General features: G+C 55.8%; 55 protein-coding genes and 3 pseudogenes (1 of these 58 cut by a window edge). 36 read left to right on the forward strand and 22 right to left on the reverse strand.

Translation table 11 applies throughout. The features are described 5' to 3' along the window. The 14 genes and pseudogenes from OHL20_RS23900 to OHL20_RS23965 form a co-directional block, all read left to right on the forward strand. A pseudogene (locus OHL20_RS23900) lies at positions 1–578 on the forward strand (VirB4 family type IV secretion system protein); the annotation flags it as partial. A gap of 65 nt (positions 579–643) precedes the next feature. Next, entirely contained in the window at positions 644–1480 is an 837-nt protein-coding gene (locus OHL20_RS23905; RefSeq protein ID WP_263385829.1) for a TrbG/VirB9 family P-type conjugative transfer protein, read from the forward strand. Beyond that, complete coding sequence (locus tag OHL20_RS23910; RefSeq protein WP_263385830.1) at positions 1480–2721, forward strand: TrbI/VirB10 family protein; 1242 nt, start codon at positions 1480–1482, stop codon at positions 2719–2721. The genes OHL20_RS23905 and OHL20_RS23910 overlap by 1 nt, the downstream gene beginning before the upstream one ends. Positions 2722–2729: 8 nt before the next feature. Beyond that, positions 2730–3632, forward strand: coding sequence for a hypothetical protein (locus OHL20_RS23915; protein ID WP_263385831.1), 903 nt, complete (start codon positions 2730–2732; stop codon positions 3630–3632). Positions 3633–3660: 28 nt separating this feature from the next. Further along, positions 3661–3828: a hypothetical protein gene (locus OHL20_RS23920; RefSeq protein ID WP_263385832.1), complete on the forward strand. Its 168-nt coding sequence runs from the start codon at positions 3661–3663 to the stop codon at positions 3826–3828. A gap of 45 nt (positions 3829–3873) precedes the next feature. Next, positions 3874–4743, forward strand: coding sequence for a hypothetical protein (locus OHL20_RS23925; RefSeq protein ID WP_128915588.1), 870 nt, complete (start codon positions 3874–3876; stop codon positions 4741–4743). A 165-nt stretch (positions 4744–4908) separates the two neighbouring features. Next, positions 4909–5685, forward strand: a complete 777-nt coding sequence (locus OHL20_RS23930) for a type IV secretion system protein (protein ID WP_263385833.1) — start codon at positions 4909–4911, stop codon at positions 5683–5685. Continuing rightward, positions 5682–6689 carry a CpaF family protein gene (locus OHL20_RS23935; protein ID WP_263385834.1) on the forward strand — a complete coding sequence of 336 codons (1008 nt, stop codon included), beginning with the start codon at positions 5682–5684 and terminating at the stop codon, positions 6687–6689. Before OHL20_RS23930 ends, OHL20_RS23935 begins: the two co-directional genes overlap by 4 nt. An 81-nt stretch (positions 6690–6770) precedes the next feature. Next, positions 6771–7067 (forward strand): hypothetical protein, encoded by a 297-nt coding sequence (locus OHL20_RS23940; protein ID WP_263385835.1) that lies wholly within the window; start codon positions 6771–6773, stop codon positions 7065–7067. Positions 7068–7364: 297 nt separating this feature from the next. Then, a complete protein-coding gene (locus tag OHL20_RS23945) occupies positions 7365–7760 on the forward strand; it encodes a plasmid mobilization protein (protein ID WP_263385836.1) in 396 nt (131 codons plus the stop codon). A 2-nt stretch (positions 7761–7762) separates the two neighbouring features. Then, positions 7763–9703 carry a type IV secretion system DNA-binding domain-containing protein gene (locus tag OHL20_RS23950; protein WP_263385837.1) on the forward strand — a complete coding sequence of 647 codons (1941 nt, stop codon included), beginning with the start codon at positions 7763–7765 and terminating at the stop codon, positions 9701–9703. After that, positions 9700–11217 (forward strand): hypothetical protein, encoded by a 1518-nt coding sequence (locus tag OHL20_RS23955; RefSeq protein ID WP_263385838.1) that lies wholly within the window; start codon positions 9700–9702, stop codon positions 11215–11217. The genes OHL20_RS23950 and OHL20_RS23955 overlap by 4 nt, the downstream gene beginning before the upstream one ends. A gap of 57 nt (positions 11218–11274) precedes the next feature. Continuing rightward, positions 11275–12003: a hypothetical protein gene (locus OHL20_RS23960; protein WP_263385839.1), complete on the forward strand. Its 729-nt coding sequence runs from the start codon at positions 11275–11277 to the stop codon at positions 12001–12003. 222 nt (positions 12004–12225) lie between these two features. Beyond that, the gene (locus tag OHL20_RS23965; protein ID WP_263385840.1) at positions 12226–12600 is read left to right on the forward strand and encodes a hypothetical protein; all 375 of its coding nucleotides are present in this window, start codon (positions 12226–12228) and stop codon (positions 12598–12600) included. A 75-nt stretch (positions 12601–12675) separates the two neighbouring features. On the opposite strand, the gene OHL20_RS23970 is transcribed toward OHL20_RS23965, so the two are convergent. Further along, positions 12676–13911, reverse strand: coding sequence for a DUF418 domain-containing protein (locus OHL20_RS23970; RefSeq protein ID WP_263385841.1), 1236 nt, complete (start codon positions 13909–13911; stop codon positions 12676–12678). A 236-nt stretch (positions 13912–14147) separates the two neighbouring features. Here OHL20_RS23970 and ligD point away from each other — a divergent pair, with 236 nt between their 5' ends. The 3 genes and pseudogenes from ligD to OHL20_RS23985 all read left to right on the forward strand — a co-directional run. Further along, complete coding sequence (gene ligD / locus OHL20_RS23975) at positions 14148–15149, forward strand: non-homologous end-joining DNA ligase (protein ID WP_263385842.1); 1002 nt, start codon at positions 14148–14150, stop codon at positions 15147–15149. 161 nt (positions 15150–15310) lie between these two features. Beyond that, a pseudogene (locus OHL20_RS23980) lies at positions 15311–16597 on the forward strand (ISNCY family transposase); the annotation flags it as partial. Positions 16598–16940: 343 nt separating this feature from the next. After that, a pseudogene (locus tag OHL20_RS23985) lies at positions 16941–18223 on the forward strand (ISNCY family transposase); the annotation flags it as partial. Positions 18224–18909: 686 nt separating this feature from the next. On the opposite strand, the gene OHL20_RS23990 reads toward OHL20_RS23985, so the two are convergent. The 3 genes from OHL20_RS23990 to OHL20_RS24000 all read right to left on the reverse strand — a co-directional run bounded on the left by OHL20_RS23990 (position 18910) and on the right by OHL20_RS24000 (position 24098). Further along, the gene (locus tag OHL20_RS23990; protein ID WP_263385843.1) at positions 18910–19884 is read right to left on the reverse strand and encodes an alcohol dehydrogenase catalytic domain-containing protein; all 975 of its coding nucleotides are present in this window, start codon (positions 19882–19884) and stop codon (positions 18910–18912) included. A 427-nt stretch (positions 19885–20311) separates the two neighbouring features. Beyond that, positions 20312–20905 (reverse strand): YkgB family protein, encoded by a 594-nt coding sequence (locus OHL20_RS23995; protein WP_263385844.1) that lies wholly within the window; start codon positions 20903–20905, stop codon positions 20312–20314. 202 nt (positions 20906–21107) lie between these two features. Beyond that, positions 21108–24098, reverse strand: a complete 2991-nt coding sequence (locus tag OHL20_RS24000; RefSeq protein ID WP_263385845.1) for a sensor histidine kinase — start codon at positions 24096–24098, stop codon at positions 21108–21110. A gap of 228 nt (positions 24099–24326) precedes the next feature. On the opposite strand from OHL20_RS24000, the gene OHL20_RS24005 reads away from it, so the two are divergent. From OHL20_RS24005 to OHL20_RS24025, 5 genes are all read left to right on the forward strand, one after another. Then, positions 24327–24770 carry a cupin domain-containing protein gene (locus tag OHL20_RS24005; RefSeq protein WP_184223076.1) on the forward strand — a complete coding sequence of 148 codons (444 nt, stop codon included), beginning with the start codon at positions 24327–24329 and terminating at the stop codon, positions 24768–24770. 414 nt (positions 24771–25184) lie between these two features. Further along, the gene (locus OHL20_RS24010; protein WP_263385846.1) at positions 25185–25817 is read left to right on the forward strand and encodes a response regulator; all 633 of its coding nucleotides are present in this window, start codon (positions 25185–25187) and stop codon (positions 25815–25817) included. 134 nt (positions 25818–25951) lie between these two features. Beyond that, positions 25952–27604, forward strand: coding sequence for a GMC family oxidoreductase (locus OHL20_RS24015; RefSeq protein WP_184223058.1), 1653 nt, complete (start codon positions 25952–25954; stop codon positions 27602–27604). Positions 27605–27667: 63 nt separating this feature from the next. Beyond that, positions 27668–28564, forward strand: coding sequence for an SDR family NAD(P)-dependent oxidoreductase (locus tag OHL20_RS24020; protein WP_184223056.1), 897 nt, complete (start codon positions 27668–27670; stop codon positions 28562–28564). Positions 28565–28607: 43 nt separating this feature from the next. After that, positions 28608–29384, forward strand: a complete 777-nt coding sequence (locus OHL20_RS24025; RefSeq protein ID WP_263385847.1) for an alpha/beta fold hydrolase — start codon at positions 28608–28610, stop codon at positions 29382–29384. On the opposite strand, the gene OHL20_RS24030 is transcribed toward OHL20_RS24025, so the two are convergent. The 9 genes from OHL20_RS24030 to OHL20_RS24070 all read right to left on the reverse strand — a co-directional run bounded on the left by OHL20_RS24030 (position 29374) and on the right by OHL20_RS24070 (position 35882). Further along, the gene (locus OHL20_RS24030) at positions 29374–29874 is read right to left on the reverse strand and encodes an alpha/beta fold hydrolase (RefSeq protein WP_263385848.1); all 501 of its coding nucleotides are present in this window, start codon (positions 29872–29874) and stop codon (positions 29374–29376) included. The genes OHL20_RS24025 and OHL20_RS24030 overlap by 11 nt on opposite strands. 109 nt (positions 29875–29983) lie before the next feature. After that, positions 29984–30688, reverse strand: coding sequence for an SOS response-associated peptidase (locus OHL20_RS24035; RefSeq protein WP_263385849.1), 705 nt, complete (start codon positions 30686–30688; stop codon positions 29984–29986). A 27-nt stretch (positions 30689–30715) separates the two neighbouring features. Continuing rightward, positions 30716–31189 (reverse strand): hypothetical protein, encoded by a 474-nt coding sequence (locus tag OHL20_RS24040; RefSeq protein WP_263385850.1) that lies wholly within the window; start codon positions 31187–31189, stop codon positions 30716–30718. Between the two features lie 12 nt (positions 31190–31201). Then, entirely contained in the window at positions 31202–31972 is a 771-nt protein-coding gene (locus tag OHL20_RS24045) for a hypothetical protein (RefSeq protein ID WP_263385851.1), read from the reverse strand. 158 nt (positions 31973–32130) lie between these two features. Beyond that, positions 32131–32697 (reverse strand): hypothetical protein, encoded by a 567-nt coding sequence (locus OHL20_RS24050; RefSeq protein ID WP_263385852.1) that lies wholly within the window; start codon positions 32695–32697, stop codon positions 32131–32133. Positions 32698–33076: 379 nt separating this feature from the next. Then, positions 33077–33655, reverse strand: coding sequence for a YsnF/AvaK domain-containing protein (locus OHL20_RS24055; protein WP_263385853.1), 579 nt, complete (start codon positions 33653–33655; stop codon positions 33077–33079). A 78-nt stretch (positions 33656–33733) separates the two neighbouring features. Further along, complete coding sequence (locus OHL20_RS24060; RefSeq protein WP_263385854.1) at positions 33734–34546, reverse strand: DUF2382 domain-containing protein; 813 nt, start codon at positions 34544–34546, stop codon at positions 33734–33736. Positions 34547–34592: 46 nt separating this feature from the next. Continuing rightward, complete coding sequence (locus tag OHL20_RS24065; RefSeq protein WP_263385855.1) at positions 34593–35096, reverse strand: OmpA family protein; 504 nt, start codon at positions 35094–35096, stop codon at positions 34593–34595. Between the two features lie 36 nt (positions 35097–35132). Further along, on the reverse strand, positions 35133–35882 hold the full coding sequence (locus OHL20_RS24070) for a YsnF/AvaK domain-containing protein (protein ID WP_263385856.1): 750 nt from the start codon (positions 35880–35882) through the stop codon (positions 35133–35135). Between the two features lie 343 nt (positions 35883–36225). Between OHL20_RS24070 and OHL20_RS24075 the strand changes: the two genes are divergently transcribed. The 3 genes from OHL20_RS24075 to OHL20_RS24085 all read left to right on the forward strand — a co-directional run bounded on the left by OHL20_RS24075 (position 36226) and on the right by OHL20_RS24085 (position 37619). Next, entirely contained in the window at positions 36226–36702 is a 477-nt protein-coding gene (locus OHL20_RS24075; protein WP_263385857.1) for a DUF3761 domain-containing protein, read from the forward strand. Between the two features lie 83 nt (positions 36703–36785). Beyond that, positions 36786–37199, forward strand: coding sequence for a YidB family protein (locus OHL20_RS24080; protein ID WP_263385858.1), 414 nt, complete (start codon positions 36786–36788; stop codon positions 37197–37199). 24 nt (positions 37200–37223) lie between these two features. Beyond that, entirely contained in the window at positions 37224–37619 is a 396-nt protein-coding gene (locus OHL20_RS24085) for a LysM peptidoglycan-binding domain-containing protein (protein ID WP_263385859.1), read from the forward strand. 362 nt (positions 37620–37981) lie between these two features. On the opposite strand, the gene OHL20_RS24090 is transcribed toward OHL20_RS24085, so the two are convergent. Next, the gene (locus OHL20_RS24090) at positions 37982–38425 is read right to left on the reverse strand and encodes an HNH endonuclease (protein WP_263385860.1); all 444 of its coding nucleotides are present in this window, start codon (positions 38423–38425) and stop codon (positions 37982–37984) included. After that, on the reverse strand, positions 38422–39102 hold the full coding sequence (locus OHL20_RS24095) for a recombinase family protein (protein ID WP_263385861.1): 681 nt from the start codon (positions 39100–39102) through the stop codon (positions 38422–38424). Before OHL20_RS24095 ends, OHL20_RS24090 begins: the two co-directional genes overlap by 4 nt. Before the next feature lie 236 nt (positions 39103–39338). On the opposite strand from OHL20_RS24095, the gene OHL20_RS24100 reads away from it, so the two are divergent. The 5 genes from OHL20_RS24100 (at position 39339) to OHL20_RS24120 (ending at position 44033) form a co-directional block, all read left to right on the forward strand. Then, entirely contained in the window at positions 39339–42368 is a 3030-nt protein-coding gene (locus OHL20_RS24100) for a P-loop NTPase (RefSeq protein ID WP_263385862.1), read from the forward strand. Between the two features lie 106 nt (positions 42369–42474). Continuing rightward, positions 42475–43002 (forward strand): hypothetical protein, encoded by a 528-nt coding sequence (locus OHL20_RS24105; RefSeq protein WP_263385863.1) that lies wholly within the window; start codon positions 42475–42477, stop codon positions 43000–43002. A 49-nt stretch (positions 43003–43051) separates the two neighbouring features. Continuing rightward, the gene (locus OHL20_RS24110) at positions 43052–43423 is read left to right on the forward strand and encodes a type II toxin-antitoxin system RelE/ParE family toxin (protein WP_263385864.1); all 372 of its coding nucleotides are present in this window, start codon (positions 43052–43054) and stop codon (positions 43421–43423) included. Continuing rightward, a complete protein-coding gene (locus OHL20_RS24115) occupies positions 43404–43739 on the forward strand; it encodes a helix-turn-helix domain-containing protein (RefSeq protein ID WP_263385865.1) in 336 nt (111 codons plus the stop codon). Before OHL20_RS24110 ends, OHL20_RS24115 begins: the two co-directional genes overlap by 20 nt. An 18-nt stretch (positions 43740–43757) precedes the next feature. Next, positions 43758–44033, forward strand: a complete 276-nt coding sequence (locus tag OHL20_RS24120; protein ID WP_263385866.1) for a hypothetical protein — start codon at positions 43758–43760, stop codon at positions 44031–44033. A 228-nt stretch (positions 44034–44261) separates the two neighbouring features. Here OHL20_RS24120 and OHL20_RS24125 read toward each other — a convergent pair whose 3' ends face one another. From OHL20_RS24125 to OHL20_RS24145, 5 genes are all read right to left on the reverse strand, one after another. Beyond that, positions 44262–44930: a hypothetical protein gene (locus tag OHL20_RS24125; protein ID WP_263385867.1), complete on the reverse strand. Its 669-nt coding sequence runs from the start codon at positions 44928–44930 to the stop codon at positions 44262–44264. Positions 44931–44943: 13 nt separating this feature from the next. Next, positions 44944–45144: a cold-shock protein gene (locus tag OHL20_RS24130; protein ID WP_128915500.1), complete on the reverse strand. Its 201-nt coding sequence runs from the start codon at positions 45142–45144 to the stop codon at positions 44944–44946. A gap of 219 nt (positions 45145–45363) precedes the next feature. After that, positions 45364–46386, reverse strand: coding sequence for a DUF4238 domain-containing protein (locus OHL20_RS24135; RefSeq protein ID WP_263385868.1), 1023 nt, complete (start codon positions 46384–46386; stop codon positions 45364–45366). Between the two features lie 157 nt (positions 46387–46543). Next, positions 46544–47818: a Y-family DNA polymerase gene (locus tag OHL20_RS24140; RefSeq protein ID WP_263385869.1), complete on the reverse strand. Its 1275-nt coding sequence runs from the start codon at positions 47816–47818 to the stop codon at positions 46544–46546. A 3-nt stretch (positions 47819–47821) separates the two neighbouring features. Continuing rightward, positions 47822–48247 (reverse strand): LexA family protein, encoded by a 426-nt coding sequence (locus OHL20_RS24145; RefSeq protein WP_263385870.1) that lies wholly within the window; start codon positions 48245–48247, stop codon positions 47822–47824. A 449-nt stretch (positions 48248–48696) separates the two neighbouring features. Here OHL20_RS24145 and OHL20_RS24150 point away from each other — a divergent pair, with 449 nt between their 5' ends. After that, positions 48697–49950 carry an IS110 family RNA-guided transposase gene (locus OHL20_RS24150; RefSeq protein ID WP_263385871.1) on the forward strand — a complete coding sequence of 418 codons (1254 nt, stop codon included), beginning with the start codon at positions 48697–48699 and terminating at the stop codon, positions 49948–49950. Positions 49951–50126: 176 nt separating this feature from the next. Here the strand turns inward: OHL20_RS24150 and OHL20_RS24155 are convergent, their stop codons facing one another. Next, a complete protein-coding gene (locus OHL20_RS24155; RefSeq protein ID WP_263385872.1) occupies positions 50127–52790 on the reverse strand; it encodes an ABC transporter permease in 2664 nt (887 codons plus the stop codon). After that, complete coding sequence (locus OHL20_RS24160; protein WP_263385873.1) at positions 52780–53130, reverse strand: PadR family transcriptional regulator; 351 nt, start codon at positions 53128–53130, stop codon at positions 52780–52782. The genes OHL20_RS24155 and OHL20_RS24160 overlap by 11 nt, the downstream gene beginning before the upstream one ends. A gap of 698 nt (positions 53131–53828) precedes the next feature. Here OHL20_RS24160 and OHL20_RS24165 point away from each other — a divergent pair. From OHL20_RS24165 to trfA, 5 genes are all read left to right on the forward strand, one after another. Continuing rightward, the gene (locus OHL20_RS24165) at positions 53829–54545 is read left to right on the forward strand and encodes a SprT-like domain-containing protein (protein WP_263385874.1); all 717 of its coding nucleotides are present in this window, start codon (positions 53829–53831) and stop codon (positions 54543–54545) included. 387 nt (positions 54546–54932) lie between these two features. Continuing rightward, positions 54933–55385 (forward strand): DUF6908 domain-containing protein, encoded by a 453-nt coding sequence (locus OHL20_RS24170; RefSeq protein WP_263385875.1) that lies wholly within the window; start codon positions 54933–54935, stop codon positions 55383–55385. 65 nt (positions 55386–55450) lie between these two features. Continuing rightward, a complete protein-coding gene (locus OHL20_RS24175; RefSeq protein WP_263385876.1) occupies positions 55451–56074 on the forward strand; it encodes a ParA family protein in 624 nt (207 codons plus the stop codon). Further along, positions 56061–56372: a hypothetical protein gene (locus tag OHL20_RS24180; protein WP_263385877.1), complete on the forward strand. Its 312-nt coding sequence runs from the start codon at positions 56061–56063 to the stop codon at positions 56370–56372. The genes OHL20_RS24175 and OHL20_RS24180 overlap by 14 nt, the downstream gene beginning before the upstream one ends. A gap of 347 nt (positions 56373–56719) precedes the next feature. Beyond that, positions 56720–56878, forward strand: partial view of a plasmid replication initiator TrfA gene (gene trfA, locus OHL20_RS24185; protein WP_263385878.1) — the start only. Its footprint extends 849 nt past the window's final position; the window shows 159 of its 1008 coding nt (coding positions 1–159); its start codon is at positions 56720–56722; its stop codon lies off the right edge, out of view.

Below are 56878 nucleotides of genomic sequence, written 5' to 3' on the forward strand. Positions count from 1 at the left end.
AGATCCAATGCTGGGATTTCGCTGGGGTCGCAAAGGACTATCCCGACCTGATTGAACCGCTCATGGTCTGGTTGCTGCGCCGGATCGACGACGTTTTGTATGACCCGAAGAATCTAGGTGTCCCTAAGCACGTTGTCATCGAAGAGATCTTCTCCAATCTCCAGAACAAAGAGCTGTTAGAAGGAGCGCTCGCCAGCATCAAGCAGGTTCGAAAGAACCTCGGCGGCGTCACCATGATCGCTCAGTCTGCCAACGATCTTGGAGTGAACGCGGACAGCATCGTCAACTCCTGCACGTCGTTTCTCTTGCTTCCCGATGCAACGTTCAACCGGGAGTTCTACGGCAAGCTCTTCAAGATGAATGAGCAGCAGCTCACCCTTTTCGAGGGCCTGCGCCAGCGCGAGGCCCTCTATATGCGGCGTGATGGCGTCACCAAAGTTGTCACGCTCAACCTCGATCCACGCAGCTATGCGATGTTCTCGACCAAACCAAAAGACAAGGCCCGGCGAGGAAGACTCATCGAGAAGTGGGGGTTACACGAGGGAATTACCCGCTTCGTTTCAGGCGAAGACGCATAGTGCGGTTCCGCGAAAGCGGACTGCTTAACGACGACAGCTTTCATTCATCCAGGGAGACCGACCTAATGAAAACACCACTCTTGATTGCCGCTAGTCTCACGCTTGCGGTCACCGCCCACGCTGCGCCACCAGCTACACCACAGCAGAAAGCCCCCCGCACGGTAGAAGTAAGCGCGACCGCCGCGCCCCCGGTCATCCGAACCAGCCTCAATGAATCAACGCTCCTGGAGCTACCCGCCGAAGAAAAGGTCGCAACGGTGTTCGGAGGAAACACGGACGATTGGATCTTCAACGCCGGGCACGTCGCCAGCCGTTTTATCAGCGTGAAACCAAAGGCCGCCGCCGCAAAGAGCACGACGAACGTCCACATCATCTCTGACCATGGGAACGACTACACCCTGGAGTTGCAAGAGGTCTCGGGCGACCCGAGCGCGAGCTTTGATTCCACAGTCTTTCTAGTCCCCGCAGACAAAGAGGCTCAGAAGAAGATGACCGAGGCCCCCGTCTTCGTTCCGGTCGCGGAGGTCAAGGAGAAGCAGGACCGCTTAGAGAAGGAACTTGCCGAGGCCCAAGCGAAGGCGAGTGCCGATCACAAGACGGCTCAGGACGCGCAGGAGAAGTATGCCAGCACGTATCCGAGCAATCTGCACTTTGACTATAGCTGGGACCAGTCGAAGGCCAAGGCGCTTGGTGTCCGGCAGATCTGGGACGACGGGAAATTCACCTACATCCAGGGCAAGTTCGAAGAGCCGCCCGTTGTCTACGAGCTGAAGGACAAAAAGGGCTCCATCATCAACTTCGACTTCGCTAACGGCCTGTATACGGTGCCGAAGCTCCTCCAAAACGGCTACGTCGCGATCGGCAAATCCAAGGTTGAGTTTCATCGCGAGGAGGCCAACTAATGGAGACCGTCCCCCAGCAGCCCATATCGAAAGCACCCATCTCTAAGACCTTGCCGATCGTGATTGCCCTCACGGGTGCCGTCCTTCTCATTGGTGTATCGACCGCCTACAACGCCATGAGTAGCGGCCACAAGAAGGAAGCCGCGAAGAGCACGCTTCAGACCAGGCCCGCCACAGCCGACCCGCAACAAGTCTCAGGGTTTGAGAAGCAACAGCAGATGATCGCAAAGAGCGATGCAGACCAGGCACAGCTCAAACAGGCTCTTGATGCTCTACAGGCTCAAGAGAGGGCAGTTCCTACCCCAGAGGCAGACTCAAGCGCCCCGATGACGCCAGCACAGAGCCGGGCCATCTACGGCAACAGTCCAAACGCCCCAAACCAGACATCCGGCCAGGCGGAGGCCAGGGCACAAGCCAAGCAGCAGGCCGCCGAGAGGGAAAAGCGCCGCGTCGACGCACTCAACAGCGACACCGTAGCCGTTGACTTCCAGACCCATGAGCAGAAACCAAGCGGAACCTCACCTACAGTCAGCGGGCCGACCGTAATCGCAACCCAGAATGTCACCGACGTAGCCGATGGCGAAGCCCCGGAGCCGAAGGCACCGGGAGCCAAAGGCAAAGACCCGATGGCTGCTTACGACTTCGACGAGTACGGCGGCAAGCTCTACCGCGTCTTCGAGGGAACAGTTCTTGAGGGCGTCGTCACCAACCACGCCGACGGCGGGATGGCGGGGCCGGTTCTCATCATGCTCACCACTGACTACTACTCGCATGACCATCAGCAGCTCTTGTTGCCCCAAGGCACCCGTCTGATCGGCCAGGTGCAGGCCGTCAGCAGCCAACAGCAGCATAAACTCGCGGTCGTCTTCCATCGTGCCGTATGCCCGGATGGATTCTCGATCGACATCGACAAATACGCAGGCCTTGACCAGATCGGCACCACGGGCCTCGCAACCAAGGTTGACCACGGCTATCTTCAAGCGTTTGCCGCAGCCGCCGCTATCGGGGGCCTGGGAGGACTCGCGCAGATCGGCAACACGGGCAGCGTTCTAACCCCAGATAGTCAAATCCGCAACGGCATCTCCTCGCAAACCAGCCAGGAGAGCGAACAGATCCTAAATCACTTCCTCAACCGGCTACCGATTATCACGCTTAAAGAGGGAACTCGTGCGCGTGTGTACATCGGCAAAGACATCCTCATCCCCTCCTACGCGGAGCATCGCGTCAACCCAACTCTCTAGGAGCACCCATGAAACGGCTCATCTACGGAAGATGGATCGCCATTGCAGCAGCGATGGGAGCCATGTCCCTTTCGGTCCCGGCACACGCTCAGTTTGGCGGTGTCGTCTTCGATCCAACTCAGTCAGCCCACGCGACACAGCAGATTTTCAACGAGGCGAAGGGGCTCAGCAACCAGGCAACGAGGATCGCGCAAGGGTCACAAACCAACCTAACGCTCGCTCAGCAGCTCACGCAGGACATACAGATGGCCGGGACTGCACTCAAGATTTACAACCAGTCCATCACGACCTACAACACCATTTTCAACAACCTGAAGTATTTCAACTCGAAGCAGATTTGGAGGACCGCAGAGAACACCCTCATGAACTCATCCGTGCAGAACACGTACGGCGAGACAAGCGGGTTGCAATCACAGCTGAACGGGCAATCCCAGAACGCAAGCACTGTATGGAAGATCATGAATCTAGCGATCTCCGGTACATCGTCGAGCTTCTGGGGGAACCAGATCGTAGGAGCCAGTGACCGTCTTTCGACGCTGGCGCACATTGAGGCGATGGATGCGGCATCGACGCAGTGTCTTGGAGCGGTGGGAGCCTACAACGCGGCCAGAACGAATGCCACGGCAGCGAATACGGCGCTCGACAACTCAATCTACGATACGTCCGTTCTCACCAATAGCGAGGTTGAGCAACTCAATCTCCTCACAATGTCCAACTCGCACCAGTTACAGGAGGCACAAGCACAAGGCCAGCTCCAGGCTTGCCTTGCAGCGCAGTCCGCCGTCGCCAACATGGACAAGCGGAACCAGGCCTCACAGACAATCAACGACGCCAACTTCCGCATCACTCAGCAGGCCAACAACCCGACGTATATCGGTGGTGGTTCGCAGACGTGGACAACCTACTACTGACCGGAGGAGACCAATGAGGCCGTTCAGCATGAAGCTCTTGTTTTTCCTTCTTGCGGCGCTGGCAGTTTCCAGCGCCGGATTTGTCCACCTTTCGATCAGCAGGGCGCACCAGGCGAAACAGTTGCGCGAACAAAAACAGATTCAGCAGGACGACGAAGACTACCGCAGACAGCTTGAAGCAATAAAGACGCACTAAGCCGAACGAACGGCGATTCCACATTAAGAAAAGTGAGCAACCCCAATGAACACCACACCCGGATTTGTAGATTGGCTGGGCCAGTTCTCCCAAAGCATCTCAGACCTTACTTTGCAGAACGGCGGGGCACTGTCCAACTTCGGGATGTTGCTGCTTACGTTCATCGCTACGATGATTCTCATTGGAATCGCGGTGCGGATGTCCCCGTGGTCTGCACATCTAGGGGGCCACGCGTCCGTCAGTCTGGATGAAGTGAAGGTGTTTCTCTTTCGCTTCCTCTTTTGCCTTGTGATCGAGCATTACTGGACGACTAATCTGCCAGGCGCGAGCTTCGGCTTCAACCGGATGTTCTCTTACATCGGAGCGCAGATCGCCCAGATTCTCGACCAAAATGCCCTCAACCAACTCAACGCCATCATCAACACGGCAGGGCACAATACCCCGGTTCCATCAATCACGTCCCCTGTCGAAGCGTTCGTCTACATGCTTGTCGAAGGTTTCCTGGGATTGGCGTCAGGCGTGCTCTTTTTGCTCAATTGCAGCGCCTTCATCTTCTACGCCGTCACCGCACTCTTTGGACCGCTAATTATCCCGCTCTACCTCACAGAAACCTTTCGCGGGAAGTTCCTGCACTTCGTAGAGGTCCTCGCGAGCTTTGCGATGATTCGTGCCGTCGCCGCCGCGTTCATCTACGTTTGGTCCCAATTCCTCATCAACTTCATCAACCAGACCTTTCAGGGGAACTACAGCATCGCCAATTGGATCGCTAACCTCATCCCGTTCCTAGCCATCTTTGTTGCGTTCATCTTGAATCTGGTACTCGTGCCCACCATCACGCAGACCATCTTCGGGGGCGGGGCGGGCGCAGCCGGAAAAGTGGCACAGCTCGCCGAATCCCTCGCAATTCTGAAGTAAGAACACTCGCAGGAGTCGTCATGATTGCTCTCTGGTACCTCTACAAGCGTCTTCCCCGTCCGTTCAAGATCCTCATGCTGATCTTCTTTGCCGGACTCGTTATCGAGAGCCTCGTGCACACAGGGGTACTCATTCACAACAACAACATGAATTCGAGGAGGCAAAATGTCCACACAAGCCCAACTAATTAGCTCGCTCACCCTTCGGCAGCACGTCGAGGCCGACCAGATCGCCAATCAGGTATATGCGGCCCACTACAGAGAGCGCAGCATCGCAAGGTTCGCGATCGGTACTCTTACGGCGCTTTCTCTTGCTCTCACTGCTGGCATCGTCTTGATTTCGAGCCGCCCCACCTTGAATCGCTATGTCCGAATCGATGACGCGGGCCGTGCCCAGGCAATCCAGTACAGCGATTTGAATTACAGTCCGCGCGAGGGGGAGATCAGAACGTACCTCACCGACTGGATCAATTACCGGCACACCCTCAATAGAGAGACCATCGCAAAGAAGTACCCGATGAACTACTACTTTCTCTCCGGCCCGCTTGCGTCGCAGCTCATCAACGACGACAACAACAACCACCTAACGACGCAGGTAATCGGCGGCCAGCTAGAGCCGAGTGAGGTGCAGGTCAATAACGTAACCATCACTTCGATGACGCAAGAGCGAATCTCAAACGCTGTTGTCTCGCGCGGAACGGCGCTCGTGACCTTCGACCGCATCTACTCCTCGCAACATTCGCAGCAGCCGCGTACAGAGCATTGGATCTCTTCGATCACCTATTACGTGAATCCGGCCCAGGTGAGCGACCACGCCAAGACCAATCCTCAGTACGAGACCATCAACCCGCTTGGCGTGACCATCACCGAGTTCCATGAAAACCGCGTCTCGGTCGATCAGACGCCGCAGGGCTCCACGTATCACCCCCAGGAGAAACCATGAGCGAGTCAAAGTCACCTGAGAGTGGATGGGAAAAGGTATTGCCGTTCTTCGAGGCAGAGATTCAGGCTCTCATTCTCGATCCGACCATAAGCGATTTGATGATCAACGGAACGACAGGAATCTATGCGGATCGTGGTGGAGTTATCGAGCATATCGAGCTGAAGAACGAATACAGCGTCGAGCGTCTGGAGGCGGCGATTCAGCGCGTTGCCCGGCTCATGGGTCAGGATCTCACGCAACAGAACCCGATCCTAAATACGCGTATGCCCGACGGGTCTCGTGTCGCCGTTGTTGGGGCTCCTTCTGCGATCGGCGGACCCACACTCACGATAAGGAAGTTCAACCGCTGGTACAGCACAGATGAGTTGATTTCGAGCGGGAGTATGCCATCAGACGTGCGCGATCGTGTCGTTAGCTTTCTGATGGATAAGAAGAATGGCATCATCGCGGGCGGAACCGGATCTGGGAAGACGACCTTGATGAAGGCCATCTTAGATCATGTTCCCGAGACTGACCGGTTGATCGTAATTGAGCAGGTTGCAGAGCTTCGAGTGCTTCAGCCAAATGCAGTGAGATGGGAGGCTGTCGACGCGATTCCGGGCCAGGCAGCAATTCCGCCGAGCGCACTTCTAGCAGCGGCACTCCGGCATAGACCGGACCGCATCATCTTCGGTGAGATTCGCGATGAGTGTGCCAATGATCTTCTCCAGGCAATGAATACGGGACACGGTGGCACCCTCACCACGTTGCACGCGAAATCAGCATGGGATGCACTCAGCAGACTATCGAATCTCGCACTCAGCGCACGCGCGAATATCAACCACGGGTTCATCCGTTCCGAAACGGCAGAGGCAATCGACTTCGTTCTCTACTGCGAGCGTCAACCGAGCGGCAAACGTCGCGTACGCGAGCTAATTGCCGTCACCGGCTATGACTTTGCCACACAAGCGTTTCTCACGGAAGACCTCTACATGGCTCCGAATAGCTCGACAGTGAGCCACTGAGTTTGATCTCACGGCCTGCACAGTTGAACGGCTTCATTCACGCAATTCCTAACCCAAAGTTCTTCAGGAGGAACACAGACCATGCCACTGCTTGAGATCAAACAGACGAAGAAGCTCACCATTATCTGCTCACTTGAAGAGTCAACCGCAATTCAGGTGGAACAGTATGCAGCCTTCGTCACAGCATCACCGGACGACGTGGTGAATAAGGCGCTTGAGTACACCTTCGGAAAGGATTCTGAGTTTCAGAAATACCGTAGCGCCAACCCCAAAGGCACTGGCACCCTACGCATCAAGAAGCCTGCTGCGGGTGCAACAGGTGCCCCACGCGGACCTAAGCCTGGTGCTGCAAGCGCGAAGACCAGCGCCTCTCTCTAGTGCGTTCCTGCGCTGCATGGGTTGCAGCGCAGGAAGTGACGTTGCACGTCACGGAACAACAACAGCAAATGCAACAACTCGCAGCTCGTAATTAGGTGGTTTCCGACATGCAAATGTGGCAGAAAGCAAAGACGGCGCTTCGCACCGGGAGACGTAGACACTCCACCCCTTCCAGGGTGGCGTTTCTCGCCAAATGTAGACAATAGGCAACCCACCAAAACCAAAGGACTTATAGGCCAGCGGTAGACAGTAGTAGACGGGCAGTCTCCTATTGTCTACCGCCTCAGAGGAGGCGAGATGCAACCAATAATCGCAGTCGAAGGCATCGAGTTTGACCAGCGCTTGCGACGTTCTAAAGGCCGGGCGGGTCGCAAGGTCGTTGCCAGCGCCAAGGTCACGCCAGAGGAGCACGCCGAGCTTCAAGATGCCGCCCGTCGCGAAAACAAGGCGCTCAGTGAGTGGGCCAGAGAGGTGCTCTTGCGTGAAGCAAAACCAAATCGCGCGGACGCTCTTTTGACCGAGATAGTCGCGATGCGACTGCTCCTAAATCTGCTCCTCAAACCGATCGCGTGTGGCGAGGTAATCACACCAGAAATGTTCGGAACCGTGCTCACAAATGTACGCACCGCGAAACATAAAGCTGCACAGGATGTGATGGAACAGTACGCGATTGTCGACCAAAAGGAGAACTAAAAATGGCGAGTGAATGGGGACGTAAAGAGACGGTGATCTGGCCGCCGCAAGTACCGATCTACACCTATGGCGTGCTGCTTCTCTCAGTGCCGATCGTGATCACGCTGCTAACCGGGCTGTACATGATGAAGCCATTTCTGACCAAGAATTACACCGGGGCGTTCATCAAGGCGACCATCGGGTCCGAGTTCCACAGTCACCAAAAGTACCGTCTCATTTATCTCGGTGGCGGCAAGAAAAACCCCCGCGTCGCCGAGCCCAGCGACTTCCAGCCGGGCTCTATGGTGACGCCGGATGGCAAGGAGATCGGCACTGCTCTTTCGCCGTCAGCGAGTGCGCAGGGCTTCACAACCGTCTTCCGTGGCCCGGAACGGAAGTTCTCGGATGACGCGATCTATGGATGGCTCAAGAGCGACATTTTCTCAGGCGATGGACTCATCGGGACCTACGATGCGCCGTTCATCGAGACGGCGTTGATCGTTGTATTTTTGCTCTGCTTTGCAGTACCGGCAGACTTCAAACGCGCTAAGAGGATGAAGTATGGACGACTTCTTCGTGGGCCTGAAATGCACTCCCCGCGAGAGTTCAACGAAACGATGAAGGGGAAGGGAATCGGGATCAGGACCACGGACAAAGGCACAATCATCCGCCTTCCGCTACGCGCCGAACCGAAGCATATCGAGATCATGGGGGACACCGGGGTTGGCAAGTCCCAGCTACTTCGGCAGATCCTTAGCCAAGTCGCAGACCGGGGAGAATCCGCGATCGTCTACGACCCGGCAGGAGAGTTCGTGCAGCGGTTCTATCGGGAAGATCGAGGCGATGTGATCCTGAATCCCCTGGATGCCCGCGCCCCCTATTGGGACCCTTCGAGTGAGCTGCGTAACCCCGCCGAGGCACGTACCATCGCAGCCTCTCTCTACCAGCCTACGAGCGATAAGAAGGGCGAGTTTTTCACGGAGACCCCGCAGAAAATCTTTGCCCATCTCCTGAAATACCGCCCGACACCAGAACAGTTGGTTGAGTGGATGTCGAACGAAAAAGAGATCGACCGTCGAGTCGAAGGGACCGAGCTTGCGGCCATGATCCCCAAGGACGCACCCGACCAGCGAAACGGTGTGCTGGGTTCTCTGGGCCTGATCGCGGACAGCTTTCGACTCCTGCCGACCCGAAAAGAGACGGGCGACCGGGTATGGAGTGCAACGAAATGGTCTGAGAAGCGTGAGGGTTGGATCTTCCTTAGTTCGACCGAGGAGGCCGAGCAAGAGGCTCTCCGACCCATGCACTCACTATGGCTTGACTTGCTCATCTTGCGGCTTCTGACTCCCCCGAAGGAAGGGCAGAAACGCGCGTGGTTCGTCATCGACGAGCTGGCAACCTTGCAGCGGCTTCCTCAGTTCCATACGGCCCTCACCAAAGGGCGGAAGAGCGACAACCCCATTGTCTTCGGCTACCAGGGCAAGGCCCAGCTAGAGGTGATCTATGGGCACTTGGCAGAGGTCATGCTCTCCATGCCGTCTACGAAAATTGTGATGAAAACAGGCGAGCCCAAGGCAGCGAAGTGGGCGTCGGAGCTAATCGGCGAGATCGAGATCGAGCGCGTTCGAGAGACGGTAGCGGATGGAAAAAGAGCAGGGAAGAGCTTCACTCTCGATAGACAGATTGAACCTTTGGTCATGGCATCAGAGGTCGAGGGACTTGCCGACCTGCACGCGTTCATGAAGATCGGAAACCACGTCACCAGGTTTTCGTTTCCTCATGTCGAGATGGACTTGATAGCCCCCGGCCTCGTTCCCCGCGAGATCGCTGAGCACGAGAAATGGCTGAAAGACGTGGTGCCGGAGTCCATCGTTGCAGACAGCGCTCCAAAGCCTACCGAAGCCCCCGCCGTGCCCGCAGCAGCTCCCGCGCCGCCTGCCGGCAGCGTCCAGGGGACGTGTTGAAGTACACGAAGGGCAGCAAAGCATACGGCGTCGAGCGAGATAGCCTTTCCGTCGTCACTTCCACCAGCGCCCGCGACAACATCATTACGGTCACGAGGCAGGACGGGCAAAGTGTATCGTACGATCCACGTCGGCTGTCAGGGGTGAACGTCTATAGGGAGGAACCGCGCGAGTTTGCCACCGGCGACCGTCTCCAGTTCACCGCCACAGATAAAGACTTAAATGTCGCGAACCGGGATCTCGGCACCATTACGAAGATCGAACCCGGCCAGCTCACCGTTCGCATGGACGGGAAAGAGGACCGCACCGTCAGCTTCGATCCAGCGCAAATGCGACACATCGATCATGGTTACGCTGTGACCTCGCACGTTTCGCAGGGGCTTACCGAGGGTCGCGTCATCGTCAATATCGATACGGACTCCTCAAGAAATCTCATCAACACAAGGCTCGCCTACGTCACGATCTCTCGCGCGGAGACGGATGCTCGAATCTACACCAATGATGCCGAAACTCTGGGAGCACGGCTCGCAACGGATGTTAGCAAAACCGCCGCGGTTGATTTTCGGCAGCCTGTGGCCGCCCCCCGCCGCCCAACCGCCGAACCGGAAGTACACCAATATTCAGACCCAAATCATCGCATCGCCGCCGTCGCGACTGCCTACATGCAGCGACCCGACAGTAGCGTCATCGTTGCACCAGATCGGGCGGAACGCCAAGAGCTAAACCAGCTCATTCGCGCCGATCTCCAGGCACAGGGGACACTCTCGCCAGACAGCAAATCGCTTACCGTTCACGTCGAGCAGCCCATAACCAACCCAAAGTTAGCCGCACAGTACACACCCGGCGACCTCATCCAGTACGGGCAGGGAAGCCCTGAACTCCACGGAATCAATCACAACAGCGTTGGAACGGTTCTAGCGAGTGATCCACAAAAGAATGCGCTCACGGTTCAAACTTCGACGGGTGATTGGGCTACCTATAGTCCGCACCTCACTAAAACGATGACGGCGGAAAGTGCTGTCTACCGAGTCGAGCAACGAGAGATCGCTCAGGGCGAGCGGATACAAATCACATCGTCTGTAGCGGAACTCGGCATCAGAAAAGGTGAGTTTGGCACGGTCACCGCAATCAGCGAGAGCAGGGAACTAGATGTCCAGCTCGATAAAGGCGAAACAGTCCATCTCAACCAAAGGCAGGCCCAGCACATTGAACACGGTTACGCAGTCGAAGGTATCAGAGCTGGAGCGCCCGAGCGGATCATCGTAACGCAAGAGGCGGCGCTTGAGAGCCAGAGAGAGATAGCCTCGCTCACACGTAGCGGAAGAGAAGTGAGCGTCTACACGTCCGACGGATCGAGCCCGGCTCAGGGTCTTAAGAATCCCATAAGCCTTCCACAACAACAGCAGATCGACGCCACCGCCAACGTCATCGCTCAGGACAACGCGCTCACTTCTCCAAACGTCGTTGCGCCCGAAGCGACCCAGGTTCAGCATCGTCGTGGCATGGGCATCTAGGAGCCTCTCCCGTCACCCGCTTAATGATCCAATAACCTGTAAGCCGAAAGGATTCGCATGACCCTCCCTCATTTCGTCCGATCGTCAATCACGCGTAGCACTGTAACCGCCTCTGTCATGTGCTTTGCGCTTCCCCTGGTCGCCCTGGCAGCCGCAAATAAGGCCCTTCAGCAGGCCTTATGGAAGGAGTATCCGCTCACGCGAGTCGGCTTGGTGATGCTCAAAACGGACTACAACCGGATCACGCAACCAGGAGCCATCCTTGCTATCCGCGTTCCCGGCATTTATGCAGATGTCGCCAACACAGAGAATGCCATCGTAAACACCAACGTGGTGAACGGTCAGGTGAGCCAGGCGACCGGATGGTCGGCGGCGTTTGGTGGCAGCACTAGCCACTCCCGTACCTTGAACCCAAACGAGAAGGTCTACGTGACCCAAGTCGACGTGAAACGGGATGCCGTGCAGCTTGAGTTGCTCACGGTGGACGTAACCACTCTTGGCGATGGGCAAGGCACCCGCTACAGAGCCGAGGTAAATTTCAAGATTCCCGGGATCGACACGATGACTGCGGAGGACATCAAGAAGACAATTGATACCGTCGTTGCAGACCCTGAAACCGCATCAGCCGTCCAGAGCAAAACAGTAAAGCTGGGGATGAGTCCGGACGAGGTGAAGACCACTCTAGGGAATCCCGATAAGGTCGTAGACTTGGGTGCCAAACAGTTGTTTGTCTACAAAGACATGAAGATCGTTTTTGTGGACGGGAAGGTTTCAGACGTTCAATAGTTTGGTGCCTTGCTCAATAATTCGAGCGTCGCCGGGGCAGTGGTAATGTGGGAGACGCTAGCCCCACCGGCGTCTTCCAAGTGCGGTGTGAAGGGTGGGACAGATTCTCCGTTCCACGCTTTGCACCGCATGTCATTTCCACTGTCCGTTTATAACGATAGCCGGATAACCGTGTGAACTGACGTGCCTTAATTGGTGGCAGGTAAGGATGGGGTGAGCAATATGGATCATAAGAAGCTATTGGATCTTTGGGATGTGGACGAGATGCCTGCCTGCGAAGAAGGCATGAAGCTCGCACAAGCGTTCTTGATCGCTGCCGGAGAAGGAGTCGATCGGTTAGGGGTAGAAGCGCCCGAGGATCGCATCACTGAACTGAGCGCGGCATACATGGCGATGGTTGAGCACGGCAACGATTGTGGCAACTGTAATGAAAACGACCTGCCTGAGAGAGACGACATACCCAGCGATCCAACGGAGAACGCTCCCGAGTATCAGGCCGATCGCAAGATCGGCTTTCAGGCCGGAGTGGAAGGGCACGAGGCTGATGACTCGAAGTCGAGTGGCTGGCAACGGGGCTGGGCCGACGCCCAAGAATAGCGCAGCCATTCATCCGCTTATCAGTTTAGACGGATAACGGTTCAGCTCTATAGGGGCCACCAACCAAACCGCGCTTCAGCCAATTGAAGTGTCGGCTGTTTCGGAAGTACGTTTCATTGGCTGGATGACTCCGTACATCATTGTCCGCCATAGCCATTCAATAGGACCAAACCGGAACCTACGAAGCCACGCCGCACTGACGATCACCTGGAGAACATAGATACTGATACCCAACAAGAGCGCAGGACCTGAGCGCATCCCGAACAGACCCAAGCCCCAACCGAAGAAAAGGAAGCTGAAGATTATCGATTGCATGACGTAGTTCGTGAAGGCCATCCTGCCCAAGGGTGCAGCCCAACCTAAAAGCTTAAGGCCAACTGCCTTCGTTGTCACATACATGATCGTCGCAGCATACCCGATGGTTAAAGCAAGTTCTGCGACTACGTACAGTTCACTTTGCGCTCTTCCGAAGATCATTGGTTTGACGAGCGATGATGTCAGAATCGTGAGACTTAGACCTATTCCCAAGCCCAAAAGACAAGCCAGAGCGAGTGTTCTCCTATGTGCATCTAGCCTTTTGACGACGCCAGAGCGCCAACAAAGGGCTCCGAACAGGAAAAGGGCAATCGTCCGGGCGATGATGAAGACGTGGAGAGGAAGCAGTTCCGGTAATTCATGCCATTCAAACGAAAGGATCTGAAGGTAGTTTCCGTGCTTGTACACCATTGCTGCTTGATTTAAATGCAGCTGCAACCACGCGTCGGTTGGAAACGAGATCGGATACGGCACGAAAGGCAGCAGGTACTGGAGCGTAAATAAGAGGGTAGCGACCACGAGCCAGCGGCGCGGAAGAAAAAGAAATGGTAGGGCAATCAACCCTGCGATGGCGTACTCAGTGAGTATGTCGCCGTTCCAGACCAGGGTCAGGTGGATGATCCCAAGCAGGAGCAGGGCTAGTAGACGTCTCGTTAGCAGCCGAAAGGGTGATCCTCCCCGCATACTAATGCGATCAAATTGGATGGCAAGCCCTATGCCGAAAAGCAGGGAGAAAAGCGCAAAAGCCTTCAGTTCGATAAAGACGTGAGTGTAAGTATTGATCCAACGGTCCAGCGCATGTTCAGCGGGTGGAATGTCGACGAACTGCTGGAAAATGGAGACTCGAAATTCGCCAAGCAGATTGATGGTGAGAACACCAAGCAGCGCTATCCCGCGCAGGATGTCCATCTGTTCTACCCGCTCATTCTGTTGGATCGGAGCGGCCTTGGAAGGTATGCTCAGGATCGTACTTCCTTCACTTTCAACTGGTCTCATCGAGTCTCCGGCTAAGAGAAGCTTACAACCGGCATCTCGTCAGAAGGTTAACGTTTTTGATAATGACAACCCGCTTTTCGAAAGCGCGTTGTCGTCGGCTCCAGAGGGTCAGGGTATGATTTTTGACGTTTGGTGTGGTGACCCCATATAGCGTCGCTCAGGCCGAGAACACACATCTTCTGCTCGTTGAACATCCAAGATACAGCCTGCCGATAAAACGAAGGCCTGGAGATCTCATGAGTGCAGCGATCAACAAGCAGGCTAAAGCCAGCATTGGCTTTATCGAATCGATGGAATGTCTCGCAGTTTCGTCGATTCCCGAAGGTCCTGAGTGGACCTATGAGATCAAGCTAGACGGCTTTAGGCTGGAAGTGGTCAAGGATGGCACCGACACAACACTCTTCTCACGACGCGGCAACGTTCTCAATCAAAAGTTCCCCTACATCGCTGAAGCGTTGAAGCAACTTCCAGTAAACACGGTTGTCGATGGGGAGCTGGTAGCCCTCGACGATGAAGGCCGGACGGATTTCAACCTGCTCCAAAACTTTCGCTCGGCAGCGTCCCGAATTCACTACTATGCCTTCGACATTCTGATCTTGAAGGGCAAAGACCTAACCCACCTTCCACTGTCGGAGCGTCGAGCAATCCTTGAAAAGGCCCTCACAGTGAATGACCACATTGGGCTCTCGGTAGTTCAAACCGACTCGAAGGCAATGCTGTCGTTCGTGCGCGAGCATGGGCTAGAGGGCCTTGTTGCAAAACGTATAGACGGCATCTATCAACCCGGCAAGCGTACGGGGCTATGGGCAAAGCACCGCATTAACCTCGGCCAGGAGTTCGTCATCGGCGGCTACACAAAAGGGACGCACGGGTTTGACGCGCTCATCATCGGCTTCTATCGGGGTAAGGAACTCGTTTACGCAGCCAGAGTCCGGGCGGGCTTCGTCCCAGCCAGAGTCCGGGCGGGCTTCGTCCCGGCCACTCGCCAAGAGGTATTCGCTCAGATAAAAGACCTAAAGACAGAGCGGTGTCCGTTCGCGAATCTCCCAGAGACAGGAGCGGGCCGGTGGGGTCAAGGCCTTACAGCAGAAAAAATGAAGGAGTGCGTGTGGCTACAGCCCGAGACTGTAGCGCGATTCGACTTTCTCGAATGGACCGGGGCTGACCATCTCAGACACACTAAATTCGTCGCATTACGCGATGACAAAGACCCGAAGAAGGTCGTCAGAGAGACGTAGCTACCCGCAAATAACGGCAACCATTTCCTCGACAGCTCGAAAGTGTTATAGTAAAGATAACAAAGGACTTACGTCTGATAATGCATCTTATGTATAGTTGCTATGTAGCGGCTCATTAGAAATGTCATGGTCTGGCCCGATAGAAATGTCAGGGTCTAAGGATGGCATGGATTTCTATGAGCGAGCGCGATCTGAGGCGGATCGAAGTGTTGAGTGACGTGCGGACCGGACGTCGTACGGTGGCCGCGGCAGCAGCGGTTTTGGCAGTGAGCGAGCGTCAGGCATACCGTCTGCTGGCCAAGTACGAACTGGACGGCGGGTCAGGGCTGATCCATAAGGCCCGAGGCAGGACGTCGAACCGGAGTACGAACGAAGGTGTCCGGAAGTATGCGGTCGAGCTCGTCAGGACCAGGTATGCCGACTTCGGGCCGACCCTTGCTACCGAAGTGTTGCTGGACAAGCATCAGCTCCGGATCGGTAAGGAGACGCTGCGGCGATGGATGATGGCCGAAGGCTTGTGGCTGTCACGCACGCAGCGCAGAACCTTCCACCAGCCTCGCCTTCGGCGCGAGAGCTACGGTGAACTGATCCAGATCGATGGCAGCGACCACCGCTGGTTCGAGCAGCGTGGTGAGCCCTGCACCCTGCTGGTCTTCATCGATGACGCGACCAGTAAGCTGATGCAGTTGCGCTTCGTGCCGAGTGAAAGCACGGACTCCTACTTCGAGGCGCTGAACGGGTACCTGATAACGCATGGCTGCCCTACTGCCTTCTACTCTGACAAGCACACCGTCTTCCGAGTGAACCGGCCAGACGCGAAGGGCGGTTCGGGCATGACGCAGTTCGGGCGAGCGCTCGCAGAACTGAACATCGAGATCCTCTGCGCGAACTCGAGCCAGGCAAAAGGCCGCGTGGAGCGGGCGAATCGTACGCTGCAGGACCGTCTGGTGAAGGAGCTGCGCATGGCCGGCATCTGTGACATGGACGCCGGGAACTTGTTCCTGCCGCACTTCATGAAGCAGTTCAACGAGAAGTTCTCGGTCCCAGCTGCAAGAGCTGAGAACATGCATCGCAGGTTGAACGTGCAGGCCTCGCGGCTTGCGGACATCCTGTGTCATCGCGAACAGCGCCACGTGAGCCAACAGCTCAGTCTGGCCTACGACCGCAGGCAGATCATCCTGGACCGCAGTGAGATGGCAGACAAGCTGACGGGCCAGTATGTCGAGGTCTATGACTTCAGCGATCGACCGCTCGAGGTCCGATGGAAAGGCCACTCGCTTCCCTATCGCGTCTTCAGCAAAGACCAGCGCGTGAGTCACACGGCCATCGTCGAGAACAAGCGGCTCAGCCATGCACTCGCCGTCGTGAAGGCGCAGCAGGATATAAAGCATGAGCCAAAGATCCACACCAACAGCGACAAGGGCGGATACAAGAAGAATCCGCGTCGAGTCTATGGGCCAGATTACTCACCGAAAATCGCGCCGGCCCCTGCGGTGGAAATGACGGCCTGATGGAAAGCGAGGAAAACATGAAGCCGTTTCCCTCTCTTCCCACAGTCCTTGGAAATCGACAAAGAACATCGATTCCCACATTACGCACCGCACGACGACTGGTATGGATTACTAAACAAGGACATCAACAAGTTGGCTTATACTGACACTTCTAATGGGCTAGCCACCCTGTCATTTCTATCGGGCACCAACACGAGCTGTAGTAGCAAAGCAATAATGTCGTAGCTCTGCAAAGCCAAAATGTCGCTGCCCCATCCTGAGTAAGGGTTGGAGGCAGCAGATGGGTTGGCTACAGATGAGCAAGCAGGAGTTACGACGGGTTGAGGTCTTGACCGAAGTACTGGCAGGCAGTCGCACGACGGAGTCGGCGGCTGGCGTCCTGAGCGTGAGTTTGAGACAGGTGCAGCGGCTGGTGGCGAGATACCGTGACGGCGGTGGCGGAGCCCTGATCCACAAGAGCCGCGGGCGGCCGGCGAGCAACAAGTTGGCCTCAGGAGTTCGTGAGCTGGTCCTGGAACTTGTCCGGCAGAACTACCGTGACTTCGGGCCGACGCTCGCGGTGGAGGTTCTGCTAGAGCGCCACGGCATCGAGGTGTCACGCGAGACCTTGCGCAAGTGGATGGTCGAGGCCGGCGTGTGGCTGTCGCGCAAGCAGCGCAAGAGCTTTCACCAACCAAGGTTGCGGCGGGAGAGCCTGGGCGAACTGATCCAGATCGACGGCAGTCAGCATCGCTGGTTCGAACAGCGTGGTGAGCCCTGCACACTGCTTGTCTTCATCGATGACGCCACCAGCAGGCTCATGCAGCTGCGCTTCGTTCCAAGTGAGAACACGGGATCTTATTTCGAAGCACTGCAAGGATATCTTGCCACCCACGGATGCCCGGTGGCTTTTTACTCGGACAAGCATTCCGTGTTTCGGATCAACCGCGATGCACAAGGTGGTTCCGGCATGACGCAGTTCGGCCGTGCGCTGGCCGAGTTGAACATCGAGATCATCTGCGCCAACTCCAGCCAGGCCAAGGGCCGCGTGGAACGAGCCAACCGCACGCTGCAGGATCGCCTGGTGAAAGAGTTGCGGCTTGAGAACGTCTGCGATATGGACACAGGCAACGCGTTTCTGCCCGGCTTCCTGAAGCGCTTCAACGAACGGTTCGCGCTGCATGCCATGAAGCCTGAAAACCTGCATCGGCCTCTCCACGTCAAGGCGGATCGGCTCAACGACATCCTGTGCCACCGCGAACAACGCTACGTGGGCGCACAACTGACGATGTCCTATGACCGCAAGCAGATCATCCTCGAACGGAACGAGCTGTCAGAAAGTCTTGCTGGCAAGTACGTCGACCTCTACGAGTTCCCGGACGGCACGCTTGAGGTCCGATCAAAGGGTCATTCGCTTCCTATCGTCTTTTCAGTAAAGACCAACGAGTAAGCCACACCGCGGTCGTCGAGAACAAGCGGCTCAGCCACGCTCTTAGGATCATCAAGGCACAGCAGGACGTAAAGCGCGAGCCGAAGGTGCAGACCAACAGCGAGAAGATCGGCTATAAGAAGAACCCTCGTCAACTCTATGGGTCGAACTACAAACCGAAACACGCCGCGGCACCCGCGGTGGAAATGACGGCCCGATGGAAAGAGAGGAAAACATAAAGCCGTTTCCCTCTCTTCCCACAGTCCTTGGAAATCGCAAGTGCAGCGATTCCCACATTACGCATCGCACGACGACTACGACGCTTTATGATGACAGAACCGCTTTGCAGAAACAGCGACAGTATCGCTTTGCACCAACACGAGTCGCAGCGGCTCGTTAGAAATGTCATGGTCTGGCCCGTAGAACGGTCAGGGGCCATGGATTGGTTGGGTATCGATGAGTGGACGAGATACAACGGATCGAAATGTTGAGCGACGTCCGGGCTGGACGGCGTACCGTGCCTGCGCAGAAGTTGCACGTGTTGTCAGCGAGCGCCAGACATACCGATTATTTGCCATGTATGAGATGGATGGCGGCGCCCTGATCCGCAAGGCGCGGGGCCGGACGTCGAGCCGAAACAGGATGTAGGGATACGCAAGTAGGCGGTCTGGCTAGGCATGACCAGGGTTCGCGGACTTCGGACGACGCTAGAGATGGAGCATCGCTGGACAATTAGCAGCTCCTTACAAATTGTCTCGTTGCGTGTAAACGCGGGATTGAGCTTACAGCCAATGACAGAGCTGACAGTAGCGAGAAAGGAGAGCGTGAGGTCGAGTCACTATCAGAACTCAACGACCACCTTACCTCTGCTACCGCGCGCGACCAGATCATAAGCGTCAGCAATCTGACTCACTCCAAATTGTTCTATGGCAAGCAAAGGCTTCAACTGGCCACGGTCCGCGAGAAGTGTTATTTGGCGAAGGATCTCCCCGTGATGTTCATGCCCTACCCCACTCAGCAAGGGAAGCAGGGTAAAGACACCGGAGTATGTGCCGGCGCGGAACGACAATGGTGCGAGAGCGTGCGCCCCCCATCCAAGACAGCTCACCACGCGGCCCGTGTAACGTTTGACGGCTTCAAACGAAGCGTCCAGGACCGGTCCACCTAACGTGTCGTAGATGATGTCGAAACCTTCGCCTCCCGTATGTTCAATTACATAGTCCGCTGTCGGGGTAGATTTATCGATGGCCGTGACGCCGAGTTCCTGGACGATCGACCGTTTGTCGGCGGAAATCGTCGTGTAGACCTGCGCTCCCCGTGCCAATGCAATCTGCACGGCTGCATATCCAACGCCGCCGCCCCCTGCATGCACCAGGACCTTCTCACCGGCCTGGACATTCGCACGATCAACCAATCCCTCCCATGCAGTGATCGTGGCTAACGGGAGGGCAGCCGATTGTCGCATAGTAAGCGCCGCTGGTTTGAGTGCCAGGAGTGCCGCATCCGCCAGGACAAACTCCGCGAGAGTCCCCTGTAACCCCCCGACTCCGCCAACCATTCCGAAAACTTCGTCCCCAATGTAGAATCCGCTTGTATCGGGTCCTATGGCAACCACAGTTCCAGCCATATCCAACCCAGGCACTGCCGGAAGCGGTTGCTTCGCATGTGCCGCCTGCCCTGCGCGGATCTTAGTGTCCAAAGGATTCACTCCACTCGCAGAGACCTTCACCACTACCTGGCCTGTGTTGGGTTGCGGTTCGGGAAGATCTACCGCGCGAAAAGGACCGCCTGCCGTGTCAACTCGATACGCTCTCATTATTTGCTTCCTTTGAAATTTCCAAGTCCAGTGTCAGCTGTGCACCAACGATAGGTTGTCTTTGGCTTAGCCCCCTCAGAGACTACGAAGCCGACATTCGAAAGTCGAATCAGCGAGAGCTTTTCAATATCTATCTGGCCCGCTGGGCTCGGTGTGCCGTCTCCGACAGCGGAACAAGAAGTGCTGATCTTAAAATGATTCCCCTTGTGGCCTAGCACGCGGGACATGCAACGGCTTGAGTGCGGCCCGGAAAACCCGATGCCGTCCCAGGATCGCATAGCTGCAAACGGCGATGCTGTGCAACTGATCGATGCATTCACGTAGGTTCCGTGCTTCAGATCGAGCCTGGCAATCTGCGCATGGATCAACCCGGGAACGTTTAGCCAGAGAGCGACGATAGCGATGCGAATCGTGATGGAATATTTCATCAAATCTCCCCTATTTGTTTCAGGTACTTCTTCGCGGAATCTGCCATCGTGACAACAGCAGCGCCGAGCATGATGGAATCCTTGATGATCAGCCGACCGACGCCGGAGAGGAAAGGAAATCCGTGGGTGTGGCTGCCCAGGGCAGGCACCCAGGCCTCGGGCGTGGTGACGAGAAAGGACAGAGTGGTGCAGGCCATCAAGACGAGCAAAGCGCTCCCGACAGCGGCGATTTGAGGGAACTTCCAGTGGCACGCGATAAGAAGACCGATCAGCACGATGACGCAGCCAAGAATGTTCGAGAAGGTATAGGTTCGGTTGCCGACCTGCCAGGCGTGGTGCTCTGCAACCACCTCACCTTCCTTGTTCATGTGTCCGTGATATTCCGGAGCGGGATGAGCATAGACAAAGCTCATGAGAGGGCTGTTTGCGATCAGGGGTACTATGCTGTCCGCTTCGTAGTCTGCGAACTTGAGTCCGCCGATCCAGATCAAGACGACGATGAGACCTAGTCGAAGCATCGACATGCCGATGCGATCCAGCGAAGCGGCTTTGCTAAACAGCCTAAGAAGCGTCGCTGATGGTGCTGATTTCATGGAAGGCCTCCGATGGATCACGTGGCGTCGCTGCTCTGCCGAAATAAACGCGGTGGAAGATACTTTCTCTGGGCTTACTCCACATCCACAAGGTAGACGATGGTGACCCATCTGCACCCCATCGAATTCGACGGAAATTGAGCTGTATTTTTCTTCAGGTGGACAAGCTTTCCCCACCTGGCGGCTGCCGCATCTCCTCTTCTCACCCAATCGTTTTCGTCAGAGATATTTCGGTCCCGCTGCCCGGTAGGCTGCGCACGGAGAGGACTCCGCCCAGACCTGCTGCCCGCTCCTTCATGCCTTCGATTCCGTAGTGACCGGAGACTCTTCCAGAAGAGGCATCCGCATCAAACCCGATGCCGTTGTCCCTGACCCTCAACTTGAAGACCTTGCCGTAGACAAGCTGAACTTCGAGGAGGCTTCCTCCTGAATGAGCGACAGAGTTCCGGATCGCTTCGTATCCGATGCGAAAGATCTCTTCGGTCACGTCAGCGCCAAGCTCCATCGGCACGCCGCTCGTCTCGAAGCGCAGCGTCATCGCGCTGCCTTCACAGCACTCCTCCGCAGCACTACGAAACTTTTCGACCAGGTCCCCAGCACTCGATTCCGTACGAAGCGCAGTAAGCGCGGCGCGGCCTTCGATAACGGCTCGCGAGAGCCAGTCATGAATCCTGGCTACGATGTTGCGCAACTGGGCTGAATCGTTGCCCCCCAGGAGCGCTTCCTCGGCAACCAGCTTCGTTCCTTGAATGGTCTGAAGGAGCGTGTCATGTAAATCGCGAGCGACGCGGGTGCGTTCCTCAAGGCGGGTTTCGTACTGAATCTGCAGGTGCTTTCGCAACTGCCTCACTCGCAGCCAGTACAAACCATAGAGCAGCAGTCCTGCTAGAAAAGCACATACGACCATGAACCAGCGAGTCTGGAACCATGCAGGTGCGACCGTGAACGTGATGCTCGAGCCCACTTCATTCCAAAGACCGGAGTTATTACAGGCGAGCACAGTGAAGTGGTATGTACCTGGCTTAAGGTCGTTATAGAAAGCCTGACGGCGTGTTCCGACCGATTGCCAGTCTTTGTCATGGCCTTCCAGCTTGTAGCGGAACAGCACACGTTGAGGCAATGAAAGGCTCGTCGCCGTGTAGTCAACCTGGAGCTGGCGCGTGAGTGGCGGCAGTCGTGGAGAGCTGACCGCATCCATAGCCACGCCGTCCGCAAGCACACTTTCGATATGAACCTGAGGCACGACCGTGTTGATGGCGAGGTTTGCAGGATCGACCATCTGCAGTTCCGCGCCCGTCGCGAACCAGACCTTTCCATCCAAGGTAACGTCGGCGGCATGAATGGTCGGATAGTTTGCAAACCGGGCTCCATCAAGACCATCCAGCACACGCGGGGTGACAGACGTCCGGGTGCCGCTGCGCCAAGCCTGCCACTCCTGGCTAAAGACCTCCATGGTGCCGCAGGCGGAAGCCATCCATAAGTTGCCGCTTAGGTCGAACGTGAAAGAGAAGATGCTCTCGCAAGGAAGCCCAGCGGTCTTCCCTAGATACGAGACCTTTCCATCTCTGTAGACCATCAGGCCAAACGTCGATGAGCTCAGGATAGTGTCATCTCTTGCTGTGACCTGTCGAATGAAGCTATGAGGTTTGCCTGGTGGCTCAACCTCGATGAAATCAAGTGAAGTCCCACGGAGCCGGGCAAGCTTTCCACTCGCCAGACCGAACCATAGCGTGCCTTGATGATCCATGGTCATCGTATGAGCGGGCGGAAGTTCCGGCGACGTCACGACCCGCGTCGCGATACCTTTGCGGACCTTCCAAAGATCCGGGTTGAGACCCTGCAGCGCATAGATGTCTCCATCCCGGTCTTCCGCAAGTCCCTTTGTCTCCGTGTTAGGAGGGGCGTCTTTGGGGCGAGCGATGGTAAGCAGCTTTCCGCGATCGTAGCGATAAAGCTGATTCGCCGCGCTCATCCAGAAGGAGCCATCGGCGGCCTGAAACACCATTGGAACCTGGCCTTTTCCGCTGATCACTTTGTCCTGCTCGGCCGTTATGATCCCGTTGTTCTGCAGAATGCTCAGCCTGAAGCCATCGGCGACGAGTAAGCGTCCGCTTCTATCCGCCAGGACACTGTGTGAGATCTCAGAGGCCATGCCATCCGGTACGCCGAAGCTGGTCACAGGCAGGTCGCGAAACCGATCGATGCCTTCGGTTGTGATGACCCACAGGTCACCTTCCTGATCTTCGAACAGGTCCATCACGTATGGGCCCGAAAGGCCGTCGGTGAGTTCATAGCGGTCCACGACGCCCTTGTAGACCCGAATGATTCCCGCCTGTGTGCCAAGCCACAAAGCGCCATGTGCATCGGCATGGATGACGTTCGCCAGAATGTCTTTCTCGCTGTTGAGGCCTTCTATCGGTCCGTAAGGATGCGGCTGTCCGTCAATGATCTCCTGAAGCCCGACCTCGGGACCGGTCTTGGTCATGCCGACCAGCACATGACCATTGGGAGCGATTCCCATGGCACCGATGGCGGCATTATCAGCGTTATTCTTGAACGTTTCCGGCGCGTACACGGTTTGGGACTTGGGATTCCAGCGGGTGTAAGTCTGCGCACCACCCAACCAGACATTGCCTTCATGGTCACAGACGACCGTTGCGGCAAACGGCATCTGGACACCCTGTGCCGGCCCGAAACACTGAAGCGCATCACCCTCCACTTTGCAGAGTGCACCGCCGCCGGGGTCAAGCATGTTGGCCCGAGCGACCCAGATGGCTCCGGCGTCGTCCTGGGCGATACCTCTGATGCCAGCCCTGCTGCTGGTCAGATTGGTCAGCACGCCATCTTTCAGATGAGAGAGACCAAGCGAGGTGCCTATCCAAAGGCTTCCATCGCGGTCTGTAAGCAGCGAGAAGACACTATTAGACGCCAGCTTGGTTCCTTGAGCGTCAGTGAACTTCACAAAGCGCACTCCATCGAAGCGGAGGAGTGAAGATGCGGAGCCGATCCAGAGATAACCATCCTTTGTCTGCGCAAAGGCTGTGGGCGGGCTGTCAAAGATTCCTTCGGATGTTCGCCATGCAGTGTGTGCGTACTGATGAATCCGCTTCGTTGGATCCACCGACCATGCGGGGAGAGTCAGTAGGGCGGAGAGACAAAGCATCAGCATCACTCGAAACCACGACTTCGCCATACACTGCTGCTCCTGTAGCCCGACCGGCCAAGATTCGCCGAAAACTCTTGCGTACACCTGTTGTACATGGACGGGCGTCTTCCCTGCGCTGTAGAAATCTACAGCTGCCCTGCTGACACTTCCTAGGTTGTGACTTGCTTGAAAGGCCGCTAATGTCCAGGAGTGAATACGAAACTCGAAAACTCTTCAGAAACACTTCGTACCCGATACGTACTTGGCGGCACCGTCATGGAGCAACATTTTTCAGGCTCCGATACGGGCTCTCTTTTCTCCTTGTTTGAGAACTGTGCTCCTGTGTCTTCCCGTACGCCAATCCACGTTCATGCCTATGATGACGAGACGTTTTATATGCTCGAGGGCGAAATGACGGCTGTCGTCAACGGGAAGAGAGTCATCTTACGTGCTGGCGACTCAATCCTTCTGCCACGAAACGTCCCTCATCAGCTGCTCAATGAAAGCTCGGAGCCGGCTCGCTATCTGCTGCTCTGTACGCCGAGTGGTTTCGAGGGCTTCCTTGCTTCCGGAGGGTTACTTCTCTCTCCCGGTTCGGAACCTCAGCCGACTTCGGGTGAAGACATAGAGCGGATGCGAGCTGCCGCTCCCAGATTTGGCATCACGCTTTTACGGGAGTGGCCTGAGGTCTCCGCTGAAGTGGGAACCGGTCCGGAGTGATGTCCATGTGTCGCCACTCTTTCATTCGCACCCTGTGCATCCTCTCCGGCGTGCCCCTCGTTCTACTTCTCTACAAAAGGCACCTGGACCATATCTCTCGATCGATGAGCAAGGACCTCGACTGGCTTTTGAATCGACGCACGCTTGAAGCAAGACAACGTTGTGAGAAGCTTCTTTTGGGGATCGAGGGGTGCAGGGAGATCGCCGGCAAAGCGATTGCTACGCCCGCTCAGCCTGAACACCTTCAGCGCGCGTTGTATGAGATATCGGATGTTCTAGGGCGCGCACTGACATCTTGACCTGAGTTTTCTAACGTTCCCGATACCTTTACTGAGTAGTCAAGGGCCGGTCGAACAAGTAGCATTTGCGTATTGCACCTGCGTCATCGCTGAGTATCGATCGTGGAAGGGCCTTATGACACAACCATCGACACCAATTCGGATACTCAGTATCGAGGACCATCCGGTCTTCCGGGAGGGTCTGAGTGCGATCATCGGCTCCCAAACGGACATGACCCTGGTTGCCCAGGCCGCGGATGCCGGAACCGGCTTATCGGAGTTCAGGCAGAGACGACCGGATGTCACCCTTCTGGATTTGCGTCTGCCGGATTCGGACGGACTTAGCCTTTTGGCGACCATGCGCGACATCAATCGGGACGCGCGGATTGTGGTGTTGACAACGTCAGAGAGCGATGCTGACATTCTTCGCGCTCTCAAGGCTGGTGCCGCAGCCTACATCCTCAAGAGCTCGCCACGGGATGAAATCCTGGGGACGATCCGCACGGTTCATAGCCGGGGTAAGAGTATTTCGCCCGCCATAGCTGCGCGTCTCGCCGATCAAGTGGTCGAGGAGCAACTGACAACGCGTGAGCTTGAAGTCCTCCGCCTCATTCGTGATGGTCATCGCAATAAACAGATTGCGGATGTGCTTTGTATCGCGGAGACGACGGTGAACTTCCATGTGAAGAATCTGGTGGATAAGCTCAGCGCCAACGATCGTACGCATGCAGTCACTCTCGCAGTGCGCCGCGGCCTGCTTTCGATGTGATGGGTTCGTTCGCCGAGAGCCCGGAACTGTTGAATTCTCCAGTAAAAAGTCTATTGGTTTAGGGTGCGCCTATTAAGGAAGCTCTCCGTAGTCTCACGGTATGGAACCGTTGAGGTTTCGGAGGGAGTCAGCACATGAGCACTTTTGAAGATCAGGGAAACTTATCGCAGCACTTTGCCGCGCGAGTCGCATCGACTCAACGCCGGCTCACTCAAGACCTCGCCAGCGAGTACGACTACATCATCTGTGGCGCGGGCACATCCGGCTCAGTCCTCGCCTATCGTCTCTGCGAAGATCCAAGTGTTCGCGTGCTTCTACTCGAGGCTGGCGGCTCCGACGAGTCGGAGACGATCGAAGACCCAAACCGCTGGGTCATGACGCTTGGCAGCGAATCGGATTGGGGCTTCTCCGCCGCTCCCAACCCGCGACTCAATGGGCGTTCTGTTTCGTACTCCATGGGGAAGATTCTTGGCGGCGGCTCAAGCATTAATGTCTCCACCTGGTCCCGAGGACATAAAGCTGACTGGGATTTCTTCGCACGCGAAACGGGAGACGCCGGTTGGGGTTACGACTCTGTGCTTTCCCTCTATCGGAATCGCATCGAAGACTGGACCGGAAACTCTGACGTGCTGCGAGGTCAGGGCGGGATGGTACACGTCCAGCCTGCGCCGGATCCACATCCCTTTGCCGACGCCTTACTCGCCGGTGCCGAATCCGGCGGACTCCCGCGCTTCCCTAATCAAAACGGAATGTTGATGGAGTCCGCCGAAGGCTGTTCATTCGTCGATGAAACCGTCATGGCTGGAAAACGCCGTTCGATCTTCCGTTCCTATGCTTATCGAGCGATGGCACAGGGCAATCTCACTGTTCTAACTCAGGCACTCGTCCGCAGGATTGTCTTCGAAGGCACAAAGGCGGTTGGTGTTGAAGCGGTCTGGAACGGTTCTACAAAGACGTTCCGTGCGTCGCACGAGGTCGTTCTCTCGCAAGGCGCCATACAGACGCCGAAGCTTCTCATGCAATCAGGCATCGGCGATCCTGCTCATCTGAAGCAGTTCGGGATTTCCGTTCTACAAGCGCTCCCTGCCGTTGGCGCAAATCTGCACGACCATATCTCTTTTGCCTGCATCTGGGAAGGCACTGGCGAGCCGCTGCCGATGACGCCACGTAGCCAGACAGTAGGATTCTGGAAGAGCGATCCTTCACTTACCGCCCCGAACTTTTACACCTACGCTATCGGAGTCCCCTTCCCAACACCCGAAAACGCAGCCTGGGCCGCTCCTCCTGCGCAGGGCTTTTCGATGATATGCGGCATGTCTCCCCAAAGCCGTGGCTCGATCCGTCTGACAGGCGCAGATGCAAATGCGCCGTTGACGATCGATGCAGGATATCTCAGCGATCCGCAGGACATGAAGGATCTGGTCGCAGGGATCACTCGCGCGCGGGAGATCGGCAACTCGACAGCCTTGCGACCATTCGCAAAGCGCGAGGTTCATCCCGGACCTGTTCAAGGTACGGAACTGGAAAACTTCTTGCGAAACGGCCTCGTCACGTTCTGGCACCAATCCGGTACCGCCAGGATGGGCAGCGACGAGAGCTCCGTGGTTGACAGCCAGCTAAAGGTTCATGGCATCGAGAACCTGCGCATCGTCGATGCGTCCGTGCTGCCCCGCGTCACGCGCGGTAACACGATGGCTCCATGTGTCGTCATCGGCGAGAAAGCTGCTGATTTTATCCATCAGAAGACGACGATTTCTGTTACGGAGTCGGTCCTTCAAACGGCGTAGCTCACGAATCGTTTACGCCGTTGGGCCGAACTGCGGTCTATTGGTCCACTTTAGGAGAGAACGATGAAAGCGCAATCCAACGTCTTAGTGACGGGTGTCTCTTCGGGGATTGGTTTGGCAATTACCGAGTCCTTGACAGCGAGAAATATTCGCGTTTTCGGCAGCGTCAGAAGTCAGCGCGACGCTGAACGCCTGCTCGATACGTTCAAGGACCAGGTCGTTCCTTTGATCTTCGACACAACGGACAGGGACGCTGTTACGGCTGCAAGCGAACAGGTGCGTGAGTTGCTGAAGGATGATCCTCTGTTAGGAATTGTTAACAATGCAGGTACTGGGACTGCCGCCCCGCTCTTGCACGTACCGATCGCCGAATTTCGCCAGCAGCTCGAAGTCAACGTCATTGGAACCCTCAATGTCATTCAGCAGTTTCTCCCACTTATCCAAGGCTCAGGAAAAAGACCTGGAAGAATCGTCAACATCGGATCGACAGCCGGTCGTATCGGCATTCCCTTCTTCGGGGCCTACGCGGCATCGAAACATGCACTCACCGGTCTATCCGAGTCACTTCGGCGCGAACTCATGCTGTACGGTGTCGACGTGATCACAGTTGTGCCCGGGCCTGTGAAGACGGCTATCTGGGATAAAGCAGAGGCTCTCAACTTTAGCGCATATAGCGATACGCCGTATGTAAACCTGATTCAGGCGTTTCGCGACGCCATGGTCCGAGATGGAAGAAACGGCATGGAGCCACGAATCATCGGCGACACCGTGTTCACAGCTTTGACCGCAAAACGGCCGAAAGCCACATACATCCGCGTAGCAGGGCTTTTCTCTAATTGGATTCTTCCAACCAGGTTGCCATCACGATGGGTAGACAAATTGATTGGTGACAAAGTTGGCCTGAAGCTCCTCTCTGGACCGAAGAATCTACGACAATCCGCAACAAATCAATCTCGTTAACAGCTTGCGTCTGCTGAAGACCACATTAGGAGATCGGAACACCATGCAGAAGAAGCTCAGGGATGGAATCTCGTTGGCGTTCACAGATAGTGGAGAGTCCGGATCGCCGCTACTGCTTATACACGGATGGGGCTGTGACCACACGACTCTTCAGTATCAAGAGGAGTTCTTCCGTCGCACATGCCGCGTCATAAACGTCGACCTGCGAGGACATGGACAGAGCGACTCCCCAGCAATGACCTATGAAGTCGGACAATTCGCCGATGACATCGCGTGGCTCTGTCGAAGGTTGGGGATTGAAAATGTGATTCTTGTTGGACATAGTATGGGTGGCGCGGTCGCCATAGAAACTGCTCACCTCTATCCGAACTTGGTACAGGCAGTCGCCATGATCGATACGGTATTTCAACCCGCTTCTTGCTTGTCGGAACTCCTTGCTCCTCTTCTCCCCGATCTCGAAGGAGATGATTATGAGAATGCGTATCGTTCAATCATGCACAATCTCAGTCGTGCCACGGAGAGAGAAGCTTTGACGGGCCTACTGCACACTCTGCCAGCGGCGCCTCAGCACGTGTTACTCGCCGCCCTTCAACAGCACATGGTCCGCCATGACTTCGCGAGGGCTGCGACAGCCTGTTCCATGCCCATCGCATACATAGCGGCATCCGGCGACTTCGCGGATATTGGAGAACTAAAGAGATTAATCCCACACCTCCTCTACGGCCAGACCCTAGGAGCAGGACACTTTGCTCCCTGGCTCGTACCGAAACAGGTAAACGCTATGCTCTCAGCGTTTCTCCAACTCGCTTTCACAAGTTAGGTGGATCCATCCGGCAGAAGCTAGCCTCAAGCTCCCCTGCCAGCTCGGGATGCTCCGGATTTCCCATGATGACGGGAGCCATGGTCGCAGACCAGGCGATGTGGTTACTTTCCAAAGTATCTAGGAGGCTTTCAACGTCCGACCGCTCCATCCCCCCGGTGTAATCACCCGAATTGAAATAGCAGGGCGAAGGACCGATCATGGTCAATGAGGCGAATCGGCCTGGATGCTGAATAGATGCGAGGCCGCCGATCATCGCACTGACAGAATGCCCCACGAAATCAACATCGCTCAAATCCAGCTCCTCAACGATGTCCAGCACATCTTGAGCGTAGCCGCGCAACGTACTGTACCTTCTTTTGTCGAATGCCGAGGCATCGGAAGAACCGGAGCCAACGTAATCGAATGCCACCACTTTGAAGTCACTCGCGAAGGCGGGGAGTACGTGACGCCACATGCTTTGGTCGCAGCCATAGCCGTGGGCAAACATCAGCGTTCTCGGGCCGCTGCCTGTCACAGTCACATTGTTGCGAAACGTCGCTGTCATTGGGCCTCCCCTCTAAGTATTGCAGAGCTAAGATGTCGTTGTGTAGCCCTCTTTAAAAGAGGCCCAAGACGGTTGAAGGGGACTCAGGAAGCGGATTCAGCAGGTGAGGACCGTTTCCATTCAGCTTCGCGATCTTCCACGCCTTCATCCCTTCCCCTGGGTACGTCCGCACCAGATCCATTGGCAAATGCGACGGCTCCACATCGGCGAGCCAACGATCATAGTCCCTCGGTTCGATGATGAGGGGCGTACGGTCATGGAATGCCTCCATAGTCTCGTTCGGGTCGCAGGTGATCATCGCGAAGCTCTCGATCACCTGGCCGCTGTTGTGATCCTTCCACCGGTCCCAAATCCCGCCGAAGGAGAATAGTCGATCGTCGGTTAGAGCTACCGCGTAGGGCTGCTTCGTCTTCTTGTCGATCGGCTCCCACTCATAGAAGAACTCGCCGGGGATGAGGCATCTTCGCCGTTGAAAAGGTTCTCGCCAGGAGCCGCTGGTCAATAGTTTGTCCGCCCTTGCATTGATGGTGTCGAACGGGGGCTTTGGCGTCTTAGACCAGAAAGGCACAAGCCGCCATTTTAGCAACGCCAGTTCACGCTCGCCGGTATCCCTGCCGAGGCGGATGACGGGCTGGATTGAATCCGGGGTGATATTCCAGTCGGGGCCGGCCTCTAGTGGTACTTCTCGAAGATCGCGCAGACGATAATGCTCAGCGATATGTTGTTTGTCGGATCGGCGTCCGTAGCGTCCACACATGCAGACATCTTAGCGCGAGAGAGATCGTTACAGAGCGATGGTGGCTAGGGCCAGGCGGAGGTCCTCAACATTGCGATGTTGTACCTCCGCCCGTTCTATGAGCAAGCGGAAATCAGGCTTGTCCTGTACCCCGCCGCAGGCAACGCTACGTTCAAGGGCTTTCCAAAGGTGAAGTTTCCCTTGGATTCCGAGCGAGAGAAATTCGAGACCTTCAAAGGCTCCAAATGTGTTCTTTCCTGCTCGGACTTTAAGGCTGACGACTCGGGAGCTGACCCAGGCAGCGGAATCTTTGATGGTGCTAGGGCCCAGGGAAAGGGATGACAACAACTTCTCAAGGGTGAGCTTGTCTTCTTGGACCTCGATCAATAGCGAGGTGAGGAAGCTGACTAGAACGGGCTCTCCTGAATGCTTCTGGAGCAGACCAATAACCTCTATCGCTGCGTTTGCACCGGCAAGATGGTCGTGAAGATACGTTGTCAGATCAGGATTCATCTTCGGCATCACACTCGCACTCTACCGGAAAGACGGGCTGATCTGTTCCATTCGCCAGATGGGCCCCTCTTCGTACAAGGGTCCTTCCTCTCGAACGAATGCCGGAGGATCACCGGCCTGGAGCCAGATATGGTAGTCGGCAGGCTGCTTGCCAATAATGGGCGCGACAACCCCCGCTACGCCACCCAGCTCGACGTGGAGGGTAAAATCAGTGGCTTTTCGCCGGAACGTGCCTACTCGAAATGAGAGAGTCCCCATTTGCCTGATTGCAACATGGATGAGCCGTGGTTTCTTGCCCGGTACAATGTAGGAGACCTTCGTCTCCGGAGACGAAGGAGGGATGTTGAGGATGAGATTCGGCGGAAGCCCGTTCGATACGTCCGGAGGCAGATCCATATGCTCCGTCGAAACGCTTCCGTCTTCAGCCTTGAATGTAAGGTTGCCACTTGTCATGTCAATGAGAAAGTCGATCGGCTTAGGAAATGAAGGCCCGTGCTGAATGTGATGGTCGGTCAACAAGCGAAAGACCTTATCCTGCGTGAAGACCGTTACGTCTTCATCCACAGACCCATCTTTGAAGCGGAATATCAACCGAGATGTTACCTTGCCTCTGCTGACGACCTGCGTTGACTCGCCTGTCGCGATTGTCGTGCCATCCAAGGTTTTGAGAGCAAGGAAGCCGTGACTGGACCCTTGTCCGTACCGAACTGGAATAGGTTCTGCTTTCAACGAAGCAGCAAGGAGAAAGCTTAAGACGGTCGAGAGACCGAGCGCATTAGCGCAGAAACGCATGTTGGTGCTCCTTGGTTTATTTAGTGAGCAGATCCGTGAACTTGGACCGCAATAGGAGCTAAAAAGGCTGCCTGAAACCTAAACCCAAGACTTAATGTTCGGTTGCGCGGAGAAGGAAAACGGTACTGAGAACAGCCCGGCTTGTGGCGCTCCGCAATCTAGCTAAGGCGTTTTCTCCGCAGAAACGAAGCCAACACGGTCGGACCAGCGAGAAGGAAATTAAGGAGGATCTTTGGCAACACTTCTATGTCGTGAAGAACGGTCGTCTCATCAGAGCCGCCCAACATCGCACCATGACGCATGGCGTACCAACTGAAGGCAGCTGAGATCGCAGACACTAAGAATGATAGGAGGAGCCCGCCGCTGAGGTGAGGTGTGTGCGCGAGTCGGTGAACTCCCGATTGAGCCAGAAGCATCATGCCCGGCAAACCTATCCAGACCACGGCAGCGGTCGCCCAAAGAGGCTCAGCATTCCGCAACTGCTGTGAGATCGCTCCGATCAATCCTCCTGTGACGAAAGCAAATACCGCTTCGACGACGAGTGCCTTTGTCGCTTCTCCTCGCCCTGCCTGAAGATTCGTCAAGAAAAAGGCTGCTCCACGCACCGCTGCGGCAAAGGCCGCGGCCTTCCAACTCCACGGCGGAACCAGAGTCTTTACAGGATTGCGCACGATGTTGCGCAGTATTTGTCGAAGCTGTACTGGTGTACCTACCATCTGGTCCATAGCTCTTGTTTTCGATGCCTACAGGATGGTTTTGGCGATTGAACCAGCAAAGGTACGGCCGATAACCCGTCCGTTGGATTGCATACGCTAGGATTTCGCGCCACTGTATAGATCAGGCACCGAAAACTGCCAGCGAGGTGATCATGCAGGGGCATACTCACACCGAACGATACGGCATCAACCTAATGCCATGGCAGATCGAAGCTGCCGACGAGCTTGAGCAAGCCTGTATCCTTGTGGCCACGATGAACGGAAACGAGATGGTGAGCGTCTCTCTTCACGTCGCCTCTAGTCCGGCCGCCCCCAACCCAGATTGCAATAGCCGTACCTCTCAAAGTTGATGATCTTGCGGCGACACAGACGGTGCACCCACATCGTCTTATCTCGGAACGCGTTCAACCGAGATGTGTTCTTTATGTAGGGTGACGTGCTGAGTGTCGTGTCGCTCTGTATCACGCTGAATGATGCGAATCTCTTCTTTGAGAACAAGCTCCTTCGTAAGAACCAATCGCTCCTCTACGAGCGAGTAGATAGTCGTATTACCTTCTTGGCGGACCGGCGGAGGAGCATCTACAGGCTGGTTGATAACGATGCGTTCCACATCAAATGTGCGGACCGCGAGGATCTCATCGAGGGCTTCGGTGTATGCCTGGACCGTTTTGTTCAGGCGAACGGTACCCGTAGCAACAGTCCGCTTCCCTACTTCCAGTCTTTCTTCAACCAACGGGATTGTGACGCTATTGTTTGAGGAGAGAACGTCCGCCCGCATGTCAGCGGACTTCCATACGTCAGAGGTTTGAAGAAGCACACTGGTCGGCAGGCGAACCACTTCACCGTTGGCCATCCAGATCTCAGTAAATGGTTGAGTCGGGTCGAATTGCCCAGAGACGGCAAGGACATTGGGCCGGGTAGTGGGCTGGTCATCCACTGTCGACGTGGCAGATTCAGTGTCAGTCATAGAAACTCCTGAGAGGCAAATGCCACAGGCCGGACGTGTTGATGTCCGGCCTGCGTGTTGAGCGAGATACGTGATCGTCTAGTAGCGATCCTTCGCGATGCCGGCCCCGGTGGCCTCGCCGGGAACCTCCTCGACATCCACCTCTGTCTTGCGAACGGAATCATGGATGGCCTGAGTGCGCTCGCTGCTTTGCTTGCCAACGAGAACTTCCTCTACGACTCGGCTCGTCTTGCCCACGACGGCTTCCTCTCCAGTTGCGTTCAACTCGATGACAGATCCGCTACCGGCAGCAAAATCAGCTGCGGTTGCAGGCCGATTGACCACGCGGCGCTCCACATTGATCTGCTCTTCGCGGAGGTTGATGTCCGCGTCGACTGGACGCTCTACAACGTGGGAGTAGATGCGGACACCACCGCGATCAACCTCGCGCTTCCCGACTACGAGCTCTTCTTCGACGATTGGGATCGCTACGCCTTCTGCTGCGGTTGTCGCGGAACCTTCGTACTGACTGCTCGACCCGCCCTCGATATCGCGAGCGCCAACCTGCTTTAGAAAAGTGGCTGCCTCGGCAGCTTCCTCGTCCGGTACCGTGATTGCGAGGAGCGCACCACCCGCGTTTACCCCTTTCGCGTAATGATCATGGGCGTGGTCATCGCCGCCGCTGAGTGAACGAAAGAAGCTGCTGATCTTCTCTCCGATCCCCGTGCCGCCCCCGCTCCCGATATCTGTATAGCCTGATTCGTTTGCAGTTGGCGCAGACGATGAAGCTAGACCGTCATCATTGGCCATGACGTGGATGTTATGGGATTCGTAGCCGTCCGTGATCAACTCCTGCTTCGCCTTATTCGCTTCCGCCATTGTGCTGAAAAGCCCTACGACTGTCTTCGACATATATATTCTCCTGTTGTGAGTTAGCTGCTTGAATTGTTTGCAGTGCTTACTGCGGCTGCGAGAAGAGTTCGACGCGGCGATTATCCGCCTTGCCGTTCGGAGTCGCATTGGTGTCGGTGGGCTTCTGAGCTCCAAAGCCTCCGCCAGTCAATCGACTTCCATCAATACCTTGTTCCTTAAGGTAGCCAGCGACTGCGAGTGCCCGCTGTTCCGAAAGATCTGCATTGTGGGGTGCTGAACCGGTGCTGTCGGTGAAACCCTCGATCCGGAGATGGGCGGAGGGATTTGCTTTCATCGCCGCTGCAGCTTGCTGTAGAGTCGCCTGGCCTTCCGGTGTCAGAGTGGCTTTGTCCGTGTCGAAATGCACAGAACCGAGGTCCGGAAATGCAGGCGCGGCAGCCGTTGAGCTGACAACTGGTGCGCCGTCAGCAGGATGGCGGTGGGTGAGGAAATAGGCGAGGAGAGCCAGCAGAAGAAGGAGTGGCAGGAGCCAAGCCCAAACGGGAATTCCCTTCTTGGTCTCTTCGTAGACTTTGACGCGTTCAGCCATGAAATTGCTCCTGGGGATACGGGATGTGCCTACAAATTAGTTCGTTTTGACTGGCGTTCTCAGTTCGCTCTCGGGCTGAATCTCTTCAATCTCAACCTCGGTATGGCGGACCGTATCGTGAATATGCTCCGTGCGCTCCGATGCGGTCTTGCCCACGACCACTTCTTCTACAACGTGCGCTGTCTTTCCGACCACGGCTTCTTCGGCTGTCTCGGTGAGTTCGAACACTTGATTGCCCTGAAGTGCCAGATCTGCATCCGTGACCGGACGGTTCACGGCATTTCGCTCGACAACGACATGCTCCTCGCGGAGGTCGATCGACTCCTCTATAGGAATCTCGATGACCCGCCGATAAACACGGACACCACCTTGATCCACCGTCCGCTTGCCCACGGCGAGTTCCTCTTCGACGAGGGGAATAGTTGTCTCATCCTCCGCTCCAACCGAAAGTGCAGCGGCTTTGGGCGTCACGACAGCATCATCAATCTTGGTAGCCTTGTGGCTTCCAAAGATCTTCTCAACAGCAGAAACATGCCCTTGCACGGTCGAAACCGCCACGACAACGCCGCCGTTGCGTATTCCTTCCAGCAGATGTTGGCGGTCACGGGCCGGAATCCCAAATTCGTCGAGAGCAGAACCGGCGGCATGCTCCTGTCCTTCGTCTCCAATGACCGCGATCGATGTGGGAGGAATGCCTTGTTTATAAAGATCTTCAGTTGCTGCGGCAGCCTGATCTTGGTGATGGAATAGGCACACAAGATGAGTGAGCTCGTCGGTCATTGCCATGAATCCTCCATAGGTGAAGTCGCGAGATCTTACGGTTGCAGGCACAGCTCTACGTCGGCGTAGGCCGCGATTCAGGTGCTACAAATGGCTGCTAGTCGTGCTGGATGGATAGGAGAGCGGCCTTCGGATCGATACCTGCAGCCCCTAGGTTCCCAGTATTGAGTTGCCTATTTTTTGGCTTCGGTTGTACCTGAAACTTTGAAATGTGCGTCTGGGAGACGACATAAATGCCGGCAATTTCATGGAAAACACCTTGGTCGCGATAGGGGAAGGCTAGAACGCGCATCCAATGGCGCAACCGGCTGCGAGCAAGACCTTTGAGCCGGATCTATGGAGGGGATCTATGACCAAACGCGCCATCGCTGTTTTCGCCGCACTCTTTATGTCCGTCTGTACCCTTGCTCACGCACAGGCTCCCGCCGGGGCGACAGGACAGTGTAAAGACGGCACCTACTCCACCGCCAAGGCTAAGAGCGGAGCCTGCTCCGGACACAAGGGCGTGCAGACTTGGTACGCAACAGCTTCGGCAGCACCGGCACCGGCCCCAACAGCAACGCCCAGCGCAGCTCCAACGCCGCCTCCGGCCCCGACCTCTGCGACCGCATCTCGCCCCTCTGCGACCTCCAGCCCGTCAACTATGCCGAGCCAGCCCGCAGCCGGGGGCGGACCGGGCCAGGTTTGGGTCAATACCTCCACCAAGGTCTACCATTGCAGCGGCGATCGATATTACGGCAAGACGAAAAAAGGTGCTTATATGAGCGAGTCTGACGCCGTAGCCAAAGGCGCACGCCCCGACGCTGGAAAGCCTTGCCCCAAGTAGCGTTTCACCCCAAGGTCTCAGGCCGAGGAGAAGCCTGAGAAGCAGCTCAACCAGCTTTCCGCATCTCACACCCGAGGTCATGTATGGGACTACTAGACACAATTGAAGGAATGGCCAGTCAACAGGGCCAGGGGACCAACTCAGGCACGAACGCGAATGTCGCTAGTGGCATGATGCAGGCTCTTGAACAGCAACCTGGCGGCCTCTCCGGCGTCATCGACTCTTTCCGCAACAACGGTATGGCCGACCACGTCCAAAACTGGTCCAACGGCCAGGAACCCGCCGCCACGCCCGGCCAGATCGAACAAGGTCTCGGAAACACAGGCTTCATCGAGAACGTTGCTGCGAAGGCTGGTGTCTCGCCTGAAATCGCGAAGGTAGCCATGGCAACCGTGCTTCCGATGGTGCTCGCGCATTTCACCAATGGGGGCCAGCAGGCTCCGCCGCAGAGTGGCTACGGTGGCATGGCATCCCAGCTTCTCAGCAAGTTCCTCTAAACCCATTTTTCCAGGAGAACCGAAGTGGCTGATTTTCAGGCATTGCAGCAGAAATACGCTCCCGTCGTCGACATGATTAAGAAGTTCGAGCCGTACGGGGCCAAATTTGTAGGCTCCGACTTGGTGGGTGAGCAGTATCATCTCGTTGCTCAGGTTCCATCGCAGGTAGTGCTGGAACGCGTTTGGGACATCATCAAGCAGGTCGACCCGCAGTACGCCGATCTCAAGCATGAGATCAGCAACACCGGCGGTCAGGACGGGTCCTACACCATTCAATCGGGCGACAATCTCAGTAAAGTGAGCGAGCTCTTCTACGGTCATGCTAACAAGTACGATGAGATCGCCAAGGCCAATCACCTGGCCGACGCGAACAAGATTCAAGTCGGCCAGATCCTCGACATCCCACTCATCAAGTCCTGAAACAACTTAGGGGACCAATTCGGACTTGAAAATTCACACTGCTAAACGGATAAAACTGATAAACCAATCGGCATATGGCGTGTTGACTGCCATATGCCGATTCCAGTCCGGAGCACCGTCTGTCCACCAGACCGGCCCGCGCTCACCCAATTGATGCTTGGCTTGATCGACCCTCTTCCGGGCTGCTTCGCGGCCGACCAAATCCCCAGTACGCAGAGATGCGCCCTTTGCCCTTCGCGCCTCCATCAACTCGTTGACCAGGAGCTGCTTCGCTTCGGACGGAAGTGAAGGGTTCGTGCATCGCCAAAGACGCCCTTTGACCACGAAGTATCGTCCGTCCGGAGTGACCGGATAGCCTGACTTCACTTCTGCGAAACCTTGATCTCGAACAAGGGAATGGCTGCGGCTGCGGGACCTCGCACTTTGAAGTCGAGGGTGGTCTGCTCATGCGCTTCCGGGTGTTGCTCGCGCCAAAGAATACGGAGCAACTCCGGCCATTCGTTTTCAAGAAACTGTGTGCGGCTTACTTTAGCGTGACAAGGGAGGCAAAGCGTAATCATCAGCTTCGGATCGCTGTTGCCAGGCTTACGGTGATGAACTGCCACCGATCGCTTTCCCCGCTTTACTGTCGCACAGTTGGGGATACGACATCTGTAGCCATCACGAGCCAGGACTTCTTCGCGATGGCCACCGAAATACTCCTCATCTTGACGCTTCAGCGTGTAGCAGGTCGAGCAGAGGCCTAGGGCGAGGATCTTCTCATTCCCGCAGGGACAATGCAGAGAGCGTTGAACCGGACCCTTCATAGTGACGCTCCCGAGGAAGACCGACCCCGCTTTGTCGATCTCGGCTTCTTTGGAAGGAAAGCAGCTTCAGCGGCGGCCCAGCCTAAATAACGATAGACAGTCGCTCGATTGACACCGAACTCGCGGGCTAAACTCGCCTTCTCCTCGCCTTCGGCCAAACGACGGCTCAGCTCCGCCGCTCTCTCCGGCGAGAACTTACGTTTGCGGCCCTTGTACGCACCGGCCCGCTTTGCAAGCTCAATCCCCTCTCTTTGACGCTCACGAATCAGGTCACGTTCAAACTGAGCGACCGCTCCCATGACACTCAGCATCAGGTTCGCCATCGGCGCGTCTTCGCCGGTAAACGTCAGTCCCTCCTTCAAGAAGTGAACCGAGATTCCGCGCTCCGTCATAAGATCGACCAGTTTCCTCAAATCACCCAGATTCCGCCCCAGGCGATCCATCGAGTGACAGAACACCGAGTCCCCTTCCCTCACAAAGTCCAGCATCGCTGTGAGCTGAGGGCGCTTCACGTCCTTGCCGGAAGCTTTATCCAGGAACGTCTTGTCTAGGTCCATCCCTTCGAGCTGCCGGTGCTCGTTCTGATCGAGGCTGCTAACGCGGACGTACCCAACCCGTTGCCCCTTCGGATGCCGGGCATTCTTAGGTGTTGCTTTAGACTTTATGACTTTGGGCATTGTGTGTATCTTAACTCAGTAGCCAACTCTAAAGCAACGCGTTTCAGCCCGGAATGCGACGCCGCGATACGGTATACCCCAGAGACACGTTCAGAAATCCTCAACTCAGCAACTTGTATGGCCTGAGTGTTATCTTCAGCGTAAAAGGAAGGTGCACTTTGGCGTCTGCGAGCCTCGGTCCAGTCACACGTTTGCCTCTCGGTCTTAGGCAAGCTCTTGAACGTGGGAATTGTGTCTTGTTTCTAGGAGCTGGGATTGGAGGCCATTACACCAGGCCAGATGGAACACCGGCTCCAGATGGTACAAAGCTTGCTGAAGACCTTATTGCGACCTTTAAGCTCGGCATTCCGACGACAGACCTGCCACGAGTTTCCCAGTTCGCAGAGATCCAAACCTCCCGAACAAGCCTCGATTCATTTGTGAGGCGGTCCCTTGCGAACCTCGAGCCTGACGAACATATTCAGTGGCTAACGACATTTCGCTGGCGGTCAATTTTCACGACAAATTACGACATGGGCTTGGAGCGTGCGTACAAGCTAAATCCGAATCCGCCCCAAAATCCAGTACCGATCGCCGTTACCGCCGACCTTCGCTACACAGACACGCTGGTCGATGTTCCTGTTTTTCATCTTCATGGAACGCCGTACAGCCCGTGCACATCACCGATCGTCATTACGCAGACGGACTACACTCGCTATCAAGAGAATCGCGAGATGGTCTGGAGCCGCCTAAAGAACGATGCGGCAACTTCGACACTTCTGTACATCGGCTACTCCGGTAGAGATCCAAACTGGCAACTGATTATCGAAGAAGTAGCGCGGGAATTTTCACCGTCTCAGCCACCGATGGCCTACAGGATTGATCCCTTTGCCGACCCCCTAGACGTTGTATTGCATCGTGAGGTTAGGCGTGTCGAAACACTCGTTATGTCTCTACCTGAGCTACATGCGCTTGTCGAGCAGGAGTTGGGAGACCGTCGGCCCGCACCGGATACAGTAAACGCGTTACGCGACAAGGTTCCCCAACACCTGAGAGATGCTTACGAGGATTCCCCAGCCGCGATGTTGCGTCTTCTGGAGTCCTGGATTTATGTAAATGATGAGAGCACAACGGACCTTCCGAATACAAAAGACTTCCTTCGGGGCTCCAAACCCAACTGGTCTCTCATCGCACAAAGCCACAAGTTCAAAAGGGATGTCGAAGATGAGCTTTGGGAATGGACGCTGGAATTCAGTACAAACCCCAAGTCTAAGAGCGCCGCTGCGGTTTTAACGGGTCCGGCGGGCTATGGCATCACGACAATTCTTATGGCCGAAGCACTTCGTATCGTCGACGGTGGAATCGGACCAGTGTTTATGCTTCGAGAAGGTGCAGAAGTAAACGAGGGCGACGTAGCCTATGCCACTTCCCTGTTCCCGGACGTTGACTGCTATTTCGTAGTTGACCAGGCGCGAGAGCACTCGCAAAACATTCAGGCTGCCTTAGCACAACAGCGTAAAGCAAAGACCAACTGCCTGTTTCTAATGGGCGTTCGGCGCAACGAATGGATGTCATCAAAAATTCACTTCAAAGCCGTCGAGTTTGAGATTGATCCCCTTTCGGACATCGAGATTAATAATCTTCTGGATTTCCTTGGGGCAGAGAACTCTCTTGGGGAGCTAGAGCAACTGGACCGAGACTTCCAGTTCACCATTGTTAAAAACAAGCATGAAAAGCAGCTTTTGGTAGCCATGCGTGAGGCGATGGCAGGGGAGGGGGTAGGCTTTGATTCGATCATCGAGGGAGAGTATCGAAGTATCGACGTGGAGAAATCACCCTCGATCTCCCGAGATCTCTACCTACTGGTGTGCTGCTTCTATCAGCATGGCATGTTGATTCGCGATGAGCTGATGGAAACAGTGCTAGGGTACCCCCTGCAATCACTCTATGAAGACGTTGGGACCAACCTGGAGGGGTTGGTGGAATACACCGAAACGAACATCGTAAAGGGACAGTATGCTGCAAGAGCTCGGCACAGGATTATCGCTCAGATTGTTTGGAAGAAGTGCGGTACGCGTGAACTCAAGGAACACTTGTTGCAAAAGGCGATGGAGAAGCTAAATCTCACATATCGCCTGGACAAGAAGGTATTCGAGCTATTTATTCGTTCTGACGAAATCGTAGACACATTCAGCACCCTCGCCGGAAAGATCAAGTTCTTCGAGACGGCTGCGCGGCGTGACCCAGACAACGTGTTTGTGCTTCAACATTTCGCTCGAATGCTTTTACGAGAGAAGAACCTTGTCTTGGCCCTAAATCAAATCGATGACGCGATAGCAAAAGATCGAACAAAGACAATCCGTTCTTTGCATCACACGCGCGGTCTTGTCCTCGCAGAGTTGGCTATGAGTGAGGAAAACAACGAGGTTGCCCGGAAGCGACTGGCGCATGCCGAGCGAGAATTTCAGTTTTGTATGGCGTCGAAAGAGACGGACTCATATGGACATTCAGGACTTGCGAATCTGTATCTGGATTGGTCTCGACGGCCTAAGATTTCTGATGACGAAGCGACTGAATACCTAGAAAAGGCGGAAGCCGTCGTTTCTGAAGGGTTAAAGGTAGTCAGTGAGCGAGCCTCGCTCCTCATCACATCCGCTGGAGTACAAAAGGATTTAGGCAACCAACCTGCGCGGCTGAGCAAGCTCAGGCAGGCCGTGGATGCCGATCATGCCAGCCCTGTAGCAAGATACCTTTTAGGAAGAGCCTACCGTGATCAGAAGCTCCCCCTCAAGACCTTAGAGGTGCTTGATCCCATCATCAAGAGTGACTTCAAGCAGGTTCGCGCATACCTTGAGTACACTCGCGCCATGCTGGAGACTGGCGAATCGATCAAAAAGGCAGCCGCGACTCTGGCTCAGTGCAAGCTTGACGGAGAGACCGAGCCAGCTTTCATCGGCCTTTATGGTGGTCTTCTTTACCTAGATGGGAAGTATGACGGTGCTCTAAAGCTTTGGGAAAGCGGCAAAGAGCTTGACTTGTCAGACGAGGAAAGAACCCGTCGACAGTATGCCCCGAGAGATCATGCGACCGGAAACAGACTGAAGTTCACAGGTCACGTGGTTCATCGAAAGCCCAATTACGTCTTGATTCAACCCGAGGAAGGTCCAGTTGTGCTCAGCCGCATCACGCATGTTGGCAAGACTACCCTCGAAAAAGATCAGAAGATCGAGTTTGAGCTTTCTTTCTCCGCCAAAGGAGCACTAGCCGAAGGCCTACGGCTTATCTAGGGGTTCGCCGCACGGGGCGTTCGATCAACCGTTCCGAAAACCGCAAATAGGGGCGATGCCCTCCTAAAATCGCAGGCTCAATCTGCTGGATGTTACGATCCCTCACATGCATAAATTGACGCTAGCACTCGCCTCTATAGGCCTGCTTCTGTTGTGCCCTGCCTCGGCGCTGATTGCACAAAAGTACGACGTGAAGATCGTCGATCGGAAGGATAACGAGACGGACTACTCCTATGTGGTGCCTAGTTACTCCAGCTCACACTCCGATTCGAGCGCTAATTGCAGCACCACGGACACAAATATCAACTGCAATGGCTCCACAACCAGCAACGGCTACAGCACCCCCGCCCACCAGGTGTCATTTCATGTGCGCGGGGCAACGTTCATGCTGCTCTTGCCGGACGGTCGAGCAGCGGTCGTGAATTGCGAGAGCAAGTTCGCGGAGCGTATGGCTGGCCGCGCGGGAAACCACCGAGATTGTCGGATGCCTCTGGTCGACAACATCCAGGCGGAGTTCAAAGGCGACAAAGCGAAACTGGAATGGGTGGTCAGCCTAGACGGTAAAAAGATGCAATCCGAGACGTACAAGGTTTTGGCCGTTATGGATAAGCCGGTGACGGCACCCCCGCACTAGATTGTCGGCTAGGGATATACCAGTTATGGTATAAATGGGATTAGTGGACATGAGCACGCGACAACTCCTTTGGATCGGAAGCAGTAAAAAAGATTTGATGGCACTGCCCGTTTCTGTAAGGAAGTTCTTCGGCCATACGCTTAATTTCGCTCAAGAAGGCGAACAGCATGAAGCTGCGAAGGTGCTCAAGGGCTTCGGAGGAGCTGGGGTCCTAGAAGTCGTGGAAAGCGATGCAGATGGAACGTATCGAGCGGTCTACACGGTCAAGTTCAAAGAAGCTGTCTTTGTTCTCCATTGCTTTCAAAAGAAGAGCAAAAGCGGTATCGCAACGCCCAAGAAGGACATGGACATCGTTCACGCAAGGCTTAAGGTTGCTGAGACTCTGGCAAAGGAGATTCGAGATGGCAAAGCGCACGATTGATGGCATTGACGTTGAAACCAGCTCGGGGAACGTGTTTGCAGACCTTGGACTGGCCGACGCGGAACAGCTCAAAATCAAGTCGGGTTTGGTGATCGAGATCACCCGCGCCGTGCGACGGCTCGGTCTGACTCAAGGGGAAGCTGGCCAACGCATGGGTATTTCACAAGCGAAGGTCTCCGGGCTTATGCGCGGAGATTTCGCCAACCTATCGGAAAGCAAATTGATGGAATGCCTGAATCGCCTCGGGTACAACATCGAAATCAAGCTGAGTCCTGCCATCGAGCCGATAGGTCACCGAACCCTCGCGATGGCCTGACACCGTAGAGGAGACCCTATGAATCAGTCGGAGATGTACGAGATACCCGTCGCTGTCGGTAAAGAGGTCGCATACGTCAGGGTCTATCGGGACGAGCAGGATCGACAGGTGCTTGTTGGGTTCACAGATGGGACCGAGCTTGCGATCGACGTTGAAGTGAGATCCGTTACCTCTGCTGTCCTCTACAAGATCACTCCAGGCGTCTCAGAGACCATACAGCGGTTCGACGAGCCGCCGTCGGAGCACAACTCCTATAGCGCTGTCATACGGGCTTCCACCAAGAGGCTCGCCTGAGCAACGCGCCGAGCTTCGGTGAGGGCGACAAACTCCACCGAATGTGAAGCAAATCCGCAACCAGCCTTGGAGTGAGTTTCCAAAGCGCGCGGCGAGAAGAACCGGCCCACTCTTCCTTCTGATCGCGGGAGTTACCAGCATAAACGGATAACCGTTTATGCGTGCATCAGTTTAGGAAACCCTCCCGTTCGCAAAGTTCCTAACCAATCGGACGGGCAAATGTCCCTTTTAGGAGCCTTTACTTGAACGCAGCCATCCCTTGGTCGCCTCCCGTATTGCTCCAATGACGCGAGATATCATCGGCGTCGAGTTCGAAGAGGTTTTCGTTTCCGCCGCCCCCGAGGGCGGGGTGACAGTGGGCAAGTTGAATTTGTCCCGCATCGCCTGAAGTACAGCGGGATCCTGTTTGTTCAAGAGCTGGGATTGAGCTCGCGCGGCCTCAATGAGCTGGTTGGATTCCTTCTTGAAGCGCAACAGGCTGTGAACCCAGGGGCCTTTTTTGTAGATGTCAGAATCGTGATATCGCCACTTATCGCTGTACTCGTCAGATTCGCCGTAGAAGCGAGAGTCCAGTACGAGAACACCATCCGCTTCGACCAACAACTTGCCCTTGATCGGCGTTGAACGCTCGATTGTATTTCCATAGTCCGCTTCACGAATGAAGGTCATCGTGTACTTCACATTGCTGAACGTGAAGTGCGTCACTCCGTCGTCGTCAGTAGCGATACCCGAGACGAGCGGATGCATCGGCCAGCCAAAGTTTGTTTCCCAGTAGGGGTAGGGGCGTATCTGTTCACGCAGCCTCCGCAACTCTTCTGGGAGGCCGGTTGCAGCCAGTTCTGCCTTAAGCTGCCTTATCTGAGCTTGAATGAGGTCGTACTCTGCCGTCGAACTCACAGTGATCAGAATCTTACAGCGGCTGAATGTCTGCGGCCTGCCAGCCCTTGGGTCCCTTGACCACGTTGAACTGTACGGCCTGTCCTTCTTGAAGGCTCTTGAAGCCACTGGAGACGATCGCCGAGTAGTGAGCGAACACGTCCTCGCCATTCTGACGGCTGATGAAGCCAAACCCCTTAGCATCGTTGAACCACTTCACTGTTCCCTGCTCCATATCTTGTCCTTTGGTCGTTCAAATTACCGTCGAGATCGAGTCGGGGACCGAACGTTTTAGTACAGGGCCAACAGTTCTCTGCTTCGGTGTGGAAAGAATAGCATCGAGGGGAGGGAGCGCAAGCTGATTCCGCGAGCCTGAGCACTTCCCTTCCCTCTCAGTTCGTCACGACGACGGTCGGTCAATGCGATCTTGGCTTGTATCGTACGATCTAACCGATCACCACTTTCCCGGCTTGCGGAGGCCCATCAAGATGTCGCAGACGTGGTTGTCATAGTTCTCGTGAGGCAGCCGATAAGTCTTTGTGCCCATCTCAAACGCGCCGCCATTCGCCTGCATGATCGCGTCCAGGTCGGCACGGTCGACATTGCAGAAGCAGTGCTCGAACGCATAACCTGCCTGGCCCCAGTTGATCTCCTGCGTGGTCGGCGTCTGCACTGGCCTTCGATTCGCTATTGCGGGGAGCAAGTGCAAGCAGGTAGTCGGCGACATAGGCAGCGCAACCTCCACGTTGGGTTCGTGAAAACCCATTCCGTAGTCCAGTTTCCCATTGACGGCCCGCGCGAAAGTAATGACGGGCGAGTCGCCAAGCATGAACGGGGCATCTGGCGTTGCAAAGACCCAGCGCCATTCACTAGCCAAAAGCAGTGGATCAACATGGGACATTTGGTTCTTGATGCCCTCGACGTAGGTGCGCTGGAGAGAGTCGTGCGTGTTATCCGCACGCATCATGCGCTTCGCATTCTCGGCGACAATCTCCGACGTGATTAGTCCGTGGCTGAATCTCCGCCCCTGGGCCATTTCTTCGATGTTCAAATGCGCCGCTACCGTTGCGAGCTGTCTTGGGTTGTTCAAGAAAGCAGTAAAGGCGTGGGCTTTCACCGCCGCCAGTGACCCCTGGCCGGAGCGGCGAGCCTGCGAGCGCTGGAACAGCATGAAAATATAGCGGGTGAGTGCCAACTTGCGCTCATGGGTCAGTACGAACCCTGGATCGCAGATCTCATCCATAAAGTCATTGACCGGCTGCTCAATCTCTTGGGCTAGTCGCATCTCGACTTCGGCCTCGATCGCTGAGTCATTTGGATCGGCATAGAAGCCGTCGATGCGTGTTGCCGACGTTGGGGACTTTCTACCGTTGGGCTTCTTTCCTTTGGTGTACTGCCAGAGCCAATCGGACTGCTCAACGGGATGCTTGTAAGAAAACTGCTTTAGCAGTCTCTTCGGCGTGGTGTGGGATTTCATGGAAAACTCCTCGATGGGTGCGTGGAGCCTCCCTTCCCCATTGCAACTTTTTCGTATTATATTCGCCAGAATTACCCAGAATCGATGAAAAGCACGTTCTAGGACATACGAAACAACGACAGCCATCGGTCTAAACGGATATCGTGCTATCCGTTTATCAGTTTGACCGGACTCTCGGCAGTTCATCCCATCTTGTTGTCCACCGAGGCGAGCGATGCTCTGCCCTGAGCTTCCAGGCGGCATTCTTGGGACCGGCACCGAGGATGCGGACGGTATCGCGCCCGAGGGTCGCGTTGAGCTTGTCCATCGCCTTCCAGGCCCGTTCCCTTCTCTCTCGGTCGAGATCGCCCCAAAGGGCCGGTTGCCGGATGGTTTCGGGCAGCAACTCGGTAATCATGATCCCTGTCTTTGAGTAGCGGAAGCCGTCTCGCCAGAGCCTTTCGCCCAGGCGCACGGCCAGGGCGACCACTTCCCCGGTGTCGTTGGTCGTCTCTGCGAACCGTGCCGAGGCTCCATTTGAGTAGAACGGGTCATTGTTGAAGTTGTTCGTGTGCATGAAGACGAAGATGTTTTCGGCGGCGACCTTGTAGCGCCGCATCTTCTCTGCCGCTCGTGTGGCGTAGCTTGCGATGGCCTCGCGCATCTCGCGCCAGGTCGTGACCGGAGCCCCGAAGCTGCGGGTGACGGCAATTCCCTTCCTCGTCGGCTCCATAAGCTCCAGCGGCAGGCAGGAGATCCCGCGCAGCTCGTAGACGGTACGGCCACCCGTCACTGTCATCAGCGCCCGAGCATTGTCTGGATCGAGTGCGGCGAGATCGGCGGCCGTCTGGACTCCAATCTTTGCGAGCTTCGCCGCCGACGCCGCGCCGATCCCCCAGACTTCATCGACCGGCACGGTGGAGAGCAGCTCCGCCCGCACCTGGCTGGAACGAAGATCGCATACGCCGCGATACTGCGGACGCTTCTTTGCAATGAAATTTGCTACCTTGGCGAGCGTCTTGGTCGGGGCGATGCCTAGGCACGTTGGGATACCTACCCAGCGACGAACGCGCTCGCGCAGCTCTCGCGCAAGAGGCTCCACTTCCCTTTCGCTGAACTCGCCCAGGTTCAAGAAGCTCTCATCAATCGAGTAAGTTTCGATAGTCGGAACCATCGAGAGCAGCGTATCCGTGACTCTTCCGGACAGGCTTCCGTACAAGGCATAGTTGCTGCTGAAGACTTTCACATTCTCGCGCTTGATGAGATCGCGAATCTTGAACTCGGGATCTCCCATTTTTATCCCGAGGGCCTTTGCTTCCGCCGACCTTGCTACTGCGCAACCATCGTTGTTTGATAGCACGATGACCGGCTCGCCTTCGAGGTCGGGCCGAAACACACGCTCGCAGGAGACGTAAAAGTTGTTGCAGTCGATTATCCCGAAGACCTCTGTCATGACTCATCGCAGGGTGTGGATGGCGTGTTTCACAACGCCGAAGACGTGTAGGTCTTCGCCAATCGAGACGCGAATCGGCTGGTAGAGGTGATTGGCCGGATCGAGCCATATGCAGTCAGGTCCACGCCTTATGCGTTTTACGGTGTACTCGCCATTTACGGCAACCACAACGATGCAGCCGTTATTGGGCGCTGCTGCTCGATCCACAACCAGAAGATCGCCGTCCAGAATTCCAGCATCTTTCATCGAGTCGCCATCAACTCGCATCAGGAATGTAGCTGCTTTGTTTTCGATGAGAAATTCGGTGAGATCGAGAGGGGTCTCCAAGTAATCTTCAGCCGGGCTTGGAAATCCCGCAGGTACGCTACCGTCGAAATATGGCAACAATGACGGCCAAGTTGCGACCCACTCCACCAGCTCCAAGCTCATCCCGCACCTCCAAACTAGATATACCAGTAGTAGCGAAGAAAAGGCGAAATATCGTGCAAGGAGTGGCAAGCTCAAATGGATAAGCCGATAAACGGTTACCGGTATATGCTGATAAGTCATTTCTTGCTTTAGGTGGGGGAAGTCTCCCCCTGATTGCAGAGTGCGCCGGCGAAAAGAACCGGCCCACTCTTCCATCACCCCCTCTGCGGGGAGCCCCCCGCAACGCCTGTACGCTGTTCATGACTTCCCGTAAGTGGGCGAGTCTCACATAGCTGGCCGTCAAGAGTGCCTCCGCAACGCAGTGATCGGATCACCAATCGGGGACTTGCGCCTTGACGGTTCAGCGGTGATGCAAACGTCCAGTGGGGAGTAGCACCACCGCACCGCGGGTGAGTGCCGGTACAGGCGTGACGAGAGCATCGCAAAGCAATTCGGAACAGGAGGAATCATTGGAATACTTCGTCGGGATCGACTGGGGAACGCAGACTCACCGCATCGCCATGATCGACAGGCATGGTCGAGTGATCGAGCAGTTTGACGCAGAACACAGCGGTGAAGGCCTCGTGGTCCTGGTCAACAAACTCAAACAACGAACCGCATGCGAACCCGCTCTGGTCGCCATCGGCGTTGAGGTCGCCTGGGGTGCCCTCGTGGAGACTCTGGTCGAAAGTGGCTTTTCCGTGTTCTCGATCAATCCCAAGCAGGTTGATCGCTTCCGTGATCGTTTCACCGTTGCCGGAGCAAAGGATGATGCCCGAGACGCGCTCGTGCTGGCTAGCGCCCTGCTCACCGACAGGCAGAGCTTTAAGCGGGTTGAGATCGACTCCCCCGAGCTGATTCGGCTACGTGAGCTTTCACGGTTCCAGGATGAGCTGAAAGCCGAGCTCAGACGCGCGACCAACCGACTATGGCAGCAGCTACATCGCTACTACCCGCAGATGCTGGTGGTCAGCCCGGCTGCAGACGACCGACTTATGTGGGACCTGCTAGAAGCAGCACCAACGCCGACCGCAGGCGCAAAGATCAGTTCCCTTCGAGTTCAACGCCTCCTCAAGGCGAATCGCATCCGGAAGCTTACAGTGGATGAGGTGCTTTCAGCTTTAAAGACCGTTCCCCTTGCCTTGGCTCCAGGTGCAGCCGAGGCAGCCTGTGAGCATGTTCTACTCCTGCTTCCCCACGTCAAGCTCTTGGACGAGCAGTTGCGGCAGGTCGGAAACCGCATCAAAAATCTCCTAACCGCCATGACTGAGGCGAATGCTGGAACGAGCATGCCGCCGTGCGACGCCGAACTGATCCTGTCGATTCCAGGTGTAGGCCCAACCGTCGCCGCCGCTCTTCTGACAGAAGCTTCCCGACCAATCCGAGAACGGGATTACGAGTCTCTGCGCTGCTACGCTGGCACGGCTCCGGTGACCAAGCAAAGCGGCAAGAGAAGGGTCGTCGGTATGCGTCAGGCGTGTAGTCCCCGCTTACGCAACGCAGTCTTCTACTGGGCAACAAGCAGCCTTTGCTGCGACAGCAGGAGCCGAAGGCAGTACGACGCATTGCGGGCAGCAGGCCACCTTCACGCACGAGCACTGCGCGGTTTGGCCGACAGACTGCTAGGCGTCCTAATTGCTTTGCTGAAGACGCAGAAAACCTTTGATCGAGCAAAACGAGCCGGCACTTTGGCTAGTAACCCTCTGATCACCGCTATGGCATGAGGAGGAGCGTATCGGCGCTATCTCCATGAAGCCAGAAGCACTCATGATGGGAACGGCGTTTAGCGGTACTGACTGCTCGCCTATAGTGGCAGACCGCCAGCTACTCCTCAGAACCGTAAGAGCACGGCGGATTATCTGGCGAGATCAACCTGCTATGCCCAGCTTTACTAGAGCCCTCACTCCGCGCGTAAGGCAATCACTGGGTCGATGCGCATCGCTCGGGTTGCCGGAAGCAAGCAGGCAGACAGTGCTACGAAGAGTAGGACAAACGACATCGAACCGAATGTGAGCGGGTCAGTAGCTTTCACCTGAAATAGCAGACTGCTCATGATGTGCGTGAGTGCCAGGGAACCCATAACGCCGGCCACAAGTCCGATCGATGCCAGCTTCGCGCCTTGGCCGAAGACCCACGAAAGAATGCTCATGCGGCGGGCTCCCAGCGCCATGCGAAGAGCGATGTCGGCCGTACCCTGCGTCACCAGAAATGAGATAACTCCGTATACTCCTATCGCAGCAAGTATCAAAGCGAACGCTGCAAAACCACTCAGCATAAGCATCGCGAAGCGCTGGCGTGCCAAAGAATCCTGTAGGCGTCGAGACATGGTGGCAACGTCGGAGACAGGTACGTTGGGGTTGATCGAGTTCGCCAGACGCGTAATCTCGTTGCCGAAGGCGTTTGGATCAGTCTGCGTACGTGCAACGAAGTACATTGTTCCAGCAGAAAGCTGAGCATGCGGAGCATACATTACCATTCGCGTCCCGGCGTCGAGACCGTACTCTTTGACGATGCCCACGACCCCTACAATCGTGGCCCACGAATCGTCGTCGCTTCGCCGAACGTGCTTTCCGATCGCATCACCATGTGGCCAGAAATGGTCAGCCATCTTCTGATCGATAATCATGACCGGTGGCATGGTCGGCGAGTCGGTCTCTGCGAAAGTGCGCCCACGCAGAAGGGGCACCTGCATTACGTTGAAATAGCTGGGGGTAGCGACTCGAAAATCAACCTGCACTTCAGGTTCGTTGGGGAGCGGGGTGTAGCCCTCGATATGCACCTTACCCCAGCCAACTGTGGGGGTAAGGGGAAGCGCAGAAACCGCACCGGCAGCAGTGACTCCGGGCAGATGAGTCGTACGCTCTGTAAGTTCCTGATAGAACTGGATTCTCTTGGCGGGCGTGTTGAGTGTTGGTCCGTAGGCGCTCATGTTCATGGAAATCACATGCTGCGGATTGAAGCCAGGAGGCACGTCGGAGAGTTGCGCGAAGCTGCGGACGAGCAGCGCGGCCGCAATCAGCAGTGGTAGCGAAATGGCAATCTCGGCAACCACCAAAGTTCCGCGCAGCCGGTCGTGGCGAAGGCTCAGGCCGCCATGCAATGATCCTTTGCCGCCGCTCTTCAGGCTTGCCGTGAGATTGACACGTGCAGCGCGCAATGCTGGCGCGAGGCCGAAGAGCACTCCAGTTGCCAGAGAAATGGCGAACGTGAAGGCCAGCACTCGCCAGTCCAAGCCCAGCTCGTTGAGCCTTGGAATGTTAGCCGGATGCATCTTGCGTGCAAGCAAAATGCACACGGCGGAGAGTCCTGTTCCCGCGACGCCACCGATTAAGCTCAACAGAATCGTCTCTGTCAGTAGTTGTCGGACTACGCGTGCGCGTCCAGCTCCTAGAGCAGCCCGCACCGCAAACTCACGCTGTCGCGCTGTTGCGCGTGAAAGCAGCAGGTTCGCAACGTTCGTGCAGGCTATCAGCAGGACCAAAGCTACTGCTCCGAAGAGAATCAGCATTGCTGTACGAATGTCGCCGACCACCTGATTCATGAGGGAGACAACGCTGATGGTGAACGAAGGATCGCGAGACTTGTCTTTCCGAATGCGCGCGGCAATGACGTCGATGTCAGCCTGCGCCTGCCCCACGGAGACACCCGGCTTCAGCCGTGCCAGGATGTTGAAGTTCTCCGAGCCATAGTTGGTCGCATCCCGAGCCTCGTCCGCTGGTGGCATGAAGAAGTCAGGTTTGGGGATACCGCCTACGGTCGGGACTACTTCATGATCCAGCCGGAAGCTCGCAGGTAGAACGCCCACCACTGTATGAAGATGGCCATTCAGGGTGACAGCCTGGCCTAGGATGTGCGGGTCACCCGCAAACTCCTGCTGCCATAATCCGTAGGTGAGCACCACAGTCTGTGGCGTCCCAGGCCGGTCTTCCTCGGCTAAGAAGAGTCGGCCCAACATGGGCTTTGCGCCCAACATGGGCAGCAAGTTTGACGTAGCCTCCATGCCCCCAACCCTGATCGCCTTTGCTCGGTCGGTAAGGATGAAGCTGGACCCGGTCACCAAGGCAGAGTCGTCGAAAACATGATTCTGCGTCACGATATCGTGGTACTGGCCGGGTGAAGGCCAGTCCTGCAGAATGCCAATGCCGGGCGAGCGCAACCATAAGATCGTGAGCCGATCAGGATTGGGGTACGGCAGCGGATTGAGAAGGAGCGCACTGGTGAAACTGAACACGGCGGTATTGGCACCGATGCCGATTGCCAGCGAAAGCAGGATCATAGCCGTCGTTCCTGGTGTTTTAGCGAACGATCGGATCGCGTAGCGTATGTCCTGCAGGAGCTCTTCCAGGAATTTGGTTCCACGCGATTCGCGGACTTGCTGTTTCACCTGCTCAGGGCCACCAAGCACCATACGGGCGCGACGCATCGCCTGGTCTGGAGGGAGTCCTGTACGGCGCAACTTCTCCGCCTCGTACTCAAGGTGCCCGCGTAACTCTTCTTCCACCTCGGAATCCATTTGTTGCCCGCGAAACAAAGCCCGGAGCCGGTAGAGGAGGTCAGTGAGCATTTGACTCTCCTGCCGTCATGTCAAGCACAAGGCCCACTGCAGCGGCGAGTTTGCGCCATGCAGTGGTCTCGGTCTCCAATTGCTTCTGTCCGCGCGGCGTCAGCTTGTAATACTTTGCGCGGCGGTTGTTCTCGCTCGTAGCCCACTTTGCGCTAATCCAGCCTCGGCGCTCTAAGCGATGCAGAGCGGGGTAGAGCGATCCCTGTTGTACTTGCAGGGCTTCACGGGAGATCTGCTGTAGCCGCTCTGAAATCGCCCAACCGTGCATCGACCCAAGCGCCAGCGCTTTCAAAATGAGCAAGTCCAGCGTGCCCTGTGGCAGCTCTAATCGTTCTTCCATATCGCTTCCTCCAACCCTGCTGCTTCGACATGAAATATAACCGCTCGTAGTGTCGAAGCGCAAGGGGAGAGCTGGTTCTGTCTAACTACAACATTTGGGATTAACGAGAACTGACCAACATGTAGGTGACGCAGTGGCAGCTGCTTGTCTTTCTTATCTAATCTCGTCGCCGTGGTCGTGGGAATGTGGAAGACGCGAGCTTCATCAGCGTCTTCCAAGCGGCTGTGCGAAGGGTGGGAAACGGTTTCATCGTTTTCCATGCTTTGCATAGCTGCGCCATTTCCATGACCAATTTGCTTGCGTAAAGCGTGGGGAGTCCCCGAGAAACAGGCAACAGCAAAGACCAACCAGGCCGTGGAAATGCCGGGGCCGTGGAAAGCATGGAAACAAGAACAAAGACCGTTTCCACCCTTCCCCCCGCCCCTTGGAAGGCACCGATAGAACTGGCTGCCTTCCACATTCCCCCCGCCTCGACGACGGCGGTTATTGATGGGAATGCGCGACAAAGGCAAGAACAGCAAGACAAGGCCAGGAGTCGAATTGCCGCCAGACAATGCCACCCACTTCCCTTCCACCGCTTTCTAAAGAGCAGAAATAAAAGGATAAACGTTTATCATTTTAAACGGATAACATGATAAACTGATAACAGTTGAGAGAGCTTAGAGAACTCGCTCAATACCAGAGGAGACCAGACCAAAATGCAGACCAACCCACAGCCTTTCGTATCGTACGAAGCAAACTTAGAGCCCACGATAACCGAGCGTGAGTACCGGGCCTTTCAAGTTGCTTACGACTTCCTAAACGCTGAACTCTTCGGCGGAGCCCTTCCTCATGTACTTGTGACGCTCCAGCGCCACGCAAACGCTAAAGGATACTTCGCAGCAAACCGTTTTGAGGGACGCACAGATGGAGCCAGGGCTCATGAGTTGGCGATGAACCCGGATGTCTTCACGGGGAGGAGTGATGAGCTAATTCTTTCGACTCTTGCTCATGAGATGGCGCACGTATGGCAGCAGACACATGGCAAAGCCCCGCGTGCGGCTTACCACGATCGCCAGTGGGCGGCCAAGATGAAGGAAATTGGTCTTTATCCATCGACTACCGGCGAGCCAGGCGGCAAAGAGACGGGTCAAAGCGTAACGCATTACATCGTTCTGGGTGGGCCGTATGCACTCGCATACGCAAAGCTGGCGAAGACCGGCTTTCGTCTTAATTGGCAATCCTTTCCGTTCACTGCCGAGCGTAAGAAGAAGGCGGCAAGCAAGACGAAGTACACATGCACGAGCTGCGGAACTAACGCATGGGCGAAACCGGAAACAGCCCTTATCTGTGGAACTTGCTACGAGGCCGAAGATGGGGAGATAAGGATCATGGAGCCCGAAGAGCAGGAAGAAGAGCAACAGGAGGCGGCTTAGGCCGCTTCCTGAGAGAACGCAGGGCACGATGACAAGTACGAGGAGGAAACCAATGCAAATAGATAGCGTCATCGAAACTCGGGACAGTTGGGTGCCCTTGGAAAAGGCGCTCAGTCGTGCTCAATGCGTAGATTTCATGTGGATCGGGGCAGCAGGGACGATACAGCTTTACAAGCACATGGACACTCGCAGATATCTTCTGATCGACGCCGCGACCGGCTCTTTCTACGACGACAGGCACACTCAGCTCAGCCGTGAGGCCGCAATCTCATATGTCCTATCCGCATAAACTGTTATGTACCTAAATTGATATCGTTTTATCCGTCTAAACGGATAGAATGATAAACATGGAGGGGACTAGAGACCCCCTCCCAGGAGGATTACCCGATGAAGACCGTCATCGAGATGCTTAATAAAGCCACACCGCTGCCGAAAGGCTTTCACATCCGAGTCGAGAACGCTCCATACATGCCCCTCGTTATCGAAGGAATAGGGCCAGGCCCTAGAGGACACCGAGCCATCTCAGTTGCTCACTATTACAGCCAAAACGGAGACGCGATGCGCGATCCCGAAATGTGCTTTGAAGTCGAGACGGATCAGGAGGGACAAATTGTCGAGCTCTATCCGTACTACTTCCTGAACGATGGATTGCACGTTGAGGAAACGGCTGTAGAAAGCACCGGAAAGGATTTAGAGGACAACCCTACGTTTATCACTCACACGGCGAAGCTGAAGGCGCAAGTGGAGTTTGCAGTGGAATGGGACAAAAACCTAAATGCTCAAGGTTTTCGAGAAGCTTTTGCAAAGCTACTGCCCGAAGCATCCCCGCTCCTCTCTTGATTCTCCCCGGATAAATGGTTATCCGTCTATCAGCATGAACCGATAAACTGCTAAAAGGATAAACGATGATAATTGCAGTCACGAACAACAAAGGCGGAGTAGGGAAGACCACAACCGCCGTCCATCTCGCCGCTTGCCTGCAGCTCTACACGCCGACGCTGCTACTTGATGGGGATGACACCCGAAACGCAACGGCCTGGAGTCAGAAGGGGAAGGGCTTTCCTTTCAAAGTTGCCGGTATAGAACAAGCCGCGAAGCTATCAAGAGGCTTTGAGCATACCGTCATCGACACCGGCCAGAAGCCCTCGGACGATGACCTCAAAAAGCTCATGGATGGGTGTGATTTGCTCATAGTTCCGGCGGTACCGGCGGGGCTGGACAATGATGGCTTAGCACTGACGATCAACTCATTGCGTGCAATGGGAGCGGAAACCTTCCGCGTTTTGCTCACGAAAGTACCACCACCGCCAGAACCCGAAGGCCCCGCGCTAAGAGCGGCGCTTGAGGCCAGGAGCATCCCCTTGTTCTCCGTCGACATACCCCGCCTGAAGGTCTTCGACAAGGCCGTGGAGAACGGCACTACGGTGAATGATCTCGTTTTACCGAGCAAGGAAGCCCCACGCGCTCAAAGAGCATGGGCGGCATATCAAACCGTGGCAAAGGAGGCGTTGACCTATGGCAGCAAATAAAGTCGTCGTGGCCGCAGACAAGTTTGGTTTCTTGGATAAGAGACAGAAGCCAGCAACAACCGAGGATGAGACTGTCCAGACAGCGCCCTCGCGTTCGAAGGCCAAAGAATCAGCGGCGGCCAAAGCCGTAGCGAAGTCGAAAGATCCTAGCATGAAGGGATACACGCTCATCCTCAAGAAGAAAACCCATATCAAGGCAAACTCGATTCTGAAGATCCTCGACACAGAAGGGGACCTCTCAGACCTCACAGAACGCCTTTTGGCGGAGTGGGTCACAAAACACGAGCATATTCACTAAAAGTTTTTTTTACTGGAGATGTCAAAAACTACCGTTCTCAACGCGCTTAGCTAATAGAGGATTCTGTGCGTATGAACAGAAAGCGGACAGGCGGCCCAGGGAGACCGCCCCAGACCACCCATTTTGGATTCCCGCAGTAGTCCGCCCAGAGGAGGCGAACCACTGATGACCAGTTTAGCCACAGACGGAGCAGGGAAGAGGCAGACCCTTGATCTCTAAAATGCGGCCAGGTCGGGTGAAATGCGAAGTTTCCGCATACCCGTCCTGTAACCTTGGAGCAATAAAAAGCCCCCAGCGTTGGCAGCGCCGAGGGCTCGTATTTCTAAACCCGCGTTGGAGGCGGGCCTATGAATAGTTTAGCTCACGAGAATCGATCGTCCGCTAATCTCGGACTGCAAAAACAGCTTCCTATATGGCCCGAAAGCGTCAGAGGCGGACCGAATGCGATTCTTCGCTCGGCGCTCTTCGCTGGCATTCAGAGCAAGAAGCGGCAAATCATCGGCAGG

Origin of the sequence: Granulicella arctica, assembly GCF_025685605.1 — a bacterium.
Taxonomy (GTDB): domain Bacteria; phylum Acidobacteriota; class Terriglobia; order Terriglobales; family Acidobacteriaceae; genus Edaphobacter; species Edaphobacter arcticus.

What these genes read in the sequence shown, in the direction of transcription:
- OHL20_RS24155 (WP_263385872.1), bottom strand. Translation starts at nt 52,790, where the DNA reads ATGCTCACTGACCTCCTCTACCGGCTCCGGGCTTTGTTTCGCGGGCAA.
- OHL20_RS23910 (WP_263385830.1), top strand. Translation starts at nt 1,480, where the DNA reads ATGGAGACCGTCCCCCAGCAGCCCATATCGAAAGCACCCATCTCTAAG.
- OHL20_RS23935 (WP_263385834.1), top strand. Translation starts at nt 5,682, where the DNA reads ATGAGCGAGTCAAAGTCACCTGAGAGTGGATGGGAAAAGGTATTGCCG.
- OHL20_RS24050 (WP_263385852.1), bottom strand. Translation starts at nt 32,697, where the DNA reads ATGGACCAGATGGTAGGTACACCAGTACAGCTTCGACAAATACTGCGC.
- OHL20_RS24120 (WP_263385866.1), top strand. Translation starts at nt 43,758, where the DNA reads ATGAATCAGTCGGAGATGTACGAGATACCCGTCGCTGTCGGTAAAGAG.
- OHL20_RS24110 (WP_263385864.1), top strand. Translation starts at nt 43,052, where the DNA reads ATGAGCACGCGACAACTCCTTTGGATCGGAAGCAGTAAAAAAGATTTG.
- OHL20_RS24095 (WP_263385861.1), bottom strand. Translation starts at nt 39,102, where the DNA reads ATGCCCAAAGTCATAAAGTCTAAAGCAACACCTAAGAATGCCCGGCAT.
- OHL20_RS24020 (WP_184223056.1), top strand. Translation starts at nt 27,668, where the DNA reads ATGAAAGCGCAATCCAACGTCTTAGTGACGGGTGTCTCTTCGGGGATT.
- OHL20_RS24135 (WP_263385868.1), bottom strand. Translation starts at nt 46,386, where the DNA reads ATGAAATCCCACACCACGCCGAAGAGACTGCTAAAGCAGTTTTCTTAC.
- OHL20_RS23925 (WP_128915588.1), top strand. Translation starts at nt 3,874, where the DNA reads ATGAACACCACACCCGGATTTGTAGATTGGCTGGGCCAGTTCTCCCAA.
- OHL20_RS23960 (WP_263385839.1), top strand. Translation starts at nt 11,275, where the DNA reads ATGACCCTCCCTCATTTCGTCCGATCGTCAATCACGCGTAGCACTGTA.
- OHL20_RS24040 (WP_263385850.1), bottom strand. Translation starts at nt 31,189, where the DNA reads ATGCCGAAGATGAATCCTGATCTGACAACGTATCTTCACGACCATCTT.
- OHL20_RS24170 (WP_263385875.1), top strand. Translation starts at nt 54,933, where the DNA reads ATGAAGACCGTCATCGAGATGCTTAATAAAGCCACACCGCTGCCGAAA.
- OHL20_RS23915 (WP_263385831.1), top strand. Translation starts at nt 2,730, where the DNA reads ATGAAACGGCTCATCTACGGAAGATGGATCGCCATTGCAGCAGCGATG.
- ligD (WP_263385842.1), top strand. Translation starts at nt 14,148, where the DNA reads ATGAGTGCAGCGATCAACAAGCAGGCTAAAGCCAGCATTGGCTTTATC.
- OHL20_RS23930 (WP_263385833.1), top strand. Translation starts at nt 4,909, where the DNA reads ATGTCCACACAAGCCCAACTAATTAGCTCGCTCACCCTTCGGCAGCAC.
- OHL20_RS24060 (WP_263385854.1), bottom strand. Translation starts at nt 34,546, where the DNA reads ATGTCGAAGACAGTCGTAGGGCTTTTCAGCACAATGGCGGAAGCGAAT.
- OHL20_RS24055 (WP_263385853.1), bottom strand. Translation starts at nt 33,655, where the DNA reads ATGACTGACACTGAATCTGCCACGTCGACAGTGGATGACCAGCCCACT.
- OHL20_RS23920 (WP_263385832.1), top strand. Translation starts at nt 3,661, where the DNA reads ATGAAGCTCTTGTTTTTCCTTCTTGCGGCGCTGGCAGTTTCCAGCGCC.
- OHL20_RS24035 (WP_263385849.1), bottom strand. Translation starts at nt 30,688, where the DNA reads ATGTGTGGACGCTACGGACGCCGATCCGACAAACAACATATCGCTGAG.
- OHL20_RS24030 (WP_263385848.1), bottom strand. Translation starts at nt 29,874, where the DNA reads ATGTTTGCCCACGGCTATGGCTGCGACCAAAGCATGTGGCGTCACGTA.
- OHL20_RS24130 (WP_128915500.1), bottom strand. Translation starts at nt 45,144, where the DNA reads ATGGAGCAGGGAACAGTGAAGTGGTTCAACGATGCTAAGGGGTTTGGC.
- OHL20_RS24140 (WP_263385869.1), bottom strand. Translation starts at nt 47,818, where the DNA reads ATGACAGAGGTCTTCGGGATAATCGACTGCAACAACTTTTACGTCTCC.
- OHL20_RS24080 (WP_263385858.1), top strand. Translation starts at nt 36,786, where the DNA reads ATGGGACTACTAGACACAATTGAAGGAATGGCCAGTCAACAGGGCCAG.
- OHL20_RS23940 (WP_263385835.1), top strand. Translation starts at nt 6,771, where the DNA reads ATGCCACTGCTTGAGATCAAACAGACGAAGAAGCTCACCATTATCTGC.
- OHL20_RS23970 (WP_263385841.1), bottom strand. Translation starts at nt 13,911, where the DNA reads ATGAGACCAGTTGAAAGTGAAGGAAGTACGATCCTGAGCATACCTTCC.
- OHL20_RS23945 (WP_263385836.1), top strand. Translation starts at nt 7,365, where the DNA reads ATGCAACCAATAATCGCAGTCGAAGGCATCGAGTTTGACCAGCGCTTG.
- OHL20_RS24165 (WP_263385874.1), top strand. Translation starts at nt 53,829, where the DNA reads ATGCAGACCAACCCACAGCCTTTCGTATCGTACGAAGCAAACTTAGAG.
- OHL20_RS24145 (WP_263385870.1), bottom strand. Translation starts at nt 48,247, where the DNA reads ATGAGCTTGGAGCTGGTGGAGTGGGTCGCAACTTGGCCGTCATTGTTG.
- OHL20_RS24065 (WP_263385855.1), bottom strand. Translation starts at nt 35,096, where the DNA reads ATGGCTGAACGCGTCAAAGTCTACGAAGAGACCAAGAAGGGAATTCCC.
- OHL20_RS24105 (WP_263385863.1), top strand. Translation starts at nt 42,475, where the DNA reads ATGCATAAATTGACGCTAGCACTCGCCTCTATAGGCCTGCTTCTGTTG.
- OHL20_RS24175 (WP_263385876.1), top strand. Translation starts at nt 55,451, where the DNA reads ATGATAATTGCAGTCACGAACAACAAAGGCGGAGTAGGGAAGACCACA.
- OHL20_RS24005 (WP_184223076.1), top strand. Translation starts at nt 24,327, where the DNA reads ATGGAGCAACATTTTTCAGGCTCCGATACGGGCTCTCTTTTCTCCTTG.
- OHL20_RS23995 (WP_263385844.1), bottom strand. Translation starts at nt 20,905, where the DNA reads ATGAAATCAGCACCATCAGCGACGCTTCTTAGGCTGTTTAGCAAAGCC.
- OHL20_RS24075 (WP_263385857.1), top strand. Translation starts at nt 36,226, where the DNA reads ATGACCAAACGCGCCATCGCTGTTTTCGCCGCACTCTTTATGTCCGTC.
- OHL20_RS24090 (WP_263385860.1), bottom strand. Translation starts at nt 38,425, where the DNA reads ATGAAGGGTCCGGTTCAACGCTCTCTGCATTGTCCCTGCGGGAATGAG.
- OHL20_RS23950 (WP_263385837.1), top strand. Translation starts at nt 7,763, where the DNA reads ATGGCGAGTGAATGGGGACGTAAAGAGACGGTGATCTGGCCGCCGCAA.
- OHL20_RS24180 (WP_263385877.1), top strand. Translation starts at nt 56,061, where the DNA reads ATGGCAGCAAATAAAGTCGTCGTGGCCGCAGACAAGTTTGGTTTCTTG.
- OHL20_RS24160 (WP_263385873.1), bottom strand. Translation starts at nt 53,130, where the DNA reads ATGGAAGAACGATTAGAGCTGCCACAGGGCACGCTGGACTTGCTCATT.
- OHL20_RS24045 (WP_263385851.1), bottom strand. Translation starts at nt 31,972, where the DNA reads ATGCGTTTCTGCGCTAATGCGCTCGGTCTCTCGACCGTCTTAAGCTTT.
- OHL20_RS24025 (WP_263385847.1), top strand. Translation starts at nt 28,608, where the DNA reads ATGCAGAAGAAGCTCAGGGATGGAATCTCGTTGGCGTTCACAGATAGT.
- OHL20_RS24010 (WP_263385846.1), top strand. Translation starts at nt 25,185, where the DNA reads ATGACACAACCATCGACACCAATTCGGATACTCAGTATCGAGGACCAT.
- OHL20_RS24070 (WP_263385856.1), bottom strand. Translation starts at nt 35,882, where the DNA reads ATGGCAATGACCGACGAGCTCACTCATCTTGTGTGCCTATTCCATCAC.
- OHL20_RS24000 (WP_263385845.1), bottom strand. Translation starts at nt 24,098, where the DNA reads ATGGCGAAGTCGTGGTTTCGAGTGATGCTGATGCTTTGTCTCTCCGCC.
- OHL20_RS23990 (WP_263385843.1), bottom strand. Translation starts at nt 19,884, where the DNA reads ATGAGAGCGTATCGAGTTGACACGGCAGGCGGTCCTTTTCGCGCGGTA.
- OHL20_RS23905 (WP_263385829.1), top strand. Translation starts at nt 644, where the DNA reads ATGAAAACACCACTCTTGATTGCCGCTAGTCTCACGCTTGCGGTCACC.
- OHL20_RS24015 (WP_184223058.1), top strand. Translation starts at nt 25,952, where the DNA reads ATGAGCACTTTTGAAGATCAGGGAAACTTATCGCAGCACTTTGCCGCG.
- OHL20_RS23965 (WP_263385840.1), top strand. Translation starts at nt 12,226, where the DNA reads ATGGATCATAAGAAGCTATTGGATCTTTGGGATGTGGACGAGATGCCT.
- OHL20_RS24115 (WP_263385865.1), top strand. Translation starts at nt 43,404, where the DNA reads ATGGCAAAGCGCACGATTGATGGCATTGACGTTGAAACCAGCTCGGGG.